This is a genomic window from Methylocapsa sp. S129, assembly GCF_009765995.1.
GTDB lineage: Bacteria > Pseudomonadota > Alphaproteobacteria > Rhizobiales > Beijerinckiaceae > Roseiarcus.
The window spans coordinates 971,475-1,029,145 of sequence record NZ_LMUI01000011.1 but is presented as its reverse complement, the minus strand read 5'-3'; the positions used below and the strand labels follow the sequence as shown (position 1 = coordinate 1,029,145).

43 protein-coding genes are annotated in these 57,671 nt (G+C 61.9%); 23 read left to right on the top strand and 20 right to left on the bottom strand.

What is annotated here, in order from left to right; genetic code table 11:
• Positions 1 to 5: 5 nt before the first annotated feature.
• From GSQ90_RS07290 to GSQ90_RS07275, 4 genes are all read right to left on the bottom strand, one after another.
• Positions 6 to 761, bottom strand: a complete 756-nt coding sequence (locus GSQ90_RS07290; RefSeq protein WP_158814088.1) for a molybdopterin-binding protein — start codon at positions 759 to 761, stop codon at positions 6 to 8.
• 15 nt (positions 762 to 776) lie between these two features.
• A complete protein-coding gene (locus GSQ90_RS07285; RefSeq protein WP_158814087.1) occupies positions 777 to 1,619 on the bottom strand; it encodes an FkbM family methyltransferase in 843 nt (280 codons plus the stop codon).
• A gap of 135 nt (positions 1,620 to 1,754) precedes the next feature.
• A complete protein-coding gene (locus GSQ90_RS07280) occupies positions 1,755 to 2,741 on the bottom strand; it encodes a lysozyme inhibitor LprI family protein (RefSeq protein WP_158814086.1) in 987 nt (328 codons plus the stop codon).
• 134 nt (positions 2,742 to 2,875) lie between these two features.
• Complete coding sequence (locus tag GSQ90_RS07275) at positions 2,876 to 3,571, bottom strand: DJ-1/PfpI family protein (protein WP_158814085.1); 696 nt, start codon at positions 3,569 to 3,571, stop codon at positions 2,876 to 2,878.
• A 71-nt stretch (positions 3,572 to 3,642) separates the two neighbouring features.
• On the opposite strand from GSQ90_RS07275, the gene GSQ90_RS07270 reads away from it, so the two are divergent.
• The 8 genes from GSQ90_RS07270 (at position 3,643) to GSQ90_RS07235 (ending at position 11,240) form a co-directional block, all read left to right on the top strand.
• A complete protein-coding gene (locus GSQ90_RS07270) occupies positions 3,643 to 4,635 on the top strand; it encodes a GlxA family transcriptional regulator (protein ID WP_158814084.1) in 993 nt (330 codons plus the stop codon).
• Positions 4,636 to 4,729: 94 nt separating this feature from the next.
• A complete protein-coding gene (gene map, locus GSQ90_RS07265) occupies positions 4,730 to 5,554 on the top strand; it encodes a type I methionyl aminopeptidase (protein WP_158814083.1) in 825 nt (274 codons plus the stop codon).
• A complete protein-coding gene (radC, locus tag GSQ90_RS07260) occupies positions 5,551 to 6,249 on the top strand; it encodes a DNA repair protein RadC (RefSeq protein WP_158814082.1) in 699 nt (232 codons plus the stop codon). The genes map and radC overlap by 4 nt, the downstream gene beginning before the upstream one ends.
• Before the next feature lie 224 nt (positions 6,250 to 6,473).
• On the top strand, positions 6,474 to 7,706 hold the full coding sequence (locus GSQ90_RS07255; RefSeq protein WP_158814081.1) for an ABC transporter substrate-binding protein: 1,233 nt from the start codon (positions 6,474 to 6,476) through the stop codon (positions 7,704 to 7,706).
• Between the two features lie 138 nt (positions 7,707 to 7,844).
• Positions 7,845 to 8,714, top strand: a complete 870-nt coding sequence (locus tag GSQ90_RS07250; protein WP_158814080.1) for a branched-chain amino acid ABC transporter permease — start codon at positions 7,845 to 7,847, stop codon at positions 8,712 to 8,714.
• 20 nt (positions 8,715 to 8,734) lie between these two features.
• Positions 8,735 to 9,775, top strand: a complete 1,041-nt coding sequence (locus GSQ90_RS07245) for a branched-chain amino acid ABC transporter permease (protein WP_246731442.1) — start codon at positions 8,735 to 8,737, stop codon at positions 9,773 to 9,775.
• A complete protein-coding gene (locus tag GSQ90_RS07240; protein ID WP_158814079.1) occupies positions 9,772 to 10,488 on the top strand; it encodes an ABC transporter ATP-binding protein in 717 nt (238 codons plus the stop codon). Before GSQ90_RS07245 ends, GSQ90_RS07240 begins: the two co-directional genes overlap by 4 nt.
• On the top strand, positions 10,485 to 11,240 hold the full coding sequence (locus GSQ90_RS07235) for an ABC transporter ATP-binding protein (protein ID WP_158814078.1): 756 nt from the start codon (positions 10,485 to 10,487) through the stop codon (positions 11,238 to 11,240). Before GSQ90_RS07240 ends, GSQ90_RS07235 begins: the two co-directional genes overlap by 4 nt.
• Here GSQ90_RS07235 and GSQ90_RS07230 read toward each other — a convergent pair.
• Positions 11,183 to 12,895 (bottom strand): GMC family oxidoreductase, encoded by a 1,713-nt coding sequence (locus tag GSQ90_RS07230; protein ID WP_158814077.1) that lies wholly within the window; start codon positions 12,893 to 12,895, stop codon positions 11,183 to 11,185. The two genes, GSQ90_RS07235 and GSQ90_RS07230, sit on opposite strands and share 58 nt — an antisense overlap.
• A gap of 236 nt (positions 12,896 to 13,131) precedes the next feature.
• On the opposite strand from GSQ90_RS07230, the gene GSQ90_RS07225 reads away from it, so the two are divergent.
• From GSQ90_RS07225 to GSQ90_RS07195, 7 genes are all read left to right on the top strand, one after another.
• The gene (locus tag GSQ90_RS07225) at positions 13,132 to 14,220 is read left to right on the top strand and encodes a sugar ABC transporter substrate-binding protein (protein WP_246731441.1); all 1,089 of its coding nucleotides are present in this window, start codon (positions 13,132 to 13,134) and stop codon (positions 14,218 to 14,220) included.
• A gap of 114 nt (positions 14,221 to 14,334) precedes the next feature.
• The gene (locus tag GSQ90_RS07220) at positions 14,335 to 15,378 is read left to right on the top strand and encodes an ABC transporter permease (protein WP_158814076.1); all 1,044 of its coding nucleotides are present in this window, start codon (positions 14,335 to 14,337) and stop codon (positions 15,376 to 15,378) included.
• Positions 15,379 to 15,385: 7 nt separating this feature from the next.
• Positions 15,386 to 16,888, top strand: coding sequence for a sugar ABC transporter ATP-binding protein (locus tag GSQ90_RS07215; protein WP_158814075.1), 1,503 nt, complete (start codon positions 15,386 to 15,388; stop codon positions 16,886 to 16,888).
• A gap of 32 nt (positions 16,889 to 16,920) precedes the next feature.
• Entirely contained in the window at positions 16,921 to 17,895 is a 975-nt protein-coding gene (locus GSQ90_RS07210) for an ABC transporter permease (protein WP_158814074.1), read from the top strand.
• A gap of 80 nt (positions 17,896 to 17,975) precedes the next feature.
• Complete coding sequence (locus GSQ90_RS07205) at positions 17,976 to 19,418, top strand: FAD-binding oxidoreductase (protein WP_158814073.1); 1,443 nt, start codon at positions 17,976 to 17,978, stop codon at positions 19,416 to 19,418.
• 10 nt (positions 19,419 to 19,428) lie between these two features.
• Positions 19,429 to 20,256 (top strand): FadR/GntR family transcriptional regulator, encoded by an 828-nt coding sequence (locus tag GSQ90_RS07200; RefSeq protein ID WP_158814072.1) that lies wholly within the window; start codon positions 19,429 to 19,431, stop codon positions 20,254 to 20,256.
• On the top strand, positions 20,256 to 20,999 hold the full coding sequence (locus tag GSQ90_RS07195) for an SDR family oxidoreductase (RefSeq protein WP_158814071.1): 744 nt from the start codon (positions 20,256 to 20,258) through the stop codon (positions 20,997 to 20,999). The genes GSQ90_RS07200 and GSQ90_RS07195 overlap by 1 nt, the downstream gene beginning before the upstream one ends.
• A gap of 63 nt (positions 21,000 to 21,062) precedes the next feature.
• Here GSQ90_RS07195 and GSQ90_RS07190 read toward each other — a convergent pair whose 3' ends face one another.
• Positions 21,063 to 21,956, bottom strand: a complete 894-nt coding sequence (locus tag GSQ90_RS07190) for an NAD(P)-dependent oxidoreductase (RefSeq protein ID WP_174247456.1) — start codon at positions 21,954 to 21,956, stop codon at positions 21,063 to 21,065.
• 353 nt (positions 21,957 to 22,309) lie between these two features.
• On the opposite strand from GSQ90_RS07190, the gene GSQ90_RS07185 reads away from it, so the two are divergent.
• Positions 22,310 to 23,293, top strand: a complete 984-nt coding sequence (locus GSQ90_RS07185; RefSeq protein ID WP_158814069.1) for an aldo/keto reductase — start codon at positions 22,310 to 22,312, stop codon at positions 23,291 to 23,293.
• Positions 23,294 to 23,333: 40 nt separating this feature from the next.
• On the opposite strand, the gene GSQ90_RS07180 is transcribed toward GSQ90_RS07185, so the two are convergent.
• The 6 genes from GSQ90_RS07180 to rfbC are packed head-to-tail and all read right to left on the bottom strand — an operon-like array spanning position 23,334 to position 28,970.
• Positions 23,334 to 24,236, bottom strand: a complete 903-nt coding sequence (locus GSQ90_RS07180; RefSeq protein WP_158814068.1) for a hypothetical protein — start codon at positions 24,234 to 24,236, stop codon at positions 23,334 to 23,336.
• 9 nt (positions 24,237 to 24,245) lie between these two features.
• Complete coding sequence (locus GSQ90_RS07175) at positions 24,246 to 25,475, bottom strand: hypothetical protein (protein WP_158814067.1); 1,230 nt, start codon at positions 25,473 to 25,475, stop codon at positions 24,246 to 24,248.
• Complete coding sequence (gene rfbA / locus GSQ90_RS07170; protein ID WP_158814066.1) at positions 25,459 to 26,382, bottom strand: glucose-1-phosphate thymidylyltransferase RfbA; 924 nt, start codon at positions 26,380 to 26,382, stop codon at positions 25,459 to 25,461. The genes GSQ90_RS07175 and rfbA overlap by 17 nt, the downstream gene beginning before the upstream one ends.
• On the bottom strand, positions 26,379 to 27,302 hold the full coding sequence (rfbD, locus tag GSQ90_RS07165; protein WP_246731440.1) for a dTDP-4-dehydrorhamnose reductase: 924 nt from the start codon (positions 27,300 to 27,302) through the stop codon (positions 26,379 to 26,381). The genes rfbA and rfbD overlap by 4 nt, the downstream gene beginning before the upstream one ends.
• 1 nt (position 27,303) lies before the next feature.
• Positions 27,304 to 28,359, bottom strand: a complete 1,056-nt coding sequence (gene rfbB / locus GSQ90_RS07160) for a dTDP-glucose 4,6-dehydratase (RefSeq protein ID WP_158814064.1) — start codon at positions 28,357 to 28,359, stop codon at positions 27,304 to 27,306.
• On the bottom strand, positions 28,356 to 28,970 hold the full coding sequence (gene rfbC / locus GSQ90_RS07155) for a dTDP-4-dehydrorhamnose 3,5-epimerase (RefSeq protein ID WP_158814063.1): 615 nt from the start codon (positions 28,968 to 28,970) through the stop codon (positions 28,356 to 28,358). The genes rfbB and rfbC overlap by 4 nt, the downstream gene beginning before the upstream one ends.
• Positions 28,971 to 29,352: 382 nt before the next feature.
• Here rfbC and GSQ90_RS07150 point away from each other — a divergent pair, with 382 nt between their 5' ends.
• Together GSQ90_RS07150 and GSQ90_RS07145 are read left to right on the top strand one after the other, a co-directional pair.
• Positions 29,353 to 30,015, top strand: coding sequence for a class I SAM-dependent methyltransferase (locus tag GSQ90_RS07150; RefSeq protein WP_158814062.1), 663 nt, complete (start codon positions 29,353 to 29,355; stop codon positions 30,013 to 30,015).
• Between the two features lie 185 nt (positions 30,016 to 30,200).
• Positions 30,201 to 31,325: a hypothetical protein gene (locus GSQ90_RS07145; protein ID WP_158814061.1), complete on the top strand. Its 1,125-nt coding sequence runs from the start codon at positions 30,201 to 30,203 to the stop codon at positions 31,323 to 31,325.
• Here the strand turns inward: GSQ90_RS07145 and GSQ90_RS07140 are convergent.
• From GSQ90_RS07140 to GSQ90_RS07120, 5 genes are all read right to left on the bottom strand, one after another.
• A complete protein-coding gene (locus GSQ90_RS07140; protein WP_158814060.1) occupies positions 31,261 to 32,772 on the bottom strand; it encodes a hypothetical protein in 1,512 nt (503 codons plus the stop codon). The two genes, GSQ90_RS07145 and GSQ90_RS07140, sit on opposite strands and share 65 nt — an antisense overlap.
• Positions 32,773 to 32,940: 168 nt before the next feature.
• Positions 32,941 to 35,025, bottom strand: coding sequence for a tetratricopeptide repeat protein (locus GSQ90_RS07135; RefSeq protein WP_210254839.1), 2,085 nt, complete (start codon positions 35,023 to 35,025; stop codon positions 32,941 to 32,943).
• Positions 35,026 to 35,101: 76 nt separating this feature from the next.
• A complete protein-coding gene (locus tag GSQ90_RS07130; RefSeq protein WP_246731438.1) occupies positions 35,102 to 36,508 on the bottom strand; it encodes an HlyD family type I secretion periplasmic adaptor subunit in 1,407 nt (468 codons plus the stop codon).
• Positions 36,498 to 38,747, bottom strand: a complete 2,250-nt coding sequence (locus GSQ90_RS07125) for a peptidase domain-containing ABC transporter (protein ID WP_158814057.1) — start codon at positions 38,745 to 38,747, stop codon at positions 36,498 to 36,500. The genes GSQ90_RS07130 and GSQ90_RS07125 overlap by 11 nt, the downstream gene beginning before the upstream one ends.
• Before the next feature lie 267 nt (positions 38,748 to 39,014).
• Positions 39,015 to 40,352 (bottom strand): calcium-binding protein, encoded by a 1,338-nt coding sequence (locus GSQ90_RS07120; protein WP_158814056.1) that lies wholly within the window; start codon positions 40,350 to 40,352, stop codon positions 39,015 to 39,017.
• A gap of 893 nt (positions 40,353 to 41,245) precedes the next feature.
• Here GSQ90_RS07120 and GSQ90_RS07115 point away from each other — a divergent pair.
• The 5 genes from GSQ90_RS07115 to GSQ90_RS07095 all read left to right on the top strand — a co-directional run bounded on the left by GSQ90_RS07115 (position 41,246) and on the right by GSQ90_RS07095 (position 51,844).
• Positions 41,246 to 41,965, top strand: coding sequence for a hypothetical protein (locus GSQ90_RS07115; protein ID WP_158814055.1), 720 nt, complete (start codon positions 41,246 to 41,248; stop codon positions 41,963 to 41,965).
• Between the two features lie 68 nt (positions 41,966 to 42,033).
• Complete coding sequence (locus tag GSQ90_RS07110) at positions 42,034 to 44,580, top strand: glycosyltransferase (protein ID WP_158814054.1); 2,547 nt, start codon at positions 42,034 to 42,036, stop codon at positions 44,578 to 44,580.
• On the top strand, positions 44,580 to 46,943 hold the full coding sequence (locus GSQ90_RS07105; protein WP_158814053.1) for a glycosyltransferase family 2 protein: 2,364 nt from the start codon (positions 44,580 to 44,582) through the stop codon (positions 46,941 to 46,943). Before GSQ90_RS07110 ends, GSQ90_RS07105 begins: the two co-directional genes overlap by 1 nt.
• A gap of 154 nt (positions 46,944 to 47,097) precedes the next feature.
• Positions 47,098 to 48,402 carry a glycosyltransferase gene (locus GSQ90_RS07100; RefSeq protein WP_158814052.1) on the top strand — a complete coding sequence of 435 codons (1,305 nt, stop codon included), beginning with the start codon at positions 47,098 to 47,100 and terminating at the stop codon, positions 48,400 to 48,402.
• 280 nt (positions 48,403 to 48,682) lie between these two features.
• Positions 48,683 to 51,844, top strand: coding sequence for a tetratricopeptide repeat protein (locus GSQ90_RS07095; protein ID WP_158814051.1), 3,162 nt, complete (start codon positions 48,683 to 48,685; stop codon positions 51,842 to 51,844).
• Positions 51,845 to 51,869: 25 nt separating this feature from the next.
• Here the strand turns inward: GSQ90_RS07095 and GSQ90_RS07090 are convergent, their stop codons facing one another.
• From GSQ90_RS07090 to GSQ90_RS07080, 3 genes are all read right to left on the bottom strand, one after another.
• Positions 51,870 to 55,778 carry a glycoside hydrolase family 99-like domain-containing protein gene (locus GSQ90_RS07090; protein ID WP_158814050.1) on the bottom strand — a complete coding sequence of 1,303 codons (3,909 nt, stop codon included), beginning with the start codon at positions 55,776 to 55,778 and terminating at the stop codon, positions 51,870 to 51,872.
• A gap of 69 nt (positions 55,779 to 55,847) precedes the next feature.
• The gene (locus GSQ90_RS07085; RefSeq protein ID WP_158814049.1) at positions 55,848 to 56,792 is read right to left on the bottom strand and encodes a Hint domain-containing protein; all 945 of its coding nucleotides are present in this window, start codon (positions 56,790 to 56,792) and stop codon (positions 55,848 to 55,850) included.
• A gap of 336 nt (positions 56,793 to 57,128) precedes the next feature.
• A complete protein-coding gene (locus GSQ90_RS07080; RefSeq protein WP_158814048.1) occupies positions 57,129 to 57,410 on the bottom strand; it encodes an usg protein in 282 nt (93 codons plus the stop codon).
• Between the last annotated feature and the right edge of the window lie 261 nt (positions 57,411 to 57,671).

The window sequence follows — 57,671 nt, the reverse complement described above, 5'->3', positions numbered from 1 at the left end:
AGGCATTACAGCGGCCGGTCATATTCGCGCAACGACGCAATCATCGCGCCGATCGCGTCTCGCGCCGCCGCGATTGCCTCGGCGTCTTTGCCGCGCACCACGATCTGGTTGCGAAAACGCCCGTCGAGGAAGGACGGATAGGAGCCGATCGAAACGCCGGGATGGGCGGCGGCGATGATGCCGAGCGCGCCGCCGTAACGCCCTTCTGGAATGCCGCCCGCCTCGATCGTCTCGGCGATGATTTTCACGCCGGTCTCAAGGCCCTTGGCGGCCGAATCGAACATCGCCTGCATGATATTGGGCACGCCCGCCATCACGATGACATTGCCGAGCCGAAACCCCGGCGCCTTGGAGATCGGGTTCTCGATGAGATCGGCGCCGGCGGGAATGCGCGCCATGCGTCGCCGCGCCGCCGTGAGATCGCCGGGCAGATAGCGCTCCATCATCATCTTGAGAGCGCGCGGATCCTCGTCGATCGGCACGTCGAAAGCCTTGGCGACCGCGTCGGCGGTGATGTCGTCATGGGTCGGGCCGATGCCCCCGGTGGTGAAAACATAGGTGTAGCGGTCGCGCAGCGCGTTGAGCGCGGCGACGATCTCCTCCTCGACATCGGGAACGACGCGCGCCTCGCGCAACTCGATGCCGATATTGGTGAGATATTCCGCGATATAACCCGTGTTGCGGTCCTTGGTGCGGCCGGAAAGAATCTCATCGCCGATGACAAGGACGGCGGCGGTGATGGTCTTGCCCTTTTCGCTCATCGCCCTCTCAACCTTTCAAACTCTCTCATAAGCCACATTTTCGTTCGTGCGCAGGATTTCCCGATAGCCCAGCGCGCGCAGACGTTGCTCCAATTGATCGCCGCCGCGCAAGAGCGCAAATTCCAGGATGATGAGACCCGGCCAGAGCGCGCGCGGCGCGTCGCGAAAAAACGGGTCGAGGACAAGGTCCTCGGCGCCCTCGATGTCGAGCTTGATCGCATCGACGCGCTCATAACCCTCCTCGATCAACAGGGATAGCAGGCTTTTCGCCGGCACCCGCAATTGCGTCCCCCGCGCATCCGCGCTGACAATCCGCACCGAGGTCTCGCCGCGATTGCTGGAATTGACGAACAGCGCGATCTCGCCGTCGCGATCGGCAAGCGCGCAGGACACGGCTTTGACATTGGCGAAAGCATTCTGTTCAATATTGTAGACAAGCCGCTCGAAAATCTCCGGCAGCGGCTCGACCGCCAGGATGCGCGCGCGCGCTCCCCCATGAGCGGCGACGAACAGCGCATAGCCGCCGACGCTGGCGCCGACGTCAAGAAACACGAAATCGCCCGCCAGGCGCTCGGCGAGCAAGGCCCGCTCGGCGGGATCGAAATATTGCGGCGTGAAGAGAAGGCGCTTTTCCGCGACGTTATTATAGGGGTAGAGGCGCATTTTCGCGCCCAGAGACTCGATGTCGACGGGCCGCCCGGCCAGCGCCTTGATCGCCATCGAGCGCAGGAAAAACGCTATTCTCTTGCCGAACCATCCTTGCGAGCAAAGGCGTGTCACGCGCAGGCTGAGCGCGCAAAGACCCTTGGGCGCGTAAGCGCCATAAAGCGATGAATCGACGACGATGGTTTTGGGCATGAAGCTCGCAGGAGAAAAGCGAAGCGGGTCGCCCTGGCCGCAAGAGCGAGCGACGCGAGCACGAGCGCCAGCCTATGTTCTCCTCGCCATATTTTCAAGCGAAGCGCGCCGCGCGGATCGATGCGCGCGTGTTCCTCAATTGTCGCCGCGGCCGGGACGCAGCGGTTCGCCGCACTCTCCGGCTTTTCGAAGGCGAATGGTTTCGAGCGCAATCCGGTCGCCCCGCCATCCCAGGCCAAGATCAGCGCGCCCGCCGCTCGGGCAGGCGTTGCCGTCGTCTTTTCGCCAGACCGGCGTCGAGGCTTTCAACGCGACATAGTCGGGAAAGATTCCCTGCCAGACGCCCTCGCCAGCGGGCAGGCGACGCGCCAGTTCGCCCTCCCAGCTTGTGATGTCGACATCCCGCCAACGACCGTCGCGCCAAACGAACAGGCGCTCGCGGTTGAAATTGCCGGTACCCGATTCATAGGCGGGGATTTGCAGCATCGTCCTACGCCCGGCGTGCAGGAGCCGGGGTTTGTCGTAATAAAAAGCCGCGTCAGCGTCCGGCGCGATGACGGCGTGCGACATCGCCGAAGCGAGACACTCGAAGATAACGACCCGCCGATAATCCGGTTCCTCCTCGCCCTTCGCATATTCATAACTGGCGTAAGCGAAGGCATGGCCCTCGACCGCGCCCATTTCCTCAGCGGCCGTCACCTTGCAGGCTCCCGCATCGGGGATGGCGAGGATGGGCAGACAGTTCGCTCGCGCTTCAGCCGCGCCGATTGTGCGCCCGGCCTCCGTCGCGCGAAGTTGCGCAAGCATTTTGTCAAGCTCCTTTTGACGCCGGGCATAGGCTTCGGCGAGTTCGTCATTCGCCGCCGCCTTGTCGCGCGACTGCGTCAGCCATTCCGTCTGACTGGCTCGCAAGCCGGCGGGATCGAGAGAAAGCGTCAGCGCCGCATCGAAATCCTGTCCCAGTTGGGAATCGGCCGCCGAAAGTCCCGGATCGGCGCAAATTCTTCTTTCGATCGGCGTCGTCGCCCGGCCGCAGTCAAAGCTCGCCGCCGCGGCGGCGCCAGGCATTATGGCCCATACAAGCGCCATGAGCGCCGCAGCAAACGGAGCCGGCAATCTCATCGGACGGCTCCTGTCGCCTCGGCGGGCGTCTGGGACAGCGCACATGAATGGGATAGTACGGCCTGGGCCTCGCCCTTTCAAGAAGGACAGAGGACTCGCCAACGCGCACTTCGATCCGCCGGAGCGGAGCTCGGTCAGTCCATGGCGACCATGCTCAGCGAGCGCGCCGCCGCTTCGACAAGTTTCTCGCGCTCGGCCCTGACCTTGGCGCCGCGCTTGCGCAGCGTCGCGACGACGTCATCCGGCGCGGTCGATGGCGAGCCGGCGTCGAACGGCGGCTCCGGCGCATATTCGAGATTGAGCTGGATCGTCTGCGCGGTCTCAATGCCGGCCAGCTCCGCGACGAGCGTCAGAGCAAAGTCGATGCCCGCCGTAACGCCGCCGCCCGTCATCAGGGCGCCGTCGCGCACAACCCGGCCCTGTGTGGGAATCGCGCCAAAGGCCGCCAACAGATCATGCGACGCCCAATGCGTCGTCGCCCGCTTGCCGCGCAACAGACCGGCGGCCCCCAGAACCAGGGCGCCCGTGCAAACGGACGTCACGAAACGCGCAGCCCTTGCCTGACGCCGCAGGAAAGCCAGAACGGTTTCATCGCCAAGCAGCGGATTGATTCCGACGCCGCCGGGCACGCAGACGACGTCGAGCTGCGGGCAATCGTCGAACGTCTCATTGGGCTCAAGCCGCAACCCGGTCGACGAGACGACGGGCGCGCGGCTTTTCCAGACCAGGCGGACGCGCGCCTCCGGCCAGGAGGCGAAGACCTCATAGGGACCCGTCAGGTCAAGTTGCTGCACGTCGGGAAAGACCAGGAGACCGATATCGAGAGGCATGATGTTTTCCTTGAGTATCGAAGAGAAAATGTCTGGTTTGGCGCAACCTAGTCGATTAGGGTTTGGCGGAAATGACAAATAACCGGCATTCTACGCCAAACTATGTGCGACGCGTGGAGATCATCGCCTTCGACAGGGTGCAATTGCTCGATGTCGCCGGGCCCCTCCAGGTCTTCGCCACCGCCAATGACCTTGCCTGGCGCCAGGGATCGCCGGCCCCCTATGTGCTGGCTGTCGTCGCGCCAAAGACGCCGAGCGTCGAAACTTCCGCAGGCCTTGGCCTCGTCGTCACGCCGCTTCCGCGCAATTCGACGGCCGTCGATACGCTGATCGCCGCGGGCGGATTTGGCGTCAACGCGGCAAGTGCGGACGAAGCTTTGCTGGGCTGGGTGCGGCGCCGGGCCTCGCAGACCCGTCGTCTGGCCTCGGTGTGCTCGGGCGCGTTCCTGCTTGCCGCCGCCGGCCTGCTGGCGGGGCGGCGCGTCACGACGCACTGGACCCGTTGCGGCGAACTGGCGCGCCGCCACCCGGAGCTGACTGTCGAAAACGATCCGATTTTCATTCGCGACGGCAATATCTGGACTTCGGCAGGCATTACGGCTGGGATCGATCTGGCGCTCGCTCTGGTCGAGGAGGATCTCGGGCGGGACATGGCGCTCGCCATCGCACGCCAGCTTGTCGTTTTCCTCAAGCGCCCCGGCGGCCAGGCGCAATTCAGCACGCTACTGTCCTTGCAGCAGGATTCGGATCATTTTGGCGCTCTCCACGCCTGGATCGGCCAGAACCTCGGCGCGGATTTGCCCGTTCCCGATCTCGCCGCGCGCGCCGGGATGAGCGACCGCACATTTCTCCGCCGCTACAAGCAGGCCACCGGCTGCACCCCGGCCAAAGCGATCGAACGGCTGCGCGTTGAAGCGGCGCAGCGCCAACTCTGCGATTCCCGCGTGGCGATCAAAAGGATCGCCGTTCGCTGCGGCTTCGGTTCCGAGGAGACCATGCGCCGCAGCTTCGTTCGGGTCGCCGGCGTTCTGCCCCAGGATTACCGGCGCCGCTTTTCGCCTTGAAGGCGCACTCCCGCCTTGCCAACAAAGCTGGGCGTATTAGATTGGCTTTTGTCTTCGGGCGCTTTCGCTCCCCTTCTTTTGCGCGGTCTTTTCAATGACATTTGTCGATTCTGCTGAACTGCAAGGCCGCAAAAGCGGTCATATCAAGCTGCATGGTCCGGAGGATTTCGCGGCGATGCGCAAGGCTGGCGCGCTGACGGCGGAGGCGCTCGATCTGTTGTGCGAACGGGTTCGTCCTGGCGTCACGACCGCCGCGCTCGACAAATTTGCGTTCGAATTCGCGATGGATCACAAGGCCTATCCGGCGCCGCTCAATTATCGCGGCTATCGGAAATCGATCTGCACGTCGATCAACCACGTTGTCTGTCACGGCATTCCCGACGACAAGCCTTTGCGCGACGGCGATATCCTCAATATCGACGTGACCTTGATCGTCGAGGGCTGGCACGGCGATTCAAGCCGGATGTATGTCGCGGGCGAGGCGCCGCGACGCGCCCAGCGTCTGATCGATGTGACCTATGAATCGTTGATACGCGGCATTGCGGCGGTCAAGCCTGGCGCGACGACGGGCGATATCGGCTTTGCAATCCAGAGTTACGCGGAGCCGGAACGTTGTTCGGTGGTGCGCGATTTCTGCGGCCACGGTCTTGGCCGACTGTTTCACGACGAGCCCAACATTCTGCATTACGGGCGCCCCGGCGAAGGCATTCCGTTGCGCGCCGGCATGTTTTTCACCATCGAGCCGATGATCAATCTGGGCCTGCCGGCCGTCAAAGTGCTCTCCGACGGCTGGACGGCGGTCACGCGGGACCGCTCCTTGTCGGCGCAGTTCGAACATACGGTCGGCGTCACCTCGACCGGGGTCGAGATATTCACCTTGTCGCCGCGTGGCTGGGATCGGCCGCCCTATCCCAAATGAGCGGCGCCGCTCGCGATTCCGAACCGGCCCATTACCTGGGCCATCGCGAGAGATTGCGCACAAGGCTGCGCGAGGCCGGCCCCGAGGCGATCGCCGATTATGAATTGCTCGAACTCGTCCTGTTTCGCGCGATACCGCGCCGCGACGTCAAGCCGCTCGCCAAGGCTTTGATCGCGCGCTTCGGTTCTTTCGCCGAAGCGATCGCCGCGCGGCCCGAGAGACTCGCCGAAATCGAGGGCATGAGCGCGGCCTCGATCAACGAATTCAAAATCCTCGAGGCGGGCGCCAAGCGCTTCGCCAAAGGCGTCGCGAAGAAGCGGTTGCCGCTGGGATCATGGAGCGAAGTGGTCGATTATTGCCGCACGGCGATGGCTTTTGCCGAACGCGAGGAATTCCGCGTCCTGTTTCTCGACAAGCGCAACGGCCTGATCGTCGATGAAGTGCAGGGCGCGGGGACGGTCGATCACACGCCGGTCTATCCGCGCGAATTGGTGCGTCGCGCCCTGGAGCTTGCCGCCACCGCCGTCGTTCTCGTCCATAACCATCCCTCAGGCGACCCAACGCCATCGCAGGCGGACATCAAGATGACGCTGGAGATCATCGCCATCGCTGCGCCGCTTGGAGTCGCCGTCCACGATCATCTCATCATCGGTCGCCACGGTCACGCCTCGCTGCGCGGCTTGAGACTGATCTGAGCGCGGATCAACGCCGCATTGTTGCGGCTTGCTAAGTCCGAAACGACGTCCCTGGATTGGCTGCGCAACCAGGTCTCTGGAATCGTTCCCCTTGTCGTCTGAGCGTTAAATTCATCGGAGAGGAGATCGAAGCGATTGACTCGCAAGTTGTAGGACAATACTATGACACGGCCACATGACAAATACTAAAACAATGACGTCGTGGTCAACGGGAGGAACCTTCAATGAAATTTTGGCAGTTTTGCGCCATCGCCGGCAGCGCGCTATTCGCGGCCTCGGCGCAGCCGGCCGCCGCTGACGACGACACGATCAAAATCGGCGTCGTCGCCGCGCAGACCGGCGCCTTCGTATCGGCGGGCAACACCATCGGCGCGGGCGTCACGCTCGCCGTCAAGGAGATCAATGACGCGGGCGGCGTCAAGATCGGCGGCAAGTCCCGCAAGATCCAGCTCGAGAACCGCGACGACCGCACCGACGTCAATGTCGCTATCGCGGCCGGACGCGAACTCGTCAACGACATCGGCGTCGCCGCACTCTACGGAACCGAATCGCACGACTTTTCGGTGTCGATGACCAAGATCACCGGCCCGGCGAAGGTGCTTCAATTCACCGGCAACAGCTCGCTCGGCGCCATCCTTACAAAGGAATCGGTCGCTCCTGGCGCGCCGCTGCACTACACCTTCCAGAGCGAGCCACCCGAATTCCAGCGCAGCGGCAGCACGGCGCGCGGCGTCCTCAAGCTTCTCGGCAAAGAGATTGGCGCGCCGCTGAAGAACGCAGTCGTGTTCGTCGCCGACGACGCCACCGGCCAGTATCTGTCCGAGCATTACGTCAAGGCGCTCGAGGCGAATGGCCAGCACGTCGACTTGATCAAATATCCGCCCAACACCACCGATTTCACGCCGTTGCTCACGCGCGCCAAGGGTCTGAACCCCGACACGGTTCATTTCTGGTACAATGGCGACGTCACCCTCGTCGCTTTCCCGCAGGCGGTCCAGCTCAAGGTCGCCAAGGGCTACTTCCTGTTCGGCGTCGATCCGGGCGTGTGGGCCGACCGCAAGCTCGTCTCGACGGCGCCGGTCACGCTGAGCTGCGTGCCCATGTGCTGGGGCGCTCCGCCCACGCCGGAGGCCAAGGCTTATTTCGACCGCTATTTTGCCGCCGGCGCGGTTAAGGGCGTTCAGTCGTCCGTCTCGCTCCTCTATTACGATTACATGCACTGGTACGCGAAGGCGATTGAGGAATCGGGCTCGACGGACCCGGACACGGTTGTCGCCCAGATCGAGAAAATGAAATATCAAGGCGTGGTGTCGAAGGCGCCGCTCTATTTCGACAATCGGCACCGCGTCAGCTTCGCCACTGAAGTGTGCCTCGTGAAGCCCAACACGTCGGACCAGTTCGAATGCGCCGTTGAGGAGCCGCCGACCGAGCCGCCGGCCGGTGACAACGGAGGCTGAACTCTCTCCCCTGTCGGCCGGATCGCATGCCTCGATCCGGCCGGCGCAAGTCGCGCAAAACTGTCGCCGTGAATAGCTCCGCCTTCGCCCCAGGGCTTCGCCCGGCAGGAGGCGCCTGCCCCGTCAAGAGACCCGTCGATGGAAATTTTCCTGCAGCAACTCGTCAACAGCTTGTCCGTCGCGAGCGTCATCATTCTTATTGGCATTGGCATCACGCTGATCTTCGGACTGACCGGCATCATCAACTTCGCCCATGGCGAATTCCTGATGATCGGCGGCATGACGACCTGGCTCGTGGTCAGCAACGGCGGCGGCTTCATCATCGGCCTCGTAGCAGCCGTGCTGTTCGTCGGCCTGCTTGGTTTCGTTCTGGAGCGGGGCCTCTTTCGTCTGACGCTCGACCGTCCGATGAATGGATTCATCATCTCTCTCGGGCTGATCGTCGTTTTGCAGCATTTCGTCATTCGCTTCTGGAACTCCTACCAGAAGAGCATCCCCGAACCGCTGAGCGGCGTGTGGGAGATCGGCGGCGTCCAGATCATCGTCATGCGCGCCGTGGTCGTACTCATCACAGCGGTCGTCGTGGCGATCACCTTCTTTGGCATTTCGCGCAGCCGCTATGGTCTCGCGCTGCGCGCCAGCGTCGCCGATCAGGAGACAGCGTCGCTGATGGGAGTTCCGGTTCGGCGTTACATCACCGGCGTCTTCATCTACGGCAGCATGCTGGCTGGTCTGGGTGGCGCGCTGATGATCGCGCTGTTTCCCATCACGCCATTCATCGGCAGCACCATTGTCGTGCGCGGCTTCGCCGTGGCCCTGATCGGCGGCCTGGGCAACGTCGCCGGCGCTGTCGTCGCCGGCCTCGTTCTTGGCCTGATGGATGGGCTCAGCGCCGGCTACGGCCTGCCCGAATGGACGGAGGCTTATTCCTTCGCATTGATGATCCTGATCCTGCTGCTGCGCCCCAACGGCCTGCTCGGCGGCACGGCCGGCCCGCGCGCCGTCTAGAGTCCGGAGTCGATCGTCAGATGAGCAATAGCGAGACCATGGTCGATACCGCGCCCGCCCCCGCGACCCCTGAAAGCGAGGTCAAGGTCGCCGCGGGCGCCCATCTCACCCTGGTCGAACGATTGATCATGCCGACGATCCTCATCGTCGTGCTCTTCGGGCTCCCCTGGTTCCACCCGGGCTACCGGCTTCTCTCGCTCGCCACATCGACGGGCGTCAGCGCCATCGCGCTTTATGGCCTTGCGATCCTCGTCGGCCAGGCGGGCATCATGTCGGTGGGGCATGCCGCGCTGATGGGCGTCGGCGCCTATACCGGAGCCATCCTTTCGCGCGATCTCGGCATGAATCTTTGGACGGCGCTGCCTTTCGCGGCGATCTTCTCGGCGCTCGCAGCGGGCCTCGTTGGGCTTCCCTCGCTCCGCGTCGGCGGCCATCACTTTGTGATCATCACCTTCGCGTTTTGCGGTCTTCTCGCGATCGTCCTGACCAATGGCGGCGCCTTCACGGGCGCCGCTTCGGGCCTCGACATCGGCGCGATCGCGCCGCTGTTCGGCGTCAGCTTCGGCAAGCTGCAGAATGTCTACCTGCTGGTCGCCTTCTTCGTGCTGGCGAGCATCGCGCTCACCTGGTTGGTGATGGTCTCCCGCTATGGCCGCACGCTCCGCTCCATTCGCGAGAACGAAAAGCTCGCATCGGCGCTCGGAATCGATGTCCGTTTCCACAAGATTGTCGCCTTCATGCTCAGCGGGGCCTTCGCCGGGGTCGCCGGCATCCTCCAGGTCTACTTTCTCCAGCACATCTCACCGGAGCTCTTTGGCGCCTTCCCAAGCGTCTATATCGCGCTGATGGTCATGCTCGGCGGTCCGCGCATGCTCTATGGGCCGCTCGCCGGCGCGCTTATCGTCACGTTCCTGCCCGAAGTGCTCAACCTCGATCCGATCGATGCGCGCATCGCCTATGGAATTGGCCTGATCGCCGTCATCCTTCTTCTTCCCGGCGGCGTCATGGCGGGTCTTGCGAGTTTGTATAGGACGCTGCGCAGCAAGGTCGCGCGCGCATGAGCGCTCTCGAGATTTCAGGCCTGCGCAAGACATTCGGCGGCGTCGTTGCGCTTGACGGCGTCGATCTGTCGATCGATCTCGACGAGATTCTCGGCATCGTCGGCCCGAACGGTTCGGGCAAGACGACGCTGTTCAATGTCGTGACCGGAGCCCTGAAGCCGACCGCGGGAAGCGTGCGTTGGCGCGGCGAGAATATCGCCGGGCTGCCGGCTCATCAGATCGCGCGCAAGGGGCTTGTGCGCACCTTTCAGCAGGCGATGTCCTTCCCCGCCCTGTCGGTCCGCGAGAACATCCTCATCGCGCATGAACATGGCGCCGCGTCCGTCAATGGCAAGAGTATGTCGCCTTCCGATATCCTCCATTTCGTTGGCCTCAAGGGGCGCGAGGAGGAGATCGCCGGGTCCATGCCCTTCGGCAATCTGCGTCGCCTGGGCGTCGCCCTGGCGCTGGCCGCACGACCGGCGCTGCTGCTTCTTGACGAGCCCGCCGCGGGCCTCAACGACGGCGAAACCGAGCAACTGGCCGAGATTATCCTGCAATTGCCCGGCCGGGGCATCGGCGTTTGCTTGATCGATCACGACATGAACCTCATCGCTTCGATCTGCCGCCGCCTCGTCGTGCTCAACTTTGGCGTCAAGATCGCCGAAGGGCCCCCCAACAAGGTGCTGAACGACAAGAAGGTGGTGGAAGTCTATCTGGGAGCGCCGACGTGAGCCTGCTCGAGGTTGCAAACGTCGATACCGCCTACGGCGCCGTCGCCGTCAATCGCGACGTGTCGCTGTCGGTGGCCGAAGGTGAAATTGCGACGATCCTCGGACCTAACGGCGCCGGCAAATCGACGCTCATGCGCGCCATCTGCGGGCTGCTCAAGCCAAAGCGCGGCAGGATCATGCTGGACGGCCACGACGTCACGGGCCTCCCGCCGGACCGGCTGGCGAAGCTGGGCGTCGTCATGGTGCCGGAGGGCCGGCGCATCTTTGCGGATCTGACAGTGCGCGAAAATCTCCGCCTTGGCGCCTATTCGCGAGAGGACCAGGGCGAGGTCGAGGCCGATATCGGCCGCATGGAATCCTACTTTTCGATCCTCGCCGACAAGCGGTCGGCCAAGGGCGGCGAACTCAGCGGCGGCCAGCAGCAGATGCTGGCGATCGCGCGCGGCTTGATGGCGCGCCCGCGCCTGCTTCTTCTCGACGAACCCTCGCTGGGCCTTTCGCCCTTGATGGTCCGGGAGGTCCAGTCCGTGATCATCGACGTGCGCAAGAATTTCGGCGCGGCGGTGCTGCTCGTCGAACAGAACGCCGGCCTCGCCCTCTCCGTCGCCGCGCGCGGCTATTTGATGCAATCGGGAAAGATCGTCCTCGCAAGCGCCATCGCCGACCTGCGCGATTCAACCTTGATGCGCGAACTTTATCTGGGCGGGGGCAAGCGTCCGCCAATCAAGAGCCGGGATGTTGAGACGCTTTGAGAAGCGCCGCCTCGCGGCGGCGCTATCGTTGACCCCATCAAGGCCGCTTCCTGTGTTTGAGGCGGCGTCGATGCGCGATTGCCGCGCACGAGATCGGAGGCCTTTTCTCCGATCATGATGACGGCGGCGTTTGTGTTCGACGAGATCAGGCGAGGCATGACGGAACTGTCGCACACCCGCAGCCCATCGATAGCGCGCACGCGCAATTGCGGGTCGACCACCGCGCTTTCGTCCATTCCCATCCGGCATGTGCCGACCGGATGATAGGCCGAGCGGGCGGCCTGCCGGGCGAACGCCTGATAGTCCGCCTCGCTGCGCATATTGTCGCCGGGAATATGCTCGCGCGCGATAAAACGGGCGAAAGCGCTTTGCGCCATGATCTCTCGACATATTTTGACGCCATCGATCGCGCGGGCGAGATCGTAGGGCTCGGCGAAAGCATTGGGGTCGATCACGGGCGCGGTCGACGGATCGGCCGATTGCAAGGTCACCGAGCCCCGCGAGCGCGGACGCAAATGATAAGAATTCAGCGTGCATCCGTTGCCGCCTGGAACCGTGCCGATGCCTTTCTCGACCCCTGCCCCGGGCAGGAAATGGAACTGCAGATCGGGCGTCGTCTCCGAGCGATCGCCCCACCAGAAAGCGCCGCCCTCGACGAGATTGGAGGCGACGGGCCCCTTGCCGAACATCTTGTATTCGAGCCCGGCCAGCAATTTCCAATGCGGCTTCTTGTATTTGTCGTAGCTGTAAGGGCCGGTGAGTTCGTAAACGGTGTCGATATCCATGTGGTCCTGCAGGTTCTGGCCCACGCCGGGCAGATCCTGGACGACCGCGATTCCATGCTCGCGCAGATGCGCCGCCGGGCCGATGCCCGACAGCATCAGCAATTTCGGCGAGCCGATCGCGCCCGAACAGACAAGAACTTCGCGGTCCGCGCGCAGCAGCGCGCGGCGTCCGTTCTCGACGATTTCAACGCCGATGGCGCGGCCTTTCTCGACGACGATCCGGGTGGTCGTCACGCCGGTGCGCACCGACAGGTTGGGGCGCCCAAACGCGGGCTTCAAATAACCGGTCGCGGCGCTGCAGCGCCGGCCGTGGCGGGTCGTGATCTGGTAGATCCCGGCGCCCGCCTGGCCTGCGCCGTTAAAATCCGAATTGAACGGCAGACCAGCCTGCTGCGCCGCCTGAACGAAGACGCGCGTCAGAGGATGCGGGCTGGGCGAAGTCACGCCGAGCGGCCCGCCATTGCCATGGAAAGGCCCCGACAGCAGGTCATTGTCTTCCGACCGTTTGAAATAAGGTAACACATCCTGGAACGACCAACCCGCGCAGCCTTCGTCACGCGCCCAGCCGTCGTAATCCTCGCGGCAGCCGCGCGTGAACACTTGCGCATTGATCGAGCTGCCGCCGCCCAGAACCCGCCCCTGCGGATAGACCATGCTGCGCCCGTCGATCTCCCGGCCAGGCTTTGTTTCGTAACCCCACACGAGCGGACCGCTCGTCATTTTGAAGAAGCCGACCGGCATATGAATATAAGGATCGGTATCGCGGGGCCCAGCCTCCAGCAGGAGCACGGAAACGTCGCGATCCTCGCTGAGGCGGGCCGCCATCACGCAGCCCGCGGAGCCGCCCCCGACGATGATGTAATCGGGCATTGTTCCTCCCCGGAGACAGCCTGTCGGTCGCGAACGGCGCCGCGCGTCAGCTTGAATGAAGCCTGAAACGTTCGTTCAGACTCACATCTCTCTTGTGCCTCGTCAATTGCTATCATATGCTAATCCGGTTGAAGGGTTGTAGGACCAATTTTATTGAATGCGCGACGCCTTTCAAAAAAGACGCCTCAAAAAAACGACCCCCGGATGGAAACCAAAACTCAAGGAAAGGTCATACGATGATGGAACGCTTTTCGATGCCCGGCGCGGGCGCGCTGACCCGCCGCTCTCTCCTCGGCGGCGCCGCGGGCGGCCTCGCCGCTATGGCTCTGCCGCGCAGGGCGCGGGCGGCCGGCGACAAGCCCTTGCTCGTCACCTCGATCCGCTCGCTCTCCAATCCCTATCACGCCGTGTGGAAAACCGGCGCGGAAGCCTTCGCCAAATCCGTAGGCGCGGAACATGTCACCGTCGTATCGGAGGGCAATAGCGAAAAAGGCATCGCCGATATCAAGGCCCTGCTGTCCAAGAGCGGCGGTCACATGGTGTTGAACTCCGACCCTAACGACACGCCCGACGCGCGGCCGATCGTCGAATCCTGCTTCAAGGCGGGGGCTTATGTCGTCACGCAATGGAACAAGCCCAGCGATCTCCACCCCGAGAGCTTTAACCCCTATTACATCTCCCATATTGAATTTGACGGCATCAAGAGCGGCTCGGCCATTACGGAAGCCCTGATCAAGGCGATCGGCGGTTCGGGCGGCATCGTGGCGTTGGGCGGCATGATCTCAACAACGGCCGCCATCGAGCGCAAGAAGGGTCTGGATCAAACGCTGGCCGCTCATCCCAACATCCAGTTGCTCGATTTCCAGGTCGCCAATTGGAAGGCGACGGAAGCCTACGACCTCACAAGCAGCCTGCTCACCCGTTTCGGCGACAAGATCAAAGGCATCTGGGCCGCCAATGACGACATGGGCAGCGGCGCGCTGGAAGCCTTGCGCGCCGAAGGGCTCGCGGGGAAAGTGCCGGTCGTCGGCATCGACGGCATCAAGGCCGCCGTCGATGCAGTACGCAAGGGCGAATTTGCCGCGACCATCACGTCCGATCCGTTTTGGCAGGGCGGGATGGGGCTGTCGATCGGTTACCACGCCGCGATGAAGGCGTTCGACCCGACCAAGGAGCCGCACGAACATCGCGAGTTCTACGGTCAGACCACGACGATCGCCAAGGACAACGTCGAGCAATATTTCAAGACCAACGTGGACTCGCAGCCGACCTACGATTGGAACGACTTGTGGGGACGCGTCGTCGGCCCGATCCGGGCGAGCTGACGACGCTCTCGCTCCTGCTTCGAAACGGCGTATCATCGCCCGTTTCGGTTGAGCCGCCACCGCAATCCCCTCCCGTTGCGGTGGCGGCCGTCAATTTCGTGATCCAGGCGGCCAATGACCCTGCATTCCGAACAGGCGGAATTTCCGCCTCAATCACGCAACGCGGTCGGCGCGCCGCGTCGGCCGTCCCTTGCCGCCTGGAAAACGACAGCGGCGCGGCGGATGCGCGCCTTCGCGCCGGTCTTCGTTCTCGTCGCGCTCTGCATCCTGATCGCGATCGCCAATCCTAATTTCATCGAATTGCGCAATTTGATCCGCATCGCCAATGCGGCCGCCGTGCCGTTGACGCTGGCGATGGGAACGACGTTCGTCATTCTGATGGGCAGCATCGACTTATCCGCCGAAGGCGCCGTGGCGATCGCCGCGACGACTTTGGTCTTGCTCGCCGCCAATGATTCCAACGCCAGCAATTTTGGCTGGTGGGCCGTGCTCGCGGCGGTATGCGCGAGCGGCTTCATGGGTTTCTTGAGCGGAAACATCCAGACCGGCCTCAGAATCCCGTCCTTCATGGCGACCCTTGGCGTGTGGTTCATCGGGCTCGGCGTCTCCACTTATCTGCTCGGCGGCTCCGCGGTGCGCCTGATGGACCCCGCCTTGCGCGGCCTTGCGCTGACCCGCTTCCTGGAGCTCCCGCTTTCGGTCTGGATTGCTTTGGCGGCGCTGGCCGTGGCGATTTTCATTCAATATTTCACGCGCCTCGGCTTGCATATTGTGGCGATCGGCGGCGGCGAGGATCTGGCGGAATTGTCAGGCGTCAATCCCAGACGCGTGCGCATCGCCGCCTTCACGATCGCCGGCCTCTTCTACGGCGTGGCGGGCGTTCTGGCCGCCGCGCAGCTCGGCCAATCCAATTCAGTGATCGGCGACGGGCGCTTGTTCGCCGCGATCACGGCGGTAGTCGTCGGCGGCACCGCGCTGACCGGAGGCGAGGGCGGCGTCATCAATACGCTGGTAGGCGTTCTCATCGTGACGGTGCTCGGCAACGGCATGGTGCTGCTCGGCATCTCCCCTTATATCCAGCAAACCGTGCAGGGCCTGATGATCATCGCCGCCGTCGCGTCGTCGCTCGACCGCCTTCGCCTCAAGATCGTGAAGTAAGCGCGCCATGCTCGCAGCCCAGTCCATATCCAAATCCTTCACCGGCGTGCAGGCCTTGCGCGACGTCAGCGTCACGATTGGCGGTAACGAAGTCGTCGGCCTCATTGGCGAAAACGGCGCCGGCAAGTCCACTCTGATGCGCATCTTGTCGGGCACGCAATCGCCCGACAGCGGAACGCTGACGCTCGACGGCAAGCCGCTGCGCCTGCGCTCGGCGCGCGACGCCGCGCGCAACGGCATCGGCATGGTGTTTCAGGAACAATCTCTGCTGCTCAACCTGACGGTGGCCGAGAACATCTATCTTGGCCAGGAGGGCGAGTTCACACGTTTTGGGTTGGTGAACTGGCGCGCCATGCGCAAGGCCGCTCTGCGTCAGCTCGGCAAGATCGGCGTCGACATCGATGTTACGGCGCGCACCGCCGATCTGAGTTTCGCGGCGCGGCAAATGGTGGAGCTCGCCAAAGCCTTGACGTTGGAGGACAGCACGAATTGCCCGCTGACCATCCTGCTCGACGAACCGACCTCGGTTCTCGCGCGCGCCGACATCGACATTCTGTTCACGCGCGTGCGGTCGCTGAAAGCGCGGGCGAGTTTCGTATTCGTATCGCACCGTCTCGATGAAGTGTTGCAAGTCAGCGACCGCGTCTATGTCATGAAAGACGGGCTAATCGTCGGAGAATACCGCGCCGATAAAGTCACAGCGCCGCAGCTTCATGAAATTATGGTCGGACGAGGCCTGCATTCCGGCTATTACAAAGAAGCGCAGCAGACGCCGCCGCGTCCGGCCGTGCTTTTGGAAGCGGCGGGCCTTGGCGTCTCGGGCGCGTTTCGAAATGTCGATTTCAGCATCCGCGAGGGCGAAGTCGTCGGCATCGCCGGGGTCGTCGGCTCGGGACGCGAGGAATTGACGCGTTCGCTCGGCGGGTTCCTGCCGCAAACCAGCGGCTCCCTGAAAATCAACGGCAATGCCGTGCGGCTGGCCAGTCCCGAACAGGCCGTCAAGCTGGGCGTCGGCACCGTTCCGCGCGAGCGCAGGACCGAGGGCCTGGTGATGTTCCTGTCGATCGCGTCAAACATCACCTTGGCCAATCTCGGCTCGGTGATGGCGAACGGAATCATCGACCATCGCCGCGAACGAAGCGTTGCGAAGGAATGGCTGAAGCGTCTGCGCATCAAGGCGCCCAATGTCGATGTCGCCTGTCGCAAGCTCAGCGGCGGCAACCAGCAGAAAGTCGTTCTGGCGCGCTGGATGACTGCGGGATCTCGCATTCTCATTCTCGATCACCCGACTCGCGGCCTCGATGTCGGCGCCAAGGAGGAGGTTTACGAGCTTGTGCGCGAACTGTCCGCGCAAGGCGTCGCCATTTTGCTGCTGTCCGACACGCTGGAGGAGACGATCGGCCTGTCGCATCAGGTGTTGACGATGCGCGACGGGGAAATCACCGCGCGCTTCGAAGCCGCGGCTGGCCAAAAGCCAGCGCAGGTGGATCTGCTGCGCGCCATGGTCTGATTGAGCTGCCCGAGATTGGAAAGAAGGTTTCGATGACCGCTTTATCGCAGCTTCGTGATTTGCCGGGCGTCTCATCGGGCGCGCTGCGCAATCTTGCGCCGCCGGCGCTGCTGGTCTTTCTGGTCGGCTTTATCGCGCTCTTCGTGCCGAGCTTTCTCTCCGTTCAGACGCTGACAATGGTGTTGGCCGATACCGCCGTCCTGTTCATCCTGGCGACGGGAGAGACGTTCGTTATTCTTTTGGGCGGCGTCGACCTCTCGATTCAGGCCTTGGCGTCTCTCGCGAGCGTGATCGTCGCTCAGCTTCTGCCCTCGCTTGGCCTCGGCGCATTTCCGGTCGCCATCGCGACCGGATTGGTGTTTGGAATCGCCAGCGGCATTGTTCACGTCGGCCTTCGCGTGCCCTCTTTTGTCGCGACGCTGGCGTCCGGGGGTGTTGTCGCCGGTCTGGCGCTTCTCGCCGCGCACGGCCGAGCCATCACGATCGAAGAGAGCGGACGCGGCTATACCGAATGGATCAACGCAACCACATGGGGCGTGCCGAACGTCGTCGCCATCGCCGTGCTGGTCGGCGTCGCCGGCTTTTTCATCCTTCGCTACACGCGTTTCGGACGCTTTAGCGTCGCTGTAGGCGCTGGCGAACCTGCCGCCTTGGCGGCGGGGGTCAATGTCAACCGCACCAAGATTACCGGTTTCGCCATTTCCGGGACGCTGGCGGCGCTGGCGGGCGTCATTCTCGCCGCGCGTCTTTCGAGCGGTTCGCCAAGCCTCGCCAACCAGCTTCTGCTTCCAGCGATCGCCGCGGTGATCGTCGGAGGCACCGCCATCACCGGGGGGCTCGGCAATGTCGGGCGCACCGCAATCGGCGCCCTCATCATTTCCGTCGTGCGGATCGGCATGACCTTTGTCGGAGTCAATATCTTTGCTGAAAACATCGTATTCGGCGCGATGTTGATCGCGGCCGTCGCCATCACCATCGACCGCAGCAAGATTGCGATCATCAAATGAGCGATCGAAACAGAAATCCTCCGCACGGGCGCCGCCACCTGCGAGCGACGGCCCCCTCTGGCTTGGTGGGAAGTAGCGAAATGAACGTCGTCTCCGGCCTTCGCAGCCGCGCTCTCGAATTTCTCGCCGATGGCCTGTCGCACGACATGCTGATCGACGATGTGCAAGATATGGCGCGCTTCAGCCGCGACTGGTCGGGCGACCATTTCGCCGTTCCCATGGCGGTCGCGCGGCCACGCTCGGCGCAGGAGCTGTCGACCTTGATGCAGCGCTGCTACGCCAAGGGCATCCGGGCGGCGCCGCAGGGCGGCCTGACTGGCCTCGTGGCGGGCGCCGTCGCAGCGCCCGACCGCCGCGAGATCGTCGTCAGCCTGGAGCGCATGGCGCGCGTGCGTTCGGTGAACCCGATCGATTTTGCGATGATCGTCGAGGCGGGCTGCGTGCTGGAGACCGCCAAGCGGGCCGCCGAAGCCCAGCAGTGTTTCCTGCCTATCACGTTCGGCGCCCAGGGCTCCTGCCATGTCGGCGGCAACGTCGCCACCAATGCGGGCGGTTTCAACGTGCTTCGCTATGGCATGACGCGCGATCTCGTGCTGGGCCTCGAAGTCGTGCTCGCCGATGGCCGCATCTGGGACGGCCTGCGCACTCTGCGCAAAGACAATCGGGGCTACGATCTCAAGCAATTGTTCATTGGCTCCGAGGGCACGCTTGGAATCATCACAGCCATTGCGTTCAAGCTTTTCCCCAAACCGACCCAGATCGAGACCGCATGGATCGGGTTGCGCTCGGTTGAAGACGCTATGGCTTTTTACGCCAAGGCGCGACGCTCATGCAGCGACCTCTTGTCTGCGTTTGAACTGATCCTGCGCGACGGGCTTGAGGTGGCCTTGCGCGCACGCCCCGATCTGCCCGATCCGCTGGCCGGCGTCTATCCGGTTTATGTGCTGATGGAATTGTCGGCGAGCGGCAGCGTCGATCTGGCGGGCATGATGGAGAGCGCCCTCGCCGACGCGGGCGACGCGATCGCCGATGGCGTGATCGCCAAGAGCCTCGCCCAGACCGAACGGATGTGGCTGTATCGCGAGATTATGGTGGAGGCGCAGGGCAATGGCGGTCGTTATTTGCGCACCGACGTGTCGATCCCGATTTCGACGCTGGCCGATTTTCTGACCGAGGCTTTGGCGAAGCTTGGCTCGGCGCTGCCGCACGCCAAACCTGTCGCCTACGGCCACGTCGGCGATGGCAATATCCATCTCAATGTGGCGCCGCCTCTCGACTTCGCCGCCGAGCAGATGGAACCGCTGTTTCATGAGGCGGAAGCGATCATCTTCGCCGCCGTCGACCGGTTCGGCGGCAGCATCAGCGCCGAGCATGGCATCGGCCGGTTAAAACAGAAAGCCTTCCTCGCGCGTCTTGACGATGTGTCGCTCGATCTTGCAAATCAGTTGAAGAAAGCCCTCGATCCGCGCAGTATTTTGGGTATGGGTCGTATCCTGCCCGATGATTCTAACCCTCCCCTGTAAAGGCGAACCCATGATCTTGAAGCTCGACAAGGTCAACCGCGGGCCGCACCTTCCAACTCTGGTGGCGAGTTCGATCTCGCGGGAGATCGCTCAAGGCCGGTTGAAACCGGGGGCGCAACTGCCCACCGAACAAGCCCTCTCTCAAACCTTTGGCGTGAGCCGCAATGTCGTGCGCGAAGCGATCGCCCGGTTGCGGTCGGAGGGCCGCGTATGGTCACGCCAAGGTCGCGGCGCCTTTGTCTCCGAGGAATCGAACTCGACAGTTCTGACCATCGACTATGACGGAACGCGCGCCGCTGACGCTTTCCGCGACTTGTTCGAATTGCGCGGCATTCTGGAAGTGCAAGCCGTCGCTTTGGCCGCGACGCGACGCACAGCCGATGACCTGGAGTCGATGCAAGAGGCCCACGAGGCGATGGCGGCCGCTCCCTATGGCAGCATCGCCTGGCTCAAGGCCGATCTGGGCGTGCACCGCGCCATCGCCGCCGCGACAGGCAATGGCTATATGGTGCAATTCATCGGCTTTGTATCCGAGCGTGTCCGCGAAAGCATTCTGGCTGCCGGCAATCAACACAAGTCGGACGAAATGGCGAAGGCGACGCTCAGCGAACATGAGCGCATCCTCGCCGCTGTCGAAGCTGGCGACAGCGCGCTGGCTCAGGAAGCGATGCGCATCCATCTGCTGGGCGCCGCCGAACGCGTCGGTCTGAACGAGGAATCGGCAAAATCGCGCCGCGTCCGCACTGCCGCGCCGCCGCCCAAAATATCGGAAAAGAAGAACAAACGCCCCGCGCCGAAACGCCGGGCGAAAACAACTCTCAACGCGGGCAGAATGTGATGACGGGACGGTTAAGCGGAAAGATCGTTGTCGTAACCGCGGCGGGTCAAGGCATCGGGCGGGCCGCGGCTCTAGCTTGCGCGAAAGCGGGCGCCGCCGTGATCGCCACGGATCTCGACTCTGAAAAGCTCAAGACGCTGGCGGGCGTCGAAGGCGTGTCGACACAGCGGCTCGACGTGATGGACGGCGACGCCATCAAGGCTTTCGTGAAATCCATTTCGGCGCCAAACGCTTTGTTCAATTGCGCCGGTTTCGTGCATAACGGCACGATCCTCGAATGCGACGAAGACGCCTTTTCCTTCTCGGTCGATCTGAATGTTCGCGCGATGTATCGCATGATGCGCGCGTTTCTGCCGGGCATGCTCGCCAATGGCGGTGGGTCCATTGTCAATATGGCCTCAGTCGCGTCGACGATCATCGCGGCTCCGAACCGCTTCGTCTATGGCGCCACCAAGGCCGCAGTGATCGGCATGACCAAATCTGTCGCCGCCGACTTCGTGACGAAGAACATCCGCGCCAATGCGATCTGCCCCGGCACGATCGAAAGCCCGTCGCTGCATGATCGCATGCGCGCCCAGGGCGACTATGACGCGGCGCGGGCCAGCTTTGTGGCGCGTCAGCCGATGGGTCGGTTAGGCACGCCCGAGGAAGTCGCCAATCTAGTCGTGTTCCTCGCCAGCGACGATTCGTCCTTGATCACCGGCACGGCGATCGCCGTCGACGGCGGCTGGACGAACACCTGAGCAGACCCCACTTACCCAAAGGCGCAAAGCGTTCTGCGAGGCAAAGACCTTGTGCACTCGCTGTCAACTCAGCTTGACGCCGTTCAGCCCGGCGATCACGTCCGACAACGCCGGAACGAACTTCTCGCCCTGACCTGCGCCGACCGCCGCGGCGAAAGAATTGCGGACCGCGGCGCTGACCGGATTGGCGGCGCCGCTCGCGGCGGCGAAACTCGTGAGATAGGATAAGTCCTTCAGCGCATTGTTCATGGAAAAGCGCTGCGCGTTCTCATCGCGCCGCAGCACATATTCGAAGAACGCCTGATATTGACCGCAATCCATGCGGCCGCCGCGCCATACGCTGTCCATAACCTGGGGCGTGAGGCCAGCTTTCGCGCCCATCATCAGCGCCTCGGAATAAATGGCGGCATAGCCGAGCGAAATGAAATTATTGAGCAGCTTCATCGTATGGCCGCTGCCCGTCGGCCCCGTATGGATCACGCGCCCGGCGAAAGCCTCGAGCACGGGACGCGCCCGCGCGAATGAATCCGCATCCCCGCCCGCCATGACATCGAGCGTCCCGGCGACGGCCTCCTTGGGCGTGCGAGCGAGCGGCGTATCGATCAGGACGATATTGCGTTTCGCCAATTCGGCCGCAAGCTGGACGGTGGACGCAGGATTCGACGTCGAGCAATCCAAAATCAGCAGCGCCTTGTAGGCCGACGCAAGCCCTTCGGCGCCCATCGTCACTTCCTCGACCTGCGGCGAACCGGTCACGCAAAGCACAACGATATCGCTTGATTCGGCGAGCGAGCGCGCGTTGCGCGCTTCCGACGCGCCAAGTCCGACCAGCCTCTCGATCGCATCGCGCTTGCGATGAGCAAGGACCGTCAGCGGCCATCCCTTGCGGATAAGATTCGCCGCCATTCCTTCGCCCATCAGGCCCAGGCCGACGAAGCCAATGCGTTCTCTCATGATTTCCTCCGTTTATCGTTCAAGAGCCGAGACCATGCGGCGCGGGCGGTCGTTGTTTCAAGGAGCCGGCGATCATCCTTCGCCGAAACAGGGGACGACGTGAAAGCCTTGAGGAATTATCGCAATGGCGGGATCATGGACGCGCAAGTGCTGCGGCTGATCGCCTCATTCAGCTCCATTCAATTGTCAGACAACCGGGTTCTCTGATAAGTCTGGCGCCGGCGGACGTCAACCCTCTGAGACTCGCTCGTCGCCAAACGAGACGAGCGACAGGCTTGATAATCAAAAAGCTATGGTTGCAGCAAGTTCGCATAATCGCCAGAAGATGGCGGCAAGCGACAGAACAAGAGGTTGGAATGCGCGTGAAAGAATTTGGCCGCACGGGGCGGCGGGTCAGCGAAATCGGCTTTGGCGCCTGGGCGATTGGCGCAAGTTGGGGTCATGTCGATGAAGACGACGCGATCGCGGCGCTGAACGAGGCTCTCGATCGCGGCGTCACTTTCATCGATACCGCGGACGTCTACGGCGACGGCCTGTCGGAACGGTTGATCGCACGGGCTTTGAAAGGGAGGAGCGGCGCGCGGCCCTTCGTCGCCACAAAAGCCGGCCGACGGCTGCCGACGCAAGAAGTGTCCGGCTATTCCAACGCGAATCTGACGACATGGATCGACCGCAGCCTCAAAAACCTCGCTGTGGATACGCTCGATCTCGTGCAGCTTCACTGCCCGCCGACCGACATTTACTATCACCCCGAGGTTTTCGGCCATCTCGACGATCTCGTGACGCAGGGCAAGATCCGCAGCTATGGCGTCAGCGTCGAGCGTGTCGAGGAAGCTTTGAAGGCTATTGAATATCCGGGCGTGCAGAGCGTTCAGATCATCTTCAATATTTTCCGCCAGCGCCCCGCCGAGACCTTCTTCGAACTGGCCGCGCGCAAGAAGGTTGCTATCATCGCGCGCGTCCCTCTTGCGAGCGGGCTTCTGTCGGGCAAGTTTCGGGCCGACACCCGGTTCGAGGATTCGGACCATCGCCAATTCAACCGTAAGGGCGAAGCCTTCGACGTCGGCGAGACCTTTTCGGGCGTTCCTTATGAGGTGGGCCTCGCCGCCGTCGAGAAAATCCGCCCGCTGGTCGGCGACGCGGCGATGGCGCAATTCGCGCTGCGATGGATTCTGATGTTTGACGCCGTCACGATCGCCATTCCCGGAGCGCGCAACGCCGCTCAGGCGGGATCGAACGCAGAAGCGGCCGCTCTCCCCGCTCTCGCGCCCGAAACAATGGCCGCGCTGAAAACCATCTACGATCGCGACATCAAGCCCTACGTGCATCAGCGTTGGTGAACGCCGGCCGGGGCCGCAATCGCACGCCATTCTCCGGCGGTCATGCGCGACGGACGTCGCGTAGCTCCGGGTTCGCGGCCTGGACCGCCTCCCACAGCGCGCTGTCCGACCCGCGCAACTCGCCCGCCCGCTTCACCACCCACTCTCGCAACTCGCCCTGCGGGAGATTGCGCAGCCGCTTGCTGATCTGCTCCGGCAGGTCTTCCTTCAAGAAAACCGGATGCGCGCACGGAACCGTCGCAAGTTGCGGCATCTCCCAGTGCAAGACGTCCACGTCGCGCATGTATGAATAGCTCCATCCCGGCACGAATTGCTGAATGTCGGCCATCCGATATCCCTCCGCCAGCGCGACCGACGGCACGAAAGCTTCGCAATTCATCCATCTCTGTCGGAGGAACTCCTCGCGCGCCGCCGCCTCGATCGGAACCGCGCGCGCATGCGCGAGACGATGCTCAAGACATCGCAACAACAATCTTCGCGACACGACGACAATCGGAAAGAAACATCCGGCGACGCGGCTGAACCAATACCGTCCCGCGGCGCTCCACATCCAATCGGCGCGTTCAAAGCCGGCATACGGGCCGACGAGATCCCAATCGGCGCTCCCGATCCGCCCCAGGAAATCGTCGATCGAAAAATTGACCTTGGTGTCGTAGTCGATCATCACATAATGCGAATGTTCCGGCCGATCGAGAAAGGCGCAATAGAGCGCATAATCCCCAGCGAACCAGGCCCATTGGCCTGCCGGGTAGAGTTCGAGACCGATCCTTCGCAGTCGCTCGCCGCTGAATTTGAGCGTCGGAACGTCGCTGGAAATGTCGCCGTTCGTCACATCCAGAAGGAGCATGACCTCGCTCTGCCGCGAAAAGCTGCGAAGAGCGCCAAACGCCTTGCTGACATGGGCATTGTAGGCATGGCTTCTGAGGAGAACGAGCGCATCCATTCGGCGCCTCTATATGCAGACGGTCACATAATTGCTGGTCAATTGATAGGAATCCGGCCGCAACATGATGGCGCCGCCCGCCACGCCGTTCTCCCGCATCAAAGACAGGCCCCCATGCCCGCCATCTTCGACGATGGCCTGCTCGTCGACGTCCTCCCTTTGCATGACGAAGGCGAAGTCGACCGCGGCGTTCTCGTCAAGAAACCGCGCAACCGCGGAAATTTTCTCGTGATCCAGGTTGATCGCCTCGTCGGCCGGCGCTACGAGACAATAGCTGCGCTCGGCCCAACCTTTGAACAGGCCGTAGACCGCCGGAAATATTTTTCGGCGCAAGGCGTCCAACATGTCGGCGCTGAGTTCGCCTTTCGCGTAACGGCGTCCGGAAAACAGCGTGTCGACAAAAAGGACCGCGGGATTGTATTTGCGGCACGATCTGAAGTTCATAAAATGCGCCGATTGTGCGAGCGACGCGTGCGCGGGCAGCGCGTTTGCGAGGGCGTCCTTGTCGATATTGGAGCCGCAGAGCCGCGCTTCGGCGATGAGCGCGTCAATGTCCGTTGTGAGCGGCTTGGCCCCCGATTGAGGTTCGATGGTCGTCGAATACCAATCTTCGAACTTGAATCGCCAGATTTCGTCGTTCCGCTCCGAGATCCAGAGGTTTGGCTTGCCCAGACTCTCCGCGTAAATCAAGCCGTGCAGACTCTGCGAGATCACGACTTCGGATTGCAGGGTTTGCTCCAGCGGCAACAGGCTGTCATCGAGAATGTCGATGAATACGAACTCGGGATTGTCGCGAACCGCCTCATAGAGCGGATGTTTGATGGAGCCGTGATGAGGCACGAAAGCGGCGCGAAATTTGATCTTCCGCCTCTCCTCCGGGATGAGATCGCAAACTTCGCGCGCGAATATCCCTGGATCTCCGAGCGGCAAATCGGGAATTGCGATGCCGAGACCTTTCACAAAATCCCGCGTTTTCTTTCCTCGCAACGCGTGAAACGAGCTGTCATGAATGTCGGGCAGCGGCGTGTTCGGATTGAGGACTCCCGCTCCCCATACGCTGCTGTTTTTGTTCGCGAAAAAAAGAATGCTGCCGACGCCCAGGATGTGAGGCAGTTCGGGGCCGACCGAGCGGGTGGGAAGGCCGGTGAGGCCCTCCAGAATATAGGGGGTAATGGCGTCGCCGCTGTTGCGGATGCGGTTCCAGCTTCGATAGCCGATATAATCAGTTGGAGCGAGCATTGGCCATCCGCTTGGCTTGAACGACGAGGTCATCCGCTCTCGGGGCCGCGGCGAGCTGCAGCAGATAGGCCCCGTATTCCGTGCTTTTCATGGACTGGCCGATCGCAGCGAGCCCATCGCGATCAATCCATTCCATCTCGAAGGCGATCTCTTCCGGGCACCCTATCTTCATGCCCTGCCGGTGTTCGATGGTGCGGATGAATTCTCCCGCCTCCATCATCGAATCATGCGTGCCCGTGTCGAGCCAGGCAAACCCGCGGCCGAGCCGCTCCACCCTGAGCTTGCCGCGCCGCATATAGGTGTTGTTAATGTCCGTGATCTCGATCTCGCCGCGCGCCGACGGTTTGACCGCCTTGGCGACGTCGACAACATCATTGTCATAGAAATACATGCCGGTCACCGCCCAGTCCGATTTCGGATATTGCGGCTTCTCCTCGATCGATGTCGCAAAACCGCCCTCATCGAAGGCGACCACGCCGTAGCGATGCGGATCCCTGACGCGATACGCAAAAATGGTGGCGCCATTGTTGCGCCGCGCAATGCCGCGCAAGATCGGCCCGAGCCCGCTGCCGTAGAAGATATTGTCGCCGAGCACGAGCGCCGCGGCCTCACCTGCGAGAAACGCCTCTCCCAGGATGAATGCATCCGCGAGGCCGCGCGGCTCTGTCTGAACGGCATAGCTGAGGTTGATCCCCCAGCGGGCCCCGTCGCCGAGAAGCGCGGTGAATGTCGGCGTGTCGCGCGGCGTCGAAATAACGAGAATATCTCGAATTCCGGCCAACATGAGAACCGACAGCGGATAATAGATCATCGGCTTGTCGTAGACCGGCAAAATCTGCTTGCTGACGGCGAAGGTAAGCGGGAAAAGGCGGGAGCCGGCTCCTCCCGCCAGAATGATGCCCTTCATGACGCTCTTTCCTCTCGCATTGGCGTGGCGAACAATTCATCAAGGCAGCGTTCGAGCCCGTCGCGCCAATCGGGCATGACCACGCCGTGGCGCGCCGCGACAAGCGAACAGTCGAGCCTTGAATCGGCCGGGCGCTGGGCGCGCGTGGGATAGTCCGCGGTCGCGATCGGCTTGACTCGCGCATGCGGGCCTGAACGCACCGCCGAGCCCTCGAAAATGCTGCGCGCAAAACCGCACCATGTCGTCTCGCCGGCCGAGGTCAGGTGGAAGGTTCCATAGAGCGAGGGATCATCGGGAGTGTCCAAAATATTGGCCGCGATCTGCGCCGTCGCCCCGGCGATGTCGGCCGCGAAGCTGGGCGCGCCGCGCTGATCATTGACGACGCCAAGTTCATCGCGGCTTGCGGCGAGGCGGAGCATCGTATTGAGAAAATTGGCGCCGCCAGAACTGCATACCCAGGCCGTCCGCAAAATGATGGCGCGTGAATTGGCCTCCGCGACAGCGGCCTCGCCGGCAAGTTTGGAGCGCCCATAGACGCCGAGCGGTCGCGTTGGGTCGCTCTCGACATAGGGGGCGCCTTTGCTGCCGTCGAAAACATAATCGGTCGAAAAATGGATGATCGGCGCGCCCACCTGGGCGGCGGCCTCCGCCACATAGCCTGCCCCGTCGCGATTGACAGCGAAGGCCGCACCGGAATCATCTTCCGCCTTGTCGACGGCGGTATAGGCGGCCGCATTGATGACGAGCGCCGGCCGAGCCTCGGCGATGGCCCGGCGCACAGCTCCCGCATCGACAAGGTCGCACTCCGGCCGTCCGATGAGAACGACGTCGAACCCCGCCTGCGTCAATGTGCGCCCGAGCGCGGACGCGATCTGCCCGCGCCGGCCCGTAACGACAATGGTCGATGGCGCCGCGCGCAACTCAGGCCGCCACGAGGCCGAGCCGCTGGCGAGCATGCTGATGCAGCGGCCGCCACCAGGCCTCATTGGCGAGAAACCAAATCACCGTCCTCTCAAGACCGGACTCGAAAGTCTCCTCTGCGCGCCAACCGAGTTCGCGTTCGAGCTTGGTGGCGTCTATCGCATAGCGCCGGTCATGACCGGGTCGATCGGCGACAAAGGTAATGAGGCTGCGTCGACGCTGACCGTTCGCGAGCGGCCCCGCATGGCTATCGACGAGATCGCAAATGCGCTCAACGACTTGCAAGTTCGTCCGCTCGTTGCGTCCGCCGACGTTATAGGTCTCCCCCGGACGGCCCTGGGTCAATATTGCAACCAGCGCCTTCACATGATCGTCGACGTACAGCCAATCGCGCACATTCTGGCCATCGCCATAGACCGGGAGGGAATTGCCATGCAACGCATTGACGATGATCAGCGGAATCAACTTCTCTGGAAAGTGAAACGGACCATAATTGTTCGAACAATTCGAGATGAGCGTGGGAAGGCCGTAGGTCTCGCTCCACGCCATCACGATATGGTCGGACGCCGCCTTGCTCGCCGAATAGGGCGAGCGGGGCGCATAAGCGGTCTCCTCGGTGAAGAGGCCCGTCTTGCCAAGAGAACCGTAAACCTCGTCGGTCGACACGTGCAAAAAGCGGAACCTGTCACGCGCTTCGCCAGACAGGCCGTCCCAATAGACGCGCGCCGATTCCAGTAGCGTATGGGCCCCGAGCACATTCGTGCGGATGAATTCCGCCGATCCGGTGATCGACCGGTCGACATGGCTTTCAGCGGCCAGATGCATCACGGCGTTGGGCTGATAGGCGCGAAACGCCTCGTCCATTTTCGAGCGATCGCAAATGTCGGCTTCGACGAACGCATAGTTTGGCCGATCCGCGATGGGCGCGAGCGATGAGAGATTGGCGGCATAGGTCAACTTGTCGACGTTGACGACATTCCAACCCAAATGAGCCACGAGCCATCGGCAAAGCGCCGAACCGATAAATCCCGCGCCGCCAGTGACGATCGCTCTCATCGGCCGAACCCCGCTGCCGCGAGCGACGCCGACGGCTCGATGTCGGGCGGCGCCCACGCGAATGGCGAGGTCAAATCGGCCATGCGCGGCAGCTTCGCATCCTTGTCGGATACGATCGCGCGCGCCGAGGAAACCGGCCAGGAAATTCCGAGCGCCATATCGGCCCAGTAAAGACCGGCGTCATGTTGTGGAGAATAATAATCGGTCGTCTTGTAGAGCACCTCCGTATTCGGCTCAAGCGTGCAGAATCCATGAGCGAAACCTGGCGGAACCCAGAGCTGCCGCCAATTCTCCGCCGAGAGTTCGGCCGTCACATGGCGGCCATATGTCGGCGACCCGCGGCGCAGATCGACCGCCACATCGAGGATCCGCCCGCGCGCCACGCGCACGAGTTTGCCTTGCGCATGAGGCAGCGTCTGGAAATGCAGGCCGCGCACCGTGCCGACCTCAACAGAAAGCGAATGATTGTCTTGAACGAATTCGAGATCGATGCCGTTCCCACGCAACAGCCGGTGGTTGAACACTTCAGAGAAGAAGCCGCGATGATCTCCAAAACGCTTGGGTGCGATAAGTTTCACGTCCGATATGGCGAGTGCCTTGATGTCCAGCATTGAACGGCGATGCTCCAGGATGAAACCCGAGTCGAAAATACGATTGGCGGCTGTTCGTTCGCCGTTGTCTCTCGACGTTCGCGCATTGCATTCTTCGGAAGAATGAGCGGACAAGTCGAGTCGAGAGCGATTGAGAAATTGGCAAAGTCTCGCTATTGAAAATGAAATGTTTCGCCGACCGTTTCAATTTGCATAAAGCGGCGCACGAGGCGCGCGATATTCGCCGGTCGCCACGCTTCCTGCACCGGAAGCCGCCGCGCAGTTCTAGTTGTAGCGCTGACCAAATTTTAAGCCTCTTTACGATCACCCGTTGCTGGGCGTCGAAGAGTCCGCTTGGGTCGAGCGGACTCGGCAGCGGCATGCAACACGTGGAGCGTCCAGGATGAAGCCATTCTTGAAGCCTCTGGATTCGCATGAGCCGGCGACGCAAAGCGGCTCACGCGTGCTCAATGCAGGATCGGGTCCGCGATCCTCACGTCAATTGCATTCCGTCTTCCGCGACAAGACATGGCGCGAAGTCCGTGTCGATATCGATCCGCGGACCGAGCCCGATCTGATAGGTTCGATCACTGACATGAGCGCGTTTGCGCCCGCACGCAGTTTCGACGCGGTCTGGTCGTCACATAGTCTGGAGCATCTCCATGCTCATGAGGTTCCGCTCGCACTATCGGAGTTTCGCAGGGTATTGAAGCCTGACGGCTTCGCCCTGATCACGTCGCCTGACCTTGAGGCCGTCGCGAGCGCTCTCTTGGAGCACGGTCTCGACCATGTCGCCTATATCTCGCCCAGCGGCCCCATCACGCCGCGCGATATGCTTTTCGGCCACGGGGACTCAATCGCACGCGGCAAGCTCTACATGGCGCATAACACAGGGCTCACGAGCGCGTCGCTCGGCAAATTGTTGCTCGACGCCGGCTTTCCCACAGTTCTGGCCAAACGCGAGCGGCTCGACCTTTGGGTCGTCGCGCTGATGGAGAAGGCCGACAAGGTCGGCGTGCAGCGGAGGCTGAAGGCTGCCGGGCTCGACATGTTTGATGATGTTTAGAAACGCCTTTCGTCTCAACGCCTGCCGCCAACTGCCCAAGGGCGTCGCAGAGGCCCGCGCCATAGGCGACAATGGACACGGCGATTGCAGATCGTTGTGGGGGCTTGCGGCCCTGAAATAGTCGCGATCAATAGAGACGATCGCAAAGTTGATCGTTTGTGTTCTCGCTCATCTTCGGAGCGCTCATGCTGATCACCCGTCGCGAATTGCTCGCTCGCTTGCCTCTACTCGCAATTGCGGGGGCGACTGGAGCACCGGCCGCGGAAGAAAAAGCAGATTTTGGCGCGATTCGATGGGACGCTTGGTATCGCAAAGAGGGCGATAGCGTGTTTCCGCAACAGAATCTGGCGCCCGAGCGCTACCGCAATCGCGCCCCGATTAACTGCGCCTACAGCGATGCGGACGGCATGACCTGCAACGGCGCGCAAGCTGTCCTTGACGCCGAAATCGAAGCCGCCGCTCGCGCCGGACTGTCATTTTGGGCCTTCGACTGGTACGCGGCCAATTCCAGCCTCCGGAAGGCATGGGACCTCTACCAATCCTCCGCGCTTCGCAATCAGATCGCATGGTGCCCGATTATTGGACTGGGCGATCTGTCGCCGCCATTGAGTTCGACCTCGGCGTCCGAACGTGAGAACAAGCTCAGAGCCTGGTGCAACTTGATGCAGCAGCCCAATTATTTCAAGGCGCGTATGGGAAGCGCGCGGAGACCGCTCCTGTTCATTTTCTATCGGGAAAACGAATTGAAGACCTATTTTGGCGTCCTCGACGGCCTTCGCGCCGCTCTCGACAATTTTCGGCGCCTCTGCGCCGACGAGGGCGTTGGCAATCCGTATATCGTGCTGTTCGATCCCGCGGTCGACGTCAAACTTTTTACGGGCTCCGGAGCGGACGCCATCAGCAATTATATCGCTGGTTTCAAATCGACGGGGAACCGCAAATATTCCGAGCTTGATCGTCAGGTGAGGGCTTATTGGGCGCGGATGGCCGCCCCGGGCTATCCCTGCGTGCCGATCCTCCAGGTTGGTTGGGATGATCGGCCCAGGCTTGACCACCCTGTGCCGTGGGAGCAGGGAGACGCGAAGCCCGCGGCGAAATCCGATTCCTACTTCGAAATGGCGAGCCCGGAAGAATTTGCAGCCGAGGTTAAGGCCGCCGATCTCTTTATGCGCGACCATCCCACGCAATGTCCCGCAAGAGTTGCGCTGATATATTCCTGGAGTGAGTGCGACGAAGGCGGCTGCATCATGCCCACGCTTGGCGACCAGGACGGAAAGTATCTTCGCGCGCTGGCGCAGACGATTCGCTAGCTTCCAGGCACATTCGGATTCGCCGAGAAACGCCGGCCGCATCCAGGATGCGGTAATTGTTGAACGCGGGTCCGCGATCCGACCCGGTTGGGATATCTTCAATCATCGACGGCTCGACATAGAGCGGTCCCACGCCCAACGCCGCCTGGAATGGTCCGGCCTCGATATCCGTCATTTGGCTTACGGGTCCGTGGACGACGCCTCTCGCAAGAGAGAAGAACGCAATCTTGTGCTGGAGAGTGCCGACGTGAGCGAGATAAGCGTCGATGTCGGACAGACCGACGATCGAGCTGAGTATCGAAGCGCCCAGAAGGTTGCGGGCAATGGCGGCGGCCGGAACATTCTTGAACGCCTCGCGCGCGGCGGCAAATTCCGCCTTGATCCCCGAAGCGTATCGCGCGTCGAGACAAGTCGCCGCCGAGGACGCCGAAACGATCTCCTGCTCCCTGAAAACCCACCCATCGATGACAAATCCGATCTGCGGAAAGTCAGCTCGGAGGTTCTCATATATATGGGTGATCACCTCAGCGAGATTCTCGCAGCGCCTTCCGGCGCCGCGTATCGTCACGGCGATAAGCGGGCGCCGACCGGCGCTTGGATTCGACGCATAACGGCCGTTCGCTGCCTTCAAAATACGCTGTCTTGTCGTCTCGAAGAAAAAATTCGCGCCGATTCTGACGACAAGATCGTTCGTTTCGCGGACGGCGGCGGAGAGCTCACGCCGCGACGAAAATCTGCGCACCCGATCGCCGATTTCCGGATAGAGTTCTTCCACGTTCCCGAAAAACTCGCTGCCGACGATCCAGACCTCATCCAGCCGACCTGCAAGCCCATGGTCAATCAGCAGATCAAGGCCGGCCAGGTGATTGATCATATGATGACCGAAATTCGTCACCATATCGAGCAACCCAATCACCCTACGCGATTTTTCGCGCGCGCCCTCTTCTCTCTCCCGATCGAGCCGCGCAAGCGCCTCGCAAAGGCCGGAATGGATGAGCTGCGCGCGCTTGAGACTCATTTCATAGATGACGAGGCGTAGGGCCGGCACGAACAAATACACAATGCGGCCCGTAAGATCGCAACTCGCCGCCCAGAACGATCGCTCGTCTTGCCCAAATGCGTAGACTAGGGGGATGAACCCATAGGCTCTGCCCTCTTGCGGTTCGAGCGCGGAGGCCGATGAGGCCTCTACGTTGGCGTTAGTCCATGGATCGCGCAGCGCGAAGACTCGGTTGTGAATCGACAGGATCGTGTGCTGGGACGCGAGATATTCTCTGGTCTGGTACCAGGAGCCCATCTTTGGGCAACCCGGCAGGAAGCGCGGCGGCTCGACCACCGGCGTCGGGCACAGAAATATGCTCTCGATCGCCGTCCAGGAGAGCCCTTGCAACTCGAGAGCCTTCCGCGACGCCGCGTCGAAGCGCAGGTAGGTGAAATCTTCAGACATGCCGTTTGCGCGCAAGCCAGCGCCTCATTGTCGGTTGGCGCCATGTCGCGTCAGGAGGCTTCTGCATGGGCTCCCAGCTTTTGCGTCTCTGAGCTGAGACACGAGAATAGTAGCCCGCGCGGGCGACGGCCTCGACGGCAAACCTGCGATCCTGGCCTGAGGCAGGATTCATGGAACTCGCTCGACCCTTGACATGGCCTCCGCCTGATTGAGATGAGATCGGCGAACTGGAGAGGGCGTCGCAGAGGGCGCATCGACGCTGGCGTTTGCCTCGCGCGCAGCCGCCGCTCCGACATCTGGAGTCTCCGGCGGGCGATCATCCGGCTTTGCCTCGCTTGCGATGGCGCTCAGAAAAGCGAGAGCGGCGCGGGATTGTTCCAAACCCTGATCAGCGGCCTTCTTGTGCCAGTGCGCCGCCTTTGCCTTGTCGGCATGGCAACCTTGCCCCTTGGCCAGCATAATTGCGTAATTGTGCTGCGCGACCGCGTGGCCCCCCTCCGCCGCGCGCGCGTACCAAGCCACCGCTTGTTCGAGATCTTTCGCAACGCCCTGCCCGGTCGAATACATCACCGCGAGTTGGAATTGCGAAAGCGCGTGGCCGCTGCCTGCGGCCTTCTCCAGCCAGATGGCCGCGCGCCTCGAATTCTCAGGCGTCCCTCGTCCGTCCTGATGCATCATACCGAGCACGTACTGGGCTTCCGCATGCCCCCCCTCGGCGCTCTTCGTATACCAACCGAGCGCTTCTTCCGGTTTCGCAGGAGCGGAATATTTGCCCGCATAAAGATGCCCCAGTTGCAAAGCGGCAGGCGCGTGCCCGCCCGTCGCCGCGGCTTTCAGCATGATCTCCGCCTCGTGAAGATCGGTCGGCTCGGTCTCGCTCCGCAGATGCAGCAGCGCGAGCGCGGTCTGCGCTTCTGCATCGCCGCTCTGTGCGCCTTTGCGCAGCCAAAGCACCGCGAGGCCTATATCGCGCGGAGCGCCGTCGCCCGTTGCATAAATCTTGCCCAGCCGCACTTGCGAAGCGATCACGCCGCCCTCTGCGGCCGCTCTATGCCATTCGACGGCTTTTGCAAGGTCCTTGGCGACGCCTGCGCCCTTCGAACGATAGATCGCGATATTGTGGGCGGCGGTGGCGTGCCCGCGCTTGGCGGCGCGTTCGAACCATCGCGCCGATTCGCGTAAGTTGAGGGGGACGCCTGCGCCGGTTGCATATATGCGTCCGATAAAGAACTGCGACTGCAGGTCGTCAAGCTCGGCTGCTCGGCGATACCAATCCGCCGACTCGCGAGGATCTTGTTTAACGCTGTCGGCGCGTGCGTAAAATTCCGCGAGGCTAATGATGGCGGGCAGATATTGCAGCTTAGCCGCGCGGCGCAGATAGGTCTCGGCCTTATCCGCGTTCTCAGGCAATCCGTCGCCTCTCAGATGCATCAGGGCCGCATAGTAGAGCCCACGCGGCTCGCCCTGTTCGGCCGCCTCGGCGAAGAGGCGGCCCGCCTTCTCCAGATCGGCCGGTCGGCCGGCGCCCGATTGATAAATGAACGCCAGCGCCACCCGCGCCTTTACGGCGCCTTTCGCGGCGGCCTTCTCGTACCAGTCGGCAGCGAGTTCACAGGAGATGGGGACGCCAAGACCTTGAAAATAGATGTCGCCAAGGCCAAATTCGGCCGACGCAATGTCCTTTTCAGCGGCCAGCTCATACCAACGGCGCGCCTCCGCGAAGTCTTGCGCCAACCCGATCCCATGCCGGCAGAGATCGCCACACGCGGCCTGCGCCTCCGGCTTACCGGCGGATGCGGCGGCGCCGATCCAGCGTGCGGCCTCATCGGCATTCTGCTCGACGGTCACTCCGCAGGGAAAGAACATGTCGCGCGTCCTCTCGGCCGCCCCGCTATCGCGTCTGGACGCGGAGTCGAACCACAGCTTGCGCCCGTCCCCGCCGGAATCGGCGCCGTTGAGATGGATAAGGCCAAGTTGATATTGCGCATCGACATGGCCGGCGTCTGCGGCGCGTCGATACCAGACGACGGCGTCCGGCACACTGCGGATGACCCCCTCGCCGCGCGCATAAAGCCGTCCCAGTAAAAAATTCGCTTCTGCGTCGCCCCGCGCGCTCGCTTTCCTCCAGGCTTCCAACGCGCGAAGAAAATGCCGATTCTTGTGATAAGCGAGGCCGCGCCGGGTCCAGCGCGACGGCGCGACGGATCCATAGCTCGAACCGCCGCGCCTCGAGCTAAAGAAAGAGAGATTCATCGCCACGCCGCGCCTCGAATCCGCAACGTCGCGGCGAGCGCCGGCCAAACTTTGGTCGCTTTTTCTCGACTGCGGATCATGGTTCCCGCATCGCCTCGTTAAGCCCGCGCATCACGCCGCCGAGAAGGTACATAGCGACCGATCGCGTCCCCACTTTCAAGTCGGCTTCCAGCGTCATGCCCGGAATGAGACGGAATTTCGGCGGAACGTTGCGGAAATTCAACCCGTCGGCGCTGCAGCGCGCTTTATAATAGGCTTCGACCGGCTTGCCGTCATCGTCGGTCGTGAACGCGTTGTCGCTGATCCAGCGCACCGTGCCGCTGGCGGTTCCGTGCTCCATATAGTTGAAGGCGGCGATCTTGAGCACGCAACGATCGCCGGGACGGACAAAACCTATCTCCTGTGCCGAAATGAAGACTTCCGCTTCGACAGGAGCGCTGGTCGGCATGAGCGTGAAGAGGGTGTCGCCCTCCTTGAGGACGGATCCGACCGAGAGCCGCGCGATTGTGAGCACGACCGAAGGTTCGCCCGCGGTAAGTCGAACGAGATCCTTATGCTTGGTCGCCTTTTCGAACTGTGAGCGTGCGAGATCGAGACTATTGCGGGTGGCGACAAGGTCTTGGCTCAATTGCGTCGACCATTGTTGCACGAAAGCGGCGCGATCGGCGGTGAGAGAAGCGAGCGTGTGCTGCGCCTCAACCAGACTGCTGTGGTCGAAGTCGAGGCTGCGCGCGAGCTCCATGCGCTGGTCCTGGGAGTTAAGAAGATTGAGTTGGGAGCCCGTGCCGTGCAAAGCGAGGATCGATCGCATATCTTCGATCTTCTGCGCAATATCCTGTCGGTCCCGGAAGTGTGATTCGTCAGCCCCGAACTTGGCCATCGTCGCCTGCGCCTGTGCAATCTTGGCGTCGAAGCTGGCCAGTTGCGCTTTATATTGCGCCATCTGCTGCTCGTAGTAACTCCTCTGCACTTCGCCATAGCGATGCAGTTCGGAATCGGCTCCGGCTTCTGGGAGCGTCAGCGGGCGATCATCGAGCTGCGCCTCATCGCGCGCCGCTTGCGCCTCAAGGCTTGCGACCTGAAGCTGCAATTGCCTCACGTCGGCGGCGGCAAAAGTTGGATCGAGCGCGCCGAGCACCTGCCCTTTGCGCACTTCATCCCCCTCACCCACATCGATGCTCTTGATGATCGACGGATCGAGCGCCTGGAGCACGTTGATTTGCCCGGTCGTGACAATCTTGCCGTCTTTACTCGTCACGACGCGGTCGATCCGTGTGAGCGACATGATGACGATTCCGCACACGAGGAACGCGGTCAGCGTCAGAATGGTGACCCGGGCCCAGCGCGGAACGGGATCCCGCTCGATCGTCGCGGTCTCCGATTCGAACTGGTGAATGACATCGAGCGCCGCCGCATCACGCGCTTCGTCCGCCCTTCCTCCGGGTCGACCCCGCGTTCCGAGTGTGAGCGACCTAACCGACACGGCGCGGCCCATTGTAAGTTTGTTTCTCAACCCGCGTCGACGCGGTCATATGCTGGGTCTGCTGATGCCAGAGATTGCTGTAGATGTCACAACGTTCGAGAAGCTCCTCGTGCCGGCCGAAGTCGTGCACCTCGCCGCGCTCAAGCACGAGAATGGCGTCGGCCGTCACAAGCGACGAAAGACGATGCGATATCACGATCAACGTGCGGCCTTGAGCAATACGTGCGATATTGGCGTTGACGATCGCTTCGCTATCGGCGTCGAGCGCGCTCGTCGCTTCGTCCAGGATCAGAATGCGGGGATCGACGATCAATGCGCGCGCGATGGCGAGACGCTGACGCTGGCCGCCCGACAGATTCGGCGATCCCTCATAGATGATGGTTTCGTAGCCGCGCGGCAGCTTATCGATAAACTCCTCGGCGCCGGCGAGTCTGGCGGCGCGAACAACCTCATCGAAGCTCGCATCGCTCTTGGCGGCGGCTATATTCTCGCGGATCGTTCCGCTGAACAGAAAATTATCTTGCAGGACGACGCCAAGGCTCCGGCGCAGGTGATCGATGTCATATTCACGCACATCGATCCCGTCGATCTTGATCAAGCCTTCATAATTCGAGTGCAGGCGCTGAAGCAGCCGGGTGATCGTCGTCTTGCCTGAGCCGCTTCGGCCCATGATGCCGAGTGTGGCCCCCAAGGGCGCGTCGAACGATACGCCCCGCAGGGCCGGGCTCGACGCACCTTGATATTTGAACGTGACATTGGAGAATTGAACGTGGCCTTCGAGCGGCGTGCGAACGCCGTGGCCGCCACGCCCTTCTTCGGGCGTCTGATTGACGAGTTGAGCGACCACCGCCACTGCGAGACGCGCCTCGTCATATTGATTGACGAGCTTGGCCATCTGCAACAGCGGCCCGGAGACCCGTTGCGAAAGCAGCAAGAATGCGAAAAGCGCGCCGATATAGACCGGGTCGTCCGACGAAAGCGCGAGATAGACGCCGACCGCGAAGGAACCGCTAACGGCGAAACGCTCGAACGGCCGCACCACGGAATGGAGCAGGTTGCCGGCCATGCCTTCGGCGAAGCGCAGTTTGGCGACGCGCGCGGTGTGAACGTCCCAGATATGGCGCTGTCGCGTATCAAGCGCCAGAGACTTGACCGTGCGAATGCCGTGGATCGTCTGAACGAGAAATGCGCCGCGCTGTGACTCCGCGGCCTCGACCGCGTTCGACTTGCGCCTGGTGTAAGGGAGCATTCCGATAATCCAGAGCGACATCGCCGCACAGGAGCCAAGGACGATCAGCGTCATGGTGGTGCTGAAAAAGAACATGATCGGCACGAAGACGAGCATCGTCGTCGAATCGAGAACGGTGCCAAACAATTGGCCCATCAGGAACGTTCGAATGCGCCAGATCTGCTGCGCATCATAGGTGATACGTCCGACCTGCGTTCGTTCGAAAAAGTCGATAGGCAGGTTGAGGATCTTGTCGAACATATATTTCGCGAGCTTGACGTCGACGCGCGTCGTCAGATGCAGAATGAGCAGTTGGCGCAGATAGGCGAACATGGCTTCGAACGCGACGAGCACCGCCATCGCGACGCAGAGGACGGACAGCGTGTTGTAAGCCTTGTAGTAGATGACCTTGTCTGAGAGCAGGCGCCAGAAAATGATCGGCGTCAGAGCCAGAAAACTGAGCACGATCGCGCAAATGGCGATGTCGCGAATGATCCAGCGCTCACGGAACAATAGGGCGAGAACGAAGCCGATGCTGAACGGCTGCGACTCATCGGAGATTTCATAGTTGCGCTTAACGAGGATGGTCTCGCCCGTCCAGACCTCTTCGAAGCGCGGACGATCAATGATGAGCGGCGCATCGTCGCTCGCGTTTGGATCCTGAAGAACGATGCGCGTCTGATCCGCTTCCCCGTCGATCCGGCGCAGCACCATATTCGCGCCATTCTTCAGTCTGACGACGGCCGGCAGAGTCTTCTTGAGTTGGCTCAGCCGGCTCCCGCTAAGCCGCAGCGCGCTCGCCTTGAGCCCCGCCGACCGCGCGCATTTGAGGAGTTGGGAAGCGGAGACCTCTTCTCCGGTGAGGAGATTGTCGCGGATCAATTGGGCGATCGTCAGATGCAAGCCATGATGGCGCGCGACAATGACAAGGCAGGCGAGGCCCGTGGGCTCGACAGGCCCTTCTGGAGCGAATTCCGTCGCGACAGTCGCTGCGCCCGTCGTCAACGACATTGTGCGCCTCGGCATGTTGACGTCAATGCGAAACCCCTCTGAACAGCGTGCGCGCCGCCGTTCGAAATGTGTGACTGACAAGCCGGCGACGGGCGCTGGATTGAGGCCCGTCGCCCTTCGCCGCCATTCTTCGTTCGGGCGCGCGGGCCCCAAGCGGGACCCCTGGAGCCGCGGCGCCAAGCGCCCGTCCTCGCCAGCCCCAGGAATGGCAGAACAATTGGCGCTCGGCGGCTGTGGCGCTCCAGAACCGCCGACGCCACGAAAGGGCTAGATGCTGGTGTGTTGGTGATCGTCGAAGACGATCTCCTGAACGTTGCTGACCGTGAAAGTCTGGCCGGTATCGGAGAAGTGAACCGTCGTAACCCCGCTGGTCGTCGAAATATGGACGGCTGAATTGTCCGCGTGGTTGTCGAAATCGAGCGTGTTCGTTCCCGTTCCGCCGTCGATCGTATCGCTGCCTGTGGCGCCGACGTGGAACGTGTCGTTGCCGGCGCCGCCATCGAGCGTATCGCCGCCGCCCTGTCCGGCGTAGATCGTGTCGGCGCCGGCGCCGCCCGACAGCAATTCGTGGGTTCCCGAGCCGCCGTGCAGCACGTCCGCGCCCGAGCCGCCCGAGAGCGTGTCCCACGCGCCAGTTCCGCCCCACAGCGTATCATTGCCCGAGCCGCCTGAAAGCGATTGATCGGCGCCGCTGCCGGCATGGAGCGCGTCGTTGCCTTTGCCACCCGAGAGCGTGTCAAAAGACCCCGTTCCACCCCACAGCGTATCGCTGCCTGAACCACCCGAAAGCGACTGATAGTCGCCGCTGCCGGCATGGAGCACGTCGTCGCCCTTGCCGCCGGCGAGCGTGTCGGACGTTCCCGTGCCGCCCCAGAGCGTATCGTCGCCCTTGCCGCCTTCCAGCAATTGGAAGTCGCCGGTCCCCGCGTGAAGAACGTCGGCGCCGTTGCCGCCGGCGAGCGTGTCGGAAGACCCGGACCCGCCCCAGAGCGTGTCGGCGCCCTTGCCGCCTTCGAGAAGCTGAAAGTCGCCGGTCCCGGCGTGAAGAACGTCGTCGCCCTTGCCGCCAACGAGCGTGTCGGAAGACCCGGACCCGCCCCAGAGCGTGTCGGCGCCGTTGCCGCCTTCAAGAAGCTGAAAGTCGCCGGTTCCCGCATGCAGCGCGTCCGGGCCGGAGCCCCCGTAAATCGTGTCGGAGCCTGCGCCGGCAAAGACCGTATCTCTGCCGTTGCCCATCTCGACGATGTTGTTGCCCGTCCCATCCAGATTCACGCTGTTGTCGCCGGCGCCGACGACGACGAGCTCGCTACCGGCTCCAGTGACGGTCACAGACGCGTCGGGATCGACGATGACCTGAAGGTTGGGATCGTCATCCGTATTCACCACGATCGATGACGGCGGAACGATGAGGACCTGAGGAAGATTGCCGTTGGCGTCCGCCTGGAAACCGGGATAACCGCCGATCTGCACGCTTACTGGCGGTGAATCGCCAGCGTTGTTGAGGTAGTCGATTATGTTCTGCCTGATTGCTGCATCGAAGCCATCAGTCTGGAGAATACTATCGAGGCTGTTAGCGCCCGTCAGAGGTAGATCGTAAGCAGCCATTTTCGAAATCCCCTCAATTATTTATCGACACATTTATTGACATCAACCAATTTTCTGGATCGATGTTCATAGAAAAATTACGATCGACGTATTGACGAGATGAAAAGTAAATATCAACATTTTTAGTGTTTTATTTCTCTTTCAGCCGGCAACGGACAGATTTATATAGTTAAGTTTTGAAATGCTTTAGCGTAAAGGTCGGAACTCTCACGATTTTTCTGGGACGAGATTCGTTTTATTTTCGACGCCTGAAAAATTCAGCAGCCGATATTTTTTTGCGGCGCATCATTTTCCCGTCAAAAGCTCACAAAGCCGCATTCTCAGGCCGATGGACCTCGTCGGACTGAAATACGGGCGGTTGTCCAACGCCCTTAGAGCGAAATCCTTCGGCGCCGCGGCATGCGATCTCGCGCCTGCGCCGGCTGATAGACGATGCCCGGTGTCCATGACGGCGAACCCGCTCTAAAATTCCACGGGAATTCGGTATTTATTTATGACTCGGCGTCTACGTCTAGAAATATTAATAGCAAAACTAATACAATATTATTTAAATTATACAACAATTATAATTATTAAATCAGCGGAAAAAAGGATTGAGTTAAATTTTTTAAAACTATTGACTTGCTAATCATCGTGAGCATAGAGTTTATAGTGCTGATTTTGGCGAATTAACTGTCCTATGCTGAAACAGATACCCGAGTAAACGCGTTGCGGGGGTCGGTATGGAGAACGCGAGAAAACACAAGATTGTCGAAGTCGAAAAGGGGTTATTTGTTCTTCGTTATGCCTCGGCAGAAGATGAAATTCGACCTCCGAAAGTCATGGTGTCCTCAGAGCCGACATCTGACAGGAATATTCAATTCGTTCTTCATCCCGACAACAATGAGGCGGTGATGTCGCGGCCCGGCGACGGCCTCGTCGTGCGCGCCGCGGCGCCGGGAAGGCTGACAGTTCATGTAAAGCCTCTCGCTGAGAACGGTTCCGTCGCAGCAACGGTCCGGATCGAGCCGCTGACGCAGAGCGTGGCGGCCCGTGAACCACAGATGAAGGCTTCCCCCGAAATTTCGCGAACATCGCGCGACTTACGCGATTTTCGCGTCCTCGCTCATGTCGCGAGCATTGGAGACGTCGCCGCCCGCGCCGAACAATGGCTAGCCGGACCGTCGGCGCCGTCGAGGATCGAAGGGCTCTCGATCGAATGGCCTGGCAAGCCGGACGATCTTGATATCTGCTATTCCGTCAAGACCGCGAGAGCACAGGCCGTGTCTGGACAAATCATGCAGTCCGGGGGGTTCGCGGGCACGCGCGGCAAAGCAGTTCCCCTTGTTGGCGTTATGATGGAAATGTCGGGACCGGGCGCCGCTCATTTTCAATTTGTCGCCGAAGCCATTTTCCTTGGCGCGCCGGCCATGCGCCTAACAGGAAAACGCGTCGTTCTCTCGGGGCCGACTGGGCGTGAGCCGCTTGTCGGTCTCCGACTGAGCGTGCAGGAGCTCGATGTCGAGCGGCCGAGCGAGCCGCGGCTGACCCCGATCCGCCCTGCTCGCGCGTCGAGCCGCGTTCGCGTCTTTCGAAGCAGCGTCCAGCACGATCATCTTGCGGCCTCCTCATAGGGCGGCGGCCGCGCCGACCCCTTGAGATGGCTTCTCTTTCCTGACAGTGACCGTTGCGAGCTTCGAACATGGCAAGCGATCGCACGATCTTTGATGAGCCTCACCACCAGTCGCTCGAACTGCTTGCCGCACGAGCGCTCGCCGACAACAATCCGATGACGGCTTTCCGGTTGGCCGATCGCCGTTGCCGGATATCTCCCGCTCCCGAGCCGCATAGCTACATTCTGCGCGCCGAAGCTGCGCGCCGGATGGGCGACAAGACGAACGCTATTTCCGATATCGAGAAAGCGATCGAACTTGCGCCCGACGACATTGCCGCCAACCGCAAATTGCTGGCTTGGGGCGGGCGCGCTCAGCGGACTCGGGCCGCCCAGGCCCTTATTGCAAATGATCGCGATCCGGGCATGTTGCGAAAGGCGGTTAAAGCGCTGTTCGATGACGGGCGAATGGCCTTTGCGAAGCTGTCGGTTCTCGACAACGCGATCGAAGGCTGGGCCGCTTGGCAAGGCCGAGGGGCGTTCGAAATCGCGATAGCCGGCGGCGCCAACAATATGACCGCCACCTTCGATCCGGACCCCTTCCATCCGCTCGCTGGCGACGGCGCCGCGGTAAGTTTCTCTCTGGCGAGGCCCATGTCGGCGTCCCCACAAACCATTGTGCTGTCCGGCCCACACGGCGCCTTCCATTCCCTGCGAACCGCGGCGAACGACAGAGGCGTGTTTTCTCCACGCCGCTTTGCGTCCGCTGCGGTCGCTCACGAGGCGCCAGCGACGGTCATTGTGCCGATCTACGCAGATTATGAGTCGACACGGGCCTGCCTCGACAGTCTTCTTGCGGAGATGAGGACAGCGCCGCGTCATCGAGCGCTGCTTGTCAACGACGCAACGCCTGATCGGCGCATCGCGGATCATCTTGCGACGCTCGCGGGCGCCGAGCGCGTCAAGGTGCTGACAAATTCGCACAACCTCGGCTTCATCGGCTCGATCAACCGCGCGCTGGCCCACGCGCCCGACGGCGACGTCATCCTGCTCAACGCTGACACGATCGTGCCGTCAGGCTTCATCGACAGACTTTCTGCCGCCGCGCATTCATCGGTCGACATCGGCACGGTCACGCCGTTCTCCAACAACGGCGAATTTACCAGCTTCCCCTTGGCGAACATCGCCAATGACCTCCAGACGCCGGCGGAAATCGAACGCATCGGCCGTATCGCTGCTTCGGCAAACGACGGAATCGTCGTCGACATCCCAAGCGGAATCGGCTTTTGCCTCTATGTGACCAGCGCTTGCCTCGACGCGATCGGCCCGCTCTCGGAAGACTATCATCGCGGTTATCTCGAAGACGTTGATTTCTGTCTCCGGGCGCGCGAACGCGGATTCAGAAATGTCTGCGCGGCGTCGACCTATGTCGGTCATGCCGGCACGAAATCATTCGGATCAGAGAAGCGGTCGCTTGTCGTGCGCAATCTCGAAACGCTGGAGCGCCGCTTTCCAACGCATCGCGGGGAATGTGCAGCCTTCACGCTTGCCGATCCCCTCCGCACGGCGCGCGAGAGGATCGAGCGGGCCGCCGCTCCGCCGCGCCGCCGCCCGCGTCTTCTGGTCACGCGCGAGGGCGCTTTGAGCGAAATTGCGCGCGCACGGGCCATAAGGCTCGCCGCGCGAGGCCGGCGCGCAATTATTCTCGAAATGCGTCGAGGAGCGAGTGGAGCAAACGCGCGGCTGTTCGATCCGGCGGGCGGGCTGCCTCAATCGGTTCAATTCGCGCTCGCGTCTGCGGACGAACGATCGGCAATGCACGCCTATCTGTGCAAACTTCGTCCGTCGGGCATCGAATTTCTCGACGCCGCCCGTGTCCCGGCAGTACTCGCGGATATGCTGTTCGATCTTAACATTCCCCACGACATGGTCATCGCCGACGCCGGTTTGCACGATTGTCGTTATGGCTTTTTCGACGGCAAGCCGATCCCTCGCCGCATTGCGATAGGTAAGCGAGATGACGGCCAAGACCAGAATTTCTTGGGTAAAGACAGTCATTCGATCGCGGTCTGGCGGACGATCGCCACCAAAGCGCGCAGAATTCTTGCGCCATGCAACGGAGCGCGCGCTTTCGCATCGAGGATATTGCCGAACCGGACAATCATCTTGGACAAGACGCCCAATCGCACGCGCGCGCCACGCCGACGGCGCGCCGCGCGCGTGCGCAATCTCGGCATTGTTCCCATTCGATCCGACGTTCAAGAACAGCGCCTGCTAGGCTCCATCGCGCGGGCATTCACGAGCGCCCGACCCGAGGTCTTCATCACCGTGATCGGCGCGACTCTCGACGATTTCAACCTCATGCAATTCGGCAATATATCCGTGGCTGGAAAAGTCGATGAGAACGAATTCGCACGTGTGATCGAGGCTTACCGGCTCGATGCGCTGTTTGTCAGCGCCGCACGCCCCCTTTTCGGACATCCGGCAATGTCGCTCGCCGCCTCGTCGGCCCTCCCGGTCTCTTTTCTCGACTGGACCATGGGCGAGATCAAGCCGCGACAGGGGGATCTTGCAATCGACCCACGCTCCGACCTGGACGCTATCGTCGGCGCGCTGGCGAAATGGATTGGACACTGATGACGCGCGCCCGCCCGCAGCGCAATCCTGACCCGCTCGCTGATATGGGCATGCGGACGAGATTTGTCCGCACCGGGCGCAGAACCTTTTGCGGGCATATCGCGAGCGCAAGCGACCCGACACGCAAGTTCACGGTGGAGATATTCCTGGACGGCTTTCCCATCAAGGTCGTACGCGCGGACGCGCCTGTACCTGAACTCACGGAAGCGCGGATCGGCGACGGTTGCTACGGTTTCTCGTTTTCTCTCTCGGACGAACTTACGAGCGAGAGCGCCGTGATCGATGCGCGTGTGGCTAATTTGGGCGAAGCCATCGGCGTTCCCATCATTCTCGACGGACCTTTCGAGGAGCAGCCGCGTCATTCCGGCCCTGGAGCCTTACGCTGGCTGAGCGGGCTCCGCTTTTCCGGCTGGATCGCGGGCGATCTGCAAGACGCAGCGGTGAATATTTTTGTCGACGGGCTCCTGGTCATGCGCGTTCGCGCCGCCGCGTGGAGCCACATGGGGGCCGGCGAGGACAATGCGCGCGCGGTGCGCGCCTTCGACGCGCATCTGCCCGAGCGTTTCGGAGACGGCGCGGTGCATCAGGTCGATGCGAAGGACGATAGAGGCGAAAGTCTTGAGGGAAGCCCGCTCGCCTTCCTCGCCTTCGCCGGCGGGCTCGATGAATCCATGCTCGCGGGCGGCGTCGGCGAACAAAACCGCGCGAGAGCCGAGCTTTTCAATCGATTAATGCCCATGTCGACACCCTTCGCCGATTATCAGAGCTGGCGTGAGCGCTTTGCAGTTCCGCCGCACGGGTCCGTCGCGCTGCGCGGCGCGGTGATCATGGTCGGGCCTGGCGCGGCCGACGAAACGCTTGCAAGCCTTCGCGGCCAAACAGATGAGAGATGGATCGCGGCATCGCTGCCGCCGACATCCGATCCCATGGGCTTCACGAGCGCCGATCTTCTCGACTTTCTCGACGGCGATGGCGCGACTTGCGATTTTATTCTCTTCACACTCGCGGGGAGTGTGCTTTCTTCGTCCGCTCTGTCCAGGATCGCTGATGCGCTCGATAATCTCGAAGATGTCGATGTCGTCTTTGCCGACATCGACATCCAGAGCCGGAACGGATCGAGCTGGCCGCTCGCGTTTCCTGCTTTTGACTATGAGCGCATGCTTGAACAGGGATATTGCGCCTATCTCTTTGCGCTGCGCCCCGCGACCGCGCGACGCTCGGCGGCGAACGGAGCATCCAATCTCTATCGTCTCTTCCACGGCGTTCTGGAGAACGGCGCCGCATCCGTTCGCCGCATCGCACATCTGCCAGGCCCGCTAGCAACGCTCCCGACGCTTAATGTGAAGGCAATGGGTGAGGCGCTCGCGACGGCGTCCAATGCGCACCTGCGAAGCAGAGGGATCGCGGCGACGGCGACAATGTCCTCTGCGAGCGCCCTCCCCAGTTGTCGCGTCAAAAGACTCATCGAACGGCCGCGGGTGACCATCATCATCCCCACACGCAATCAGCCGCGCTTACTGCGAGGTTGCGTCGAGTCGATCCGTCCGGTCGCGGAGCAAATGGACGCGGAGATCATGGCGGTCGACAACGGCTCATCCGATCCGGACGCCTTGGACTATCTGGCGGCGTTGGAAGACGCTGGCGCGACTGTGCTGCGCATTCCTGGCCCCTTCAACTTCGCTCGGCTAAACAATTACGCGGCCGAAGCGGCGAGTGGCGATGTCCTCTGTCTTCTCAACAACGATATCAAAGCGCTCGACGCCGATTGGCTGGGAGAGATGCTGAGCCGCCTCGCAGAGGGTGATGTCGGCGCCGTCGGCGCGCTGTTGTTGTGGCCAAGCGGCGTTGTCCAACACGGCGGCGTCGTGCTGGGTCCGAAATTCGAAGCCGCGCACGCCTTTAGAGACCGCATGGATGGCGAGCCCGGTTATGGCGACATGCTTCGCGTCGCGCGCGAATGCAGCGCGGTGACGGCGGCGTGTTTGACGACGCGGCGAGAAGATTACCGCGCAGTCGGCGGCATGGACGAGCACCACTTTCCGGTTAATTTTAATGACGTCGATTATTGCCTCAAATTACGCGCCCTCGGGAAGCGCATCGTCTTTACGCCGCATGCCAAGCTGATGCATCTGGAATCGGCGAGCCGCGGCACGGACCGACATAGCGACCGCAGGCCGCGCTTTGAGCGGGAGCTCAGGAACCTGCGCGCCAAATGGGGCGATGCGCTCGCTTCAGACCCCTATTACAGCCCAATACTCGGGCTCGATCCCAACCCGTTCTCGGCGCTCGCCTCGCGGCCCCGTGCGATGGCGGCGCGTCTCAATGCTCCGCCTGTCCCCAACGAGCCGCCATTATGGCTCTGATTGACGGCGCGATATGCGGCCGCATGTCCTCAACAAGAAAGCCGGTAAAAATGGATCGCCCCGCCAACGACCCGACCAAGTCATGGCTTCCTGGATTCCAAGGGAACGAAGCGTATTTGCGCGCCTCGTATCTGGTCCAAAGCGGACCTTTCGCATGAATGTTCTGTTCGTTCATAACAATTTCCCGGCGCAATACCGGCATATTGCGATCGCGCTCGCGCGCGACCCAAAGGTGCGCGTCTGCGCGATAGGCGCCGCCGCGTCGCGCGGACTCAAGAGCGTCAACACCGTCAAATACAGCCTCGATAGTGTCGATGTGGCGGCGACGCATCCATTTGCGCGCCGTTTCGATCTTGAAAGCCGACGAGCCGAACAAGTTCTCTATGCCCTGTCGTCGCTGATCGCGTCTGGATTCACGCCCGATGTCATCATGGCTCATCCCGGTTGGGGCGAAACGCTGCCGCTGCGCGCACTCTTTCCGCGCGCACGCTTCATCCTCTATTGCGAATTCTTTTATGGGGTGACCAACCGCGATGTCGGGTTCGATGCGGAATTTGCCGAGACGGGAGTCGATGGACATGTCGCGCTTCACGCAAAGAACGCTGCGACGTTACTAGCCCTTGCCGACTGCGACGCCGGCGTTGCGCCAACACCGTGGCAGCGCTCAACATTTCCCAGCGAATTCCAGCGCAAGATTCACGTCATCCACGAAGGCGTCGACGTCGATCTCGCAAAGCCCGCGGACGATGCAACATTCGCACTCGCCTCCGGGCGGAAATTGCGGCGGTCCGACGAAGTTGTGACTTTCGTCGCGCGCAATCTTGAGCCGCTGCGCGGTTATCACATCTTCATGCGCGCTCTGCCACGCATTATGGCTCTGCGCCCCAAGGCGGAGATTTTGGTGGTGGGCGCCGAGGGTGTGTCATATGGCGCGCCCGCCCCGCCAGGAACGACCTGGCGGGCGAAGTTCCTCGCCGAAGTCGATGGCAAGATCGACAGAAAAAGGATTCACTTCACCGGTCCCCTGCCCTATCGCGACTATATCGCGGCGTTGCAGGTTTCGTCCGCGCATATTTATCTCACCTATCCATTCGTTCTGTCGTGGTCATTGATCGAGGCGATGAGCACGGGATGTCTGGTGATCGGCTCCGATACGGAGCCGGTGCGGGACGTGATTGACGGTCGAAACGGGATACTGACGCCGTTCTTCGACAATACCGCTCTCGCTGACCGGGTGGTTGAGGCGCTTGCGCATCCGGGCGATTTTCGGGGCATGAGGACTCGCGCGCGGCAGACGGCGCTCGATCGCTTCGATTTGCAGCGCGTATGCCTGCCACAAATGCTTTCATTTGTTCGCGGCGATGAAGGTGCGCGACGGGCCCCCAAGGCGACTTCGTCCAGTCAATCCCGCGTGCGTGTTTTCGTCGGCGCTGGCGCGAGCGCGCCGCCAAGATCTTGACCGTGGGAATACCACCCACCCCTGGCAAAGGGGACGCACGTACTGTGACGCGTCGAGCCGCGGGCGGAGCGTCCATTGCCGGCAAACGACGGTTAACTAAATCAGGGGCAATCTGGCCGCTTGCCCGCCGAACGCGCTATTGATCTGCTGCTGGAACGAGTGCGACGAAGGGGCAGCACGTCATGTCCGTCGTAAGGCGATCTGCCGCCAATCAATATATTCAGCGCTGCAAAGGCAAACCTTTCGCGCCGACAAAATATGTGCGACAGGCCGTGTCACGATGACCAGCGGCGAGGGCGTCGAGCGATCTGACGTTGAGGTCGCGGCCGCCGCGCGTAGCGCCTCGGCGGATGCCGTCGAACATAGCGATGCGCTCCCTAAGCAGGACGTCGCCGCGCTTGTCAGCTTCGGCCATTCCCTGCTCGCCGGCGCCGATCCGGCGGGGGCGCTTGAAGTTTTTCAAGAAGCCCGCGCACTCGCGCCGGATAATCTCGCCATTCACAACGAGATCGCCTATCTCTTGCGGCGGCTGGGAAGAGCGGACGAAGCGGAGACGATTTTTCGCGCGATCCTCAGAGCGGCGCCGGCGCACGCCGGCGCGCTCGCGGGCCTTGGCTACCTCTTGAGGGCGCGCGGCGTTCACGTCGAGGCGCTCACGGCGTTCGAGGAAGCCTTGGCGACAGGGCATGGCGACCTCGATCTCAAGATCGAGGTCGCGCATGAATTGCGCGCGCTTCGACGTTTTGACGAGGCGGAGCGCGCCTATCGCGACGCGCTCGTGATCGCGCCTGGACGCGCCGATGCGCTGATCGGACTCGCCCAAGCGCTTCGCGAACGCGGCGACCTGGGAGGCGCGCTCAGCGCCTTCGAGGCGGCAGCTCAGGTAAACCCTCATAATCTCGAAGCGCGCAATGCGATCGGCTATCTCCTGCGCCAAATGAAACGCCCATCCGAGGCCGAGGCGGTGTTCGCGAGCATCGTGTCGAATGCGCCGGGCCACGGCGGCGCTCTGGTCGGCCTGGGTTATATTCGTGGCGAGCGAGGCGATTACGAGGAAGCGCTGGCGGCCTTCGAGGCCGCGGCTGCGCATGACGCTCATAATCCCGCCATACGAATTCAGATCGCGCATCTCCTGCGAAAGATGGATCGACCCGACGAGGCGGAAGCCATGTTTCATCGGGTTCTCGACGACGCGCCGAATAGCGTTTCCGCGATGATCGAAATGGCCAAGCTCAAGAAATCGCGCGGCGATCGCGCCGGCGCGATGGCGATCTTCGCGACGGCGATCGAGAAGAGCCCGGGCAGTGCGGGTCTGCGCGTCGAATTCGGTTATCTCTTGCGAGAGATCGGTCGCGCGGAGGAGGCGCGCGAGGCATTTGACGCGGCGCTGAAGTCAGAGCCGCTCGGCGCACCAGCGCTCTGCGGCCTCGGTTGGTTGATGGTTGACGTCTACCGCCTCGACGAAGCGCAGGCCTATTTCTCGCAAGCGCTGGAGGCCAATCGGCGGGATCCGGCGCCTCGCCTCGCCCTTGGTCACGTCGCGCGCCGTCGCGGCGACCGTACCGCGTCGCTCGCCTTTTTCGAATCCGTTCTCGGCGTCGAACCGGAGAACATCGACGCCAAGCTCGAACGCGCCGTTGAATTGCGCGATCGCGGCGCATTTGTCGAAGCGCGTGAGATGATCGAGTCGGTGCTTGTCGCCAATCCGAAGCACGTCTCTGCTCGTTTACAATTCGCACAATTGGAGGAGAGGCTCGGCGATTCGGCCGCCGCGTTGCGCACGGTTCAAGTCGCTTTGACAACCAGTCCGCGTCATCCCTCAGCGTTGCTGGCGGCGGCAAGGGCGAACCGGAATCTTGGCAAGCCGCATGAAGCCCAAGATATCATCAGGCGCGCGCTCGAACAAGACCCGAACAATCTCGAAGCCCTCATTGACCTCGCAGACAGCACAATGGCGGCCGAGGATTTCGGCGGCGCTCGCGCGGTCGCGTGGGCGGCTATCGCCGCCCACCCGCATCAGGTCTGGCCCTATCTTCAGGCCGCGCGCGCCGCCGCCCAATCGGGCGACGCCGCCGAAGCGTCGGAGATCCTGGACGACGCCCTAAGGCAGTGCGGCTCGCAACCTGAAATCGTGGCGACCCGCGTCCAGCTCGCCCGCCAGGCGCGCGATTGGCCGGCCGCGCGTGAAGCGCTTGCCCGGGCCTCTTGCGACTTCGCGGGCAGTTTCTTTCTCTGGTCGGAGACAATGCTTGTTGCGATCGCAATCGGCGATTTCGCGAGCGGAGAGGCGGCGCTCGCTCGCGCGCCCGTGAGCTCCACCAAAGATCAGGCGCGAGTCCGCTTGTTTCGCGCGCAAATGCTTGAGGCGCAGCGCCGATATGACGAGGCCATTGCTGAATATCGCGCCGCCGCGCAGCTTGATCCCGCCGATAGTTGGACCCATGGCGAGCTTGCCCGTGCGTGCCTGATCGGGCTTGAACTCGACGCGGCGCTCGACGCTCTGCGTATGTCGGTGCATCTGGACGCTTCAGGCCACATTCTGCGCGGCCAATCGCTGAACGCGTCGCAACATCCTCTTGGCCAGATCATCGATGAATTCCTGCTCGATCGCGAAATCTTGCGGGAATTGCAAGACGCCCGTCGCCTGCCTGTTGCCGATCGGCTCGCGCTCTTGAGCGATGTTGTGCGGCGAAACCCCTCGCAGACGGCGCCCGCGATCATGCTCCTCATCGCTTTGAGACAGAGCGGGCAATTCGCGCAATCCGCAAGCGACCGCCATGACGAGGCCGCGCCGACGATTCCCAGGCGCATCGTGCAGTTCTGGGACAGCGCCGAGCCGCCGCGCGACATTCAGGACATCATGCGGAGTTGGCGAGACAAGCATCCCGACTTTGCCTACCGCCTGTTTGACGACGCCTCGGCGAAGGCCTTCCTCATATCGCGCTTTCCGATCGACGTTGTTCGCGCTTTCATGCGGGCCCGTCACCCTGCGCAGCGCGCCGACATATTCCGCCTCGCCTATCTGAGCGCGGAGGGCGGATTCTACATTGACGCGGACGATCGCTGCCTCGCGCCGATCGCGACCTTCGCGCCGGCGGGAGCCTCCCTGGCGCTCTACCAAGAGAATTATGGAACGATCGGCAATGATTTCATCGGGGCCATGTCGGGCCATCCGATCATCGCGCGCGCGCTCGTCATGGCTGTCGAGGCGATGAATCGAGGAGATTCGGACACATTGTGGCTGTCGACGGGACCGGGACTCTTTACGCGCGCTTTCGCGCAGGTCGTCGTTGAGACGCCCGATTGGCGTCGCGGGACGATCGTCCGCGAGCTTGACGCTGCGCAGCGCGCCATAGGCCTGCATTGCCCCGTTTGTTACAAACAGACGAACAAGCACTGGACCCGGGCTGCCCGGCGCAATATCGCCGCCGTCTCGAAATAGCGCAGGCCGGCCAACGCCCGCGGCGCTACGCCTTCCGCTTGGCGCGCACTTTGCGTTTTCTGGCCGGTTCGCTGGCTGCCTTCCCACCGAACAATTGCTTCGTGACCTCCTCGATATAGGCGTCCTGCAGCGTGGTCACCCCGCGAGGATCAGCGAGTCTTTCAGCGACCGCGCGGTGCATCCGGCGAATCTCATCGACATGTTTCTGGGCCTTTAGCGAATGGGTGACGCTTTGCGCGTGGCGGCGGTGCACATTGAGAGGGTCGGCGACATAGGCGATTTTCGCGCCGGGAACAGTGAGGCATTCGATATAGAGCCGCCAATCGCCGGCCATCTTATATTGCGAAAGCTCATCGCGGCAGGCGCTGAGACAACGCAGCAGCGCGTCGCGTCGCCAAACGACGGAGCTGACATTGAGGATTGTATTCTTCACAGACAGGAAGCGACGCAGAAAGTCGGCGCCTTCGAACACCTCGCTGCGCGACAGCGCGCCAGGTTCGATCGTTTCGAAATATGGCTTATAGCTGGCGTAGACGGGCGCGCCAACTGCGTCAATCGAGCGCGAATCGCAAAAGGCGATTTCGATCGCTGGATCAGTGCGCATGGCCGCAAGCATCGTCGCTAGAAACGACGGTTCAGAGAGGTCGTCCGCTTCCGCTACCCATATATAGTCGCCTTGCGCCATTTCGGCGGCCTTCGCCCATTGTGCGAAGACGGAGCCCGAATTGACATCGTTGATGACGAGCGTGATGTCGCGCTCGCGCTCCTCGGCGACCCCTTCGATGACCTCGACGCTATTATCCCGCGATGCGTCGTCGAGAACGATGACTTCCTCGACCGGATGCGTCTGATCGAAAATCGTGTTCAGCCGATCGGCAAGACAATGAGCGTAGTTGTAGTTCGGCACCGTCACCGACACGGATGCAAGGTCCGGCAGGACAAGGCGAAGGAGGTCGCGAACATAAGGCGGAAAGCCGAAACGTTTCTCGATCGCTTCCTGCGCCCGCGCCTGCATAGCCCGGTCGGGTCCATCGGCGATCAGCTTCCTCAGTTCGGCGGCCATCGCTGGAGCGTCGCAATAGGGAACGACGAGGCCGAGCGCTTCCTCCTTGAGGAAATCGGCGATGCCGCCGCTACGGTCGAATGCGATCACCGGCGCGCCGACGCTCATCGCTTCGAGCGCTACGGTCGGGAAAGGGTCCTCGCGCGAGGTCAGCAGAAGCGCGTCCGCGGCGGAAAAGAACGCGGCGACATCGCTGCGATAACCGACCATGTGCAGCGTCCCGGCGGCGATCGCCTCGGCCATCTCGCCTGCGAGCCATTCCTTCAGATTAGGATCGATGCCGCCGACCCAGCAAAAGTGCGTCGTCGGCCGCGTCGAGCGAAGAAGGCGCCAAACTTGAAGAAAGAGGTCGAATCCTTTGCGCATGTCAGCATAGCCGACCCCAAGGACCAATCGCGCGCGGGCGTCGAGCCCGAGTTCCTTGCGCAACGCCTCGGCCTCTGCGGGCGCGTAAATCACCTGCTTGTATGAGCCCTGCGGGCGGATCATGAGCTTTTCGCTGGCCGGCAAGCCGAGCGCCTCGATGACCTTCTCGCAGACGAAGGCCGAGGCGAAGACGACATGCTTGGCGCTTGCGATGCCAGCTCGCGCCGATCCTTCAAGCGCTTTTTCTCGCAACAGACGCGGGAGTTCGTGAATGAGAAGGATGCTTCCTACGCCCTGAGCGGCCAGCAGCAGCGCGGCGTCGCCCGAGGCGGACGTGTTGACGATCGCCGCCGAAAATCGTCGCGCCGAAAGCTCGCGGATTCGCGCGGCGAGCGCATTCCGATCTTTGGCGACGGTGAGCGGCGCGACCGCGGAATAATCGCTCTCCATCGCGCCGCCGGCGAGCAGAAGAAATTCGATCTCCACGCCGAACGCGCTTTGCAGCGTCTTGCCGATATTGAGGAGAAGCTGCTGGGCTCCGCTTGGAAACGCATCGTGTCCGACGAGCAACAGCCGCGGCCGCCCGGCGTCCTGCGTCGCACCCACGACGCCCCTTCCGGTGGCGTTGAGATAGGCGGCGCCGAAATGCAGGTCCGGCTCAAGGTAGGCCCCTTCGCACCATTCGTTCCACGCGTTGACGCAGACGATTGGCTCGCCGAAAAAGCTATTGCGCTGGGCTCGCTCCACAAGCGCCGACAGCCACGCCTCGTATTTCGCAGGCGTGGAGCCATGAACCACGAGGCCCGCGCCTTGCCGACGCGCATCGTTATCCCAACTCGGAACAATCGTCTTGATCAGCGGGAAAGATGGACGCGCTTCCTCAAGCGAGCGTTTGACGAGATCGTCATAGGCGAAAATCTGACCTGAGAAGGTGTCGTCGAGAATTTGCGGATCGAAATCCGCCAGAGGAATATTCTTCGTGAGCTTATGCGGCGGAAACTCAATGGCTCCATCGAGACCGAAAGCGGACGGATCATAGTCGTCAAAGCTCTGACTCATGATGATGATTGGGTTCTCGCCGAACTGATCGACGAAGAGCGAGCGCCAGCGCGCGATCGTCCTGGCAGTGCTGGGAATGAGACTCGGCCGATAGATCATCATGAGCGGCCGGCCCTGGATTCGAATATAGCGCCGGTCGGAGAAGTGCCGAGCATATTCCTTCACGAGGCGCGCGTCGTCATCCTCGCGATAGTCCTGCGAGATCAGCACCTCGCTTTCCATTCCGTCCCAGCGCCGCGTCCAATTCTCGTTCGCCCACATCAGGCAGAACGGCATATCGATATCGGGCGCCTGGAGAAATTGCTCCAACGGTCTTTCGAGCAACCTTTTGCCGTTGAACGTGTAGTAGTAAAATACGAATCCGTACACGCCGGCCGCCTTGGCCATCTCCGCTTGCTTGCGCATCGTGTCGATATCTGCAAGCGAATAGAAGCCGAGATCGCGCGGAATGCGAGGTTGATAATGGTCCTTGAAGCGCGGTTGACCGCGCGCAATGTTCGTCCATTCGGTGAAGCCCTTGCCCCACCAAGCGTCGTTCTCAGGGAATGAATGGAATTGCGTGAGGTAATAGGCGAGGATCTTGGCGCGCCGGTGGCTGCCCATTGGCAGCGGTCGGAATTCCTCAAAATGCGGCCCGGGCTTGGTGAATCGTTTGACCTGGGCGGAAATCGTCGCATCGTTCTCCGGTGGGACGGGGAATATATCGGGCTCGCCGCGATGCTCCAGATAATGGTCGAGAGGGTTGCGCTCCGGATTCCGCCGGAGATAGCGCTGCCGGTAGAATTTCGTATCGAAATTCGCGGAAGGATTGCGGCCTTCGCGATGACCCCATGAGATAAAATGATCGAAGGGATCGCCGCCGGCGGCGGCGATGTCCTTATAGGTCTCAAGATAATATTTCGCGTCGAATTCCGGGATCGGGCTGAAGGGGCCGAACCGGTGCTTGAGATAATGCGCGAGCGCGCCTTCATCCGGCGCGAGCGCATAGGTCGCGCGATACCACGCCGGATCGAAATAACGGCACGGTCGACGCCCCTCACGCTCCCCGAGCGAGATATAGTGCAGGAGCGGATGCTGACCGGCGATTTTCACTTCCGCATTGGTTTCAAGATACCAAATCGGATCGAAGACCGGATTGGGCCGACGCCCTTCCAGATAACCGTAGTGAAAGAAATGCTTGAGCGGATCCCTGCCCGCCTCGATGACATCGGGATTGCTCAGGCCGTAGTAGTCCTCGTCAAAGAGCGCGCTCGAGCGGAGCAGTGCGAAGACTTCCGATAAATCGCTTTCGGACGATTGCTCGCTCGGCGGCGTCTTCGACGAGGCGTCGCGATCCGGCTCTTCGGTCGCCGCCGCGACGACCGGCGCCTTGGCCGTCGCCTGATGTCGCGCCCGGGTCCGGGCGGCGCGGGACGAACGAGCAAGATTGTTGAGAAATTCAGACATGTCGCCCCGTCGAATGAAAGGTAGCGCTTATTCAAGCGTCAACATCAAAGAGCGCCGGGGGCGCGGTCCTCAAGCGGCGACGCCCGGGGCCCTGACGAGCGCGCTTGCTCGTTCGGCGAGCCTCTCGCGGGTCGCGCGCGACACTTGCCTGGACGCCTTGGCGCGCGGATAGGGCATTTCGACCATCGTCGCGTCGTCGAGACCCAGCGCTTCGCGCTCGCGCCAATTGTCGAAGCCCATGCGATCGACATTGTCGACGAAGGTCTCGGCAGGGGCATTCTCGGCGAGGATCAGCGCGTGCCCATCCACTTCGACGTGATAATAGATGAAAATCGGCGGGACCTCGCGGCTGCGCACAATCGAGACGCCGTTGATAAGGCTGCCTGCCTGGATCAGCGCGCCATCGACAAACAAGGCGTGTTCGGGCGACAGATGCAGATCGCGCGCCGGAACGCCGTCCGCGAGCGCTCCAGCCTTCACGCAAACGGGCAATCGCAAGTCGTCGACGAAGAGCCGCGCCACAGTTTGCCGGCCGATCCATCGCACGGGAACGGCGTCGCCGACCGTGGTCAGCACGAGATCGCCAATCGCCAACATCTCGACCGGCGTCTCGCCGGAAGGCGTCTTGATCCGCGTGCCGGGCATGAAGCAGATATGCTCGCCGCCATGCTCTTCATGCAGTTGATGGGGATGCTTTCCGGAAAGCTCGTCCTGCGTGAAGAAGAAATAATCGCCGTGCGAATCCTTGGCGATGAAGCCCTGGTCTCCCGCGGCGTCGGTCGCGCGCGACACGAAGGTCAAGGATTCATCCGCACCGCTGTGGCCGTGATGGCCGCCATGCTGATCATCGCCAAGCTTCGTATTGATTTTGAATTTGTCGTGATCGCGCAACACCGCCTCGTCGTCGGAGACTTTGACGTGGGTTGCAACGGGCTTCGTACTCTCGATGATGAATTTCCCGTCATCGTCCTCGACCGCGTAAACATAGCCGAACGTTTCGGAATAGGTCGTCATGGATCGCCCCCGTCCAACTTGGCTTACAACTCGTTACCAGACGAGCTTAACAAATTCGGTGGGGCGGCCAAGCATCGGCCCGACAATCCTCCCTATACGGTTCAAAAATTGTTGCCGGCAAGACGCGCATTTGTGACGAATGCGCAGGGTCCTGAAAGCGCGCATCGAGCGACCGGGCGACCTCGAAGGCGCACATCGTGGCGACGTTCGACATTATCGCGATCGCAACCCAGCCTGGGATCGCCATTCACGATTGTTTCGGCATCGAGCGACGCGTTCATGCGTCGCCGCGCGGCTTGAGACGGATCTAAACGAGGCCGACAGCGGCGGCCCGGATCAATGCAGCAGCATTTCCACGCCGATGCTGCGAATCTCCGCCGGCTTGATGAGCGAGGTATGAGCGACACGCACCGAATGCAGCGGCCCGTCGAGCTTCTCGCGCCAGAAGGCGAGGAATTTCATCAGCGCGGGAAATCGCGGCGCCAGATCGTAGTCCTGCCAGACGTAGCTTTGCAGCAAGATAGGATGATCGGGCAACCGATAGAGGATTTCCGCCGTCGTTAGGCTGAACCCTTCCAACTGACGCACAAACTCTGGAGAAGCGACCGTACGAGCCATAGCGCAAACCTCCTTCGTCCTGAGGTCGGCGTCGCTATGCCCGGACTCGCCAGGCAAACCGCCGCCGAGAAGCCTATTGCGCGCCGGAAAGGTTAATCCGGCGTTAACCACGAGCAATGCCGGGCATTCCAATTCGCAAAGGAGGCCCAAGGCTGCGTTTTGACTGAGCAATTCGCGGGCCAGACAATCCTCGGCCTTTTAATCGTTATTTGTGCAGGCGTCAGAAAAACTGGGCGCCTTCGGGCAAAACGAAAGCTGTCG

What these genes read in the sequence shown, in the direction of transcription:
- GSQ90_RS07110 (WP_158814054.1), top strand. Translation starts at nt 42,034, where the DNA reads ATGGCAAGCGATCGCACGATCTTTGATGAGCCTCACCACCAGTCGCTC.
- GSQ90_RS07240 (WP_158814079.1), top strand. Translation starts at nt 9,772, where the DNA reads ATGAGCGCTCTCGAGATTTCAGGCCTGCGCAAGACATTCGGCGGCGTC.
- GSQ90_RS07125 (WP_158814057.1), bottom strand. Translation starts at nt 38,747, where the DNA reads ATGTCGTTGACGACGGGCGCAGCGACTGTCGCGACGGAATTCGCTCCA.
- GSQ90_RS07195 (WP_158814071.1), top strand. Translation starts at nt 20,256, where the DNA reads ATGACGGGACGGTTAAGCGGAAAGATCGTTGTCGTAACCGCGGCGGGT.
- GSQ90_RS07230 (WP_158814077.1), bottom strand. Translation starts at nt 12,895, where the DNA reads ATGCCCGATTACATCATCGTCGGGGGCGGCTCCGCGGGCTGCGTGATG.
- GSQ90_RS07200 (WP_158814072.1), top strand. Translation starts at nt 19,429, where the DNA reads ATGATCTTGAAGCTCGACAAGGTCAACCGCGGGCCGCACCTTCCAACT.
- GSQ90_RS07270 (WP_158814084.1), top strand. Translation starts at nt 3,643, where the DNA reads ATGACAAATAACCGGCATTCTACGCCAAACTATGTGCGACGCGTGGAG.
- radC (WP_158814082.1), top strand. Translation starts at nt 5,551, where the DNA reads ATGAGCGGCGCCGCTCGCGATTCCGAACCGGCCCATTACCTGGGCCAT.
- GSQ90_RS07115 (WP_158814055.1), top strand. Translation starts at nt 41,246, where the DNA reads ATGTCGCGGCCCGGCGACGGCCTCGTCGTGCGCGCCGCGGCGCCGGGA.
- rfbC (WP_158814063.1), bottom strand. Translation starts at nt 28,970, where the DNA reads ATGCTGGACATCAAGGCACTCGCCATATCGGACGTGAAACTTATCGCA.
- GSQ90_RS07090 (WP_158814050.1), bottom strand. Translation starts at nt 55,778, where the DNA reads ATGTCTGAATTTCTCAACAATCTTGCTCGTTCGTCCCGCGCCGCCCGG.
- GSQ90_RS07245 (WP_246731442.1), top strand. Translation starts at nt 8,735, where the DNA reads ATGAGCAATAGCGAGACCATGGTCGATACCGCGCCCGCCCCCGCGACC.
- GSQ90_RS07210 (WP_158814074.1), top strand. Translation starts at nt 16,921, where the DNA reads ATGACCGCTTTATCGCAGCTTCGTGATTTGCCGGGCGTCTCATCGGGC.
- map (WP_158814083.1), top strand. Translation starts at nt 4,730, where the DNA reads ATGACATTTGTCGATTCTGCTGAACTGCAAGGCCGCAAAAGCGGTCAT.
- GSQ90_RS07225 (WP_246731441.1), top strand. Translation starts at nt 13,132, where the DNA reads ATGATGGAACGCTTTTCGATGCCCGGCGCGGGCGCGCTGACCCGCCGC.
- GSQ90_RS07100 (WP_158814052.1), top strand. Translation starts at nt 47,098, where the DNA reads ATGAATGTTCTGTTCGTTCATAACAATTTCCCGGCGCAATACCGGCAT.
- rfbA (WP_158814066.1), bottom strand. Translation starts at nt 26,382, where the DNA reads ATGAAGGGCATCATTCTGGCGGGAGGAGCCGGCTCCCGCCTTTTCCCG.
- GSQ90_RS07185 (WP_158814069.1), top strand. Translation starts at nt 22,310, where the DNA reads ATGCGCGTGAAAGAATTTGGCCGCACGGGGCGGCGGGTCAGCGAAATC.
- GSQ90_RS07180 (WP_158814068.1), bottom strand. Translation starts at nt 24,236, where the DNA reads ATGGATGCGCTCGTTCTCCTCAGAAGCCATGCCTACAATGCCCATGTC.
- GSQ90_RS07145 (WP_158814061.1), top strand. Translation starts at nt 30,201, where the DNA reads ATGCTGATCACCCGTCGCGAATTGCTCGCTCGCTTGCCTCTACTCGCA.
- GSQ90_RS07175 (WP_158814067.1), bottom strand. Translation starts at nt 25,475, where the DNA reads ATGCTCGCTCCAACTGATTATATCGGCTATCGAAGCTGGAACCGCATC.
- GSQ90_RS07255 (WP_158814081.1), top strand. Translation starts at nt 6,474, where the DNA reads ATGAAATTTTGGCAGTTTTGCGCCATCGCCGGCAGCGCGCTATTCGCG.
- GSQ90_RS07205 (WP_158814073.1), top strand. Translation starts at nt 17,976, where the DNA reads ATGAACGTCGTCTCCGGCCTTCGCAGCCGCGCTCTCGAATTTCTCGCC.
- GSQ90_RS07120 (WP_158814056.1), bottom strand. Translation starts at nt 40,352, where the DNA reads ATGGCTGCTTACGATCTACCTCTGACGGGCGCTAACAGCCTCGATAGT.
- GSQ90_RS07095 (WP_158814051.1), top strand. Translation starts at nt 48,683, where the DNA reads ATGACCAGCGGCGAGGGCGTCGAGCGATCTGACGTTGAGGTCGCGGCC.
- GSQ90_RS07140 (WP_158814060.1), bottom strand. Translation starts at nt 32,772, where the DNA reads ATGTCTGAAGATTTCACCTACCTGCGCTTCGACGCGGCGTCGCGGAAG.
- GSQ90_RS07250 (WP_158814080.1), top strand. Translation starts at nt 7,845, where the DNA reads ATGGAAATTTTCCTGCAGCAACTCGTCAACAGCTTGTCCGTCGCGAGC.
- GSQ90_RS07290 (WP_158814088.1), bottom strand. Translation starts at nt 761, where the DNA reads ATGAGCGAAAAGGGCAAGACCATCACCGCCGCCGTCCTTGTCATCGGC.
- GSQ90_RS07135 (WP_210254839.1), bottom strand. Translation starts at nt 35,025, where the DNA reads ATGAATCTCTCTTTCTTTAGCTCGAGGCGCGGCGGTTCGAGCTATGGA.
- GSQ90_RS07085 (WP_158814049.1), bottom strand. Translation starts at nt 56,792, where the DNA reads ATGACGACCTATTCCGAAACGTTCGGCTATGTTTACGCGGTCGAGGAC.
- GSQ90_RS07105 (WP_158814053.1), top strand. Translation starts at nt 44,580, where the DNA reads ATGACGCGCGCCCGCCCGCAGCGCAATCCTGACCCGCTCGCTGATATG.
- GSQ90_RS07150 (WP_158814062.1), top strand. Translation starts at nt 29,353, where the DNA reads ATGAAGCCATTCTTGAAGCCTCTGGATTCGCATGAGCCGGCGACGCAA.
- GSQ90_RS07215 (WP_158814075.1), top strand. Translation starts at nt 15,386, where the DNA reads ATGCTCGCAGCCCAGTCCATATCCAAATCCTTCACCGGCGTGCAGGCC.
- GSQ90_RS07280 (WP_158814086.1), bottom strand. Translation starts at nt 2,741, where the DNA reads ATGAGATTGCCGGCTCCGTTTGCTGCGGCGCTCATGGCGCTTGTATGG.
- GSQ90_RS07285 (WP_158814087.1), bottom strand. Translation starts at nt 1,619, where the DNA reads ATGCCCAAAACCATCGTCGTCGATTCATCGCTTTATGGCGCTTACGCG.
- GSQ90_RS07275 (WP_158814085.1), bottom strand. Translation starts at nt 3,571, where the DNA reads ATGCCTCTCGATATCGGTCTCCTGGTCTTTCCCGACGTGCAGCAACTT.
- rfbB (WP_158814064.1), bottom strand. Translation starts at nt 28,359, where the DNA reads ATGAGAGCGATCGTCACTGGCGGCGCGGGATTTATCGGTTCGGCGCTT.
- GSQ90_RS07080 (WP_158814048.1), bottom strand. Translation starts at nt 57,410, where the DNA reads ATGGCTCGTACGGTCGCTTCTCCAGAGTTTGTGCGTCAGTTGGAAGGG.
- GSQ90_RS07220 (WP_158814076.1), top strand. Translation starts at nt 14,335, where the DNA reads ATGACCCTGCATTCCGAACAGGCGGAATTTCCGCCTCAATCACGCAAC.